We start from the raw sequence: 56858 nt of genomic DNA, 5'->3' as shown, positions 1-56858 counted from the left end.
CCTCGTGGGGGATTCTCCCTCCCCCCCCCCCCCCCGCCTCCCCCCCCCCCCCCCCCCCCCCCCCCCCCCCCCCCCCCCCCCCCCCCCCGGGCCCGGTGTGGCGAGAGTGCGTGCACGGCGTCGCGAGGCAGGCGGGAATGTGACGGCAGGGCTGGGCCCGGAAGCCCCCTCTCGATCATGTCGAGGACGACAAGCGTGGGAGGTACGCCCGTGAGCAGCACCCTCTTCCGGACGAAGAAGGTCGAGCAGTCCATCCTCGATACCGAGGAGCCAGAGCACGCGCTCAAGAAATCCTTGTCCGCGCTGGACCTGACCGTCTTCGGCGTCGGCGTCATCATCGGCACCGGCATCTTCGTCCTGACCGGCACGGTGGCCAAGAACAACGCCGGCCCCGCCGTCGCCCTGGCCTTCGTCGCGGCCGGCGTCGCCTGTGCGCTCGCCGCGCTCTGCTATGCGGAGTTCGCCTCCACGGTTCCGGTGGCGGGCTCCGCGTACACGTTCTCGTACGCCTCGCTCGGAGAACTGCCCGCCTGGATCATCGGCTGGGACCTGGTCCTGGAATTCGCGCTCGGCACCGCGGTGGTCGCCGTCGGCTGGTCCGGCTACATCGCCTCGCTCCTCGACAACGCGGGCTGGCACCTGCCTGAGGCGCTCAGCGGGAGAGAGGGAGCCGACGGCTTCGGCTTCGACATCCTCGCCGCCGCCCTCGTCCTGGTGCTCACCGCCATCCTCGTGGTCGGCGTGAAGCTCTCCGCGCGGATCACCACCGTCGTGGTCGCCATCAAGGTGACGGTCGTCCTGACCGTGATCATCGCGGGCGCCTTCTTCATCATCGGCGACAACTACGACCCGTTCATCCCGAAGGCGCAGACCGTGGAGGCCGGCGAGAGTCTCCAGTCCCCGCTCATCCAGCTGATGTTCGGCTGGGCCCCCTCCAATTTCGGTGTGATGGGCATCTTCACCGCCGCCTCCGTCGTCTTCTTCGCCTTCATCGGCTTCGACGTCGTGGCCACGGCCGCGGAGGAGACCCGCAACCCGCAGCGGGACATGCCCCGTGGCATCCTCGGCTCCCTCCTCATCTGCACGATCCTGTACGTCGCCGTGTCGATCGTCGTGACCGGCATGCAGCACTACACCAAGCTGTCCGTGGACGCCCCGCTCGCCGACGCGTTCAAGGAAACCGGGCACCCCTGGTTCGCGGGCTTCATCAGCTTCGGCGCCGCCGTCGGCCTCACCACCGTCTGCATGATCCTGCTGCTCGGCCAGACCCGGGTCTTCTTCGCGATGAGCCGCGACGGACTGCTGCCCCGGTTCTTCTCCCAGGTCCACCCGCGGTTCAAGACCCCGCACCGGCCGACCATCCTGCTCGGCGTGATCATCGCGATCCTCGCCGGCTTCACCAGCCTCAGCGAACTCGCCGAACTGGTGAACATCGGTACGCTCTTCGCCTTCGTGGTCGTCGCGATCGGCGTGATCATCCTCCGCAGGACCCGCCCCGACCTGCCCCGGTCCTTCCGCACCCCGTGGGTGCCGGTCCTGCCGATCCTGTCGGTCCTCGCCTCGCTGTGGCTGATGCTCAACCTGCCCGCCGAGACCTGGCTGCGCTTCGGCATCTGGATGGTCATCGGCTTCTTCGTCTACTTCCTCTACGGCCGCTCCCACAGCCGGCTCGGACGACACGAGGAGACCACGTCGGCCGAGGCGATCAGGCCGAAGACGAACGAGTGACACTCCTTGCGCTCCGGCCCCGCACGGCCCGCGACGGCGGAGGCGAAGGGGCCGTCCGGCCCGTGACGGCGCAGACAGACGAGCCGGACGGCCGCCGGCCTCGACGCGGCGGGGGTGGGTCGGCCGGTCGGTGTGGCCGGCTGTGGTGGGGGGTGTGTGGGTCGACCCGGTGGCTCGGCTGTGGTGGGGGTGGGGCCGTCGCGTGGGTGCTACGGCCGGACTGTCCGTGGCCCCGTCACCTCCGCGCCCAACTCGCCGACTCTTCGCCGCAGTTCACGGTCCGCCGTGACGACCAGGACGGGGCGCTCGCCGGCCTCGGCGACCAGGTCGACCATGCGGTCGTCCCCGCTGCCGGGCGCCGACACGACCCGTACGCCCGGTGCGGACTCCACGCCACGGGCCGCGCCCTCGACCACGAGGACGATCTCCACGGGGCCCTCGTGCCCCTGCACCCCGTCGGCCGCCAGCCGGTCCCGCAGTCGCTCCGCGGCCCCACGCCGGTCGCGCCACCACCCGTCGGGCACCGACCCGACGACGTTCGCGGCATCGACGATCACAAGGAGCGGGGGATTCCCGGCTGGCAGGTCGCCCATGGGACAAGGGTCGCACGGCGGTCGCCGCCCCATCCGGAGCGAACGGGGCGGCCCCGGCACAAGTGATCCGGCTCGACGAGCGGCCGGGTCGCCTTCGCCGCGCCCCACCGAACAGGAGGCGGCCGGTGCCCGGTGGACCGTGTCGGGCCAGCACGGCCGGCCGACGCCGTCGTGTCCGTCATGGTGGACGAGACCGACCGCGTGGTCGCGGCGGCCCCGTCCCCGTCCACGGGCCAAGTACTCCTGACCTGACGCAAGGAGGGGCCGGGCCCGGCGCTCACGGCCTGGCAGGTGATCTGACGGACTCCCGGATCGTCAGGAAGTCCCGCCGGTGGCAGGGGACTTCTTCGCGGACTCGGGGATCTCCGAGTCGGTGCGGATCGCCTTCCACAGCTTCGTCGCCAGCGGCTCGGCGGCGACGACGCGGTTCGGGTCGGTCTTGTCGTACTCGACCGGGAGCATGATCGTCTCCATGTTCTCCGGGTCGACGCCGTTCATGCTCCGGCCGAAGTCGGACAGCGCCTTGAGCGAGGCGAGGTCGGAGTCCGTGGTGAGGGCCTCGGTCAGACTGTCGGCGATCTTGTAGGTCTTGGTGGGGCTGCCCAGCAGGTCCTGCTTCTTGATCTCGGAGAGCAGCGCGGTCATGAACTGCTGCTGGAGGGTGATACGGCCGAGGTCGCTTCCGTCGCCGACGCCGTGCCGGGTACGTACGAACTGCAGGGACTGGGTGCCGTCCAGCTTGTGGGTGCCGGCGGTCAGGTCGAGGCCGCTGGACGTGTCGTGGATGTCCTGGTCCACGGTGACGGTCACGCCGCCGATCGCGTCCACGAGCCCCTTGAAGCCGGCGAAGTCGATCTCGACGTAGTGGTCCATGCGGACACCGGAGATCTGCTCCACGGTCTTGACCACACAGGCCGGACCGACCTGGGAGTAGATGGAGTTGAACATCACACGCTCCGCGGACGCCACCGTGGAGCCGTCCGACTTGTTGCACTCGGGGCGGGTCACCAGGGTGTCGCGGGGGATGCTGATGGCGACGGCCTTGGTACGGCCCTCGGGTATGTGCATCACCAGCGCGGTGTCGGAGCGCGCTCCGGAGACGTTCCCCGTCTTCAGCTCGGCGTTGGCGCCGGCGCGCGAGTCGGAGCCCAGGATCAGGATGTTCTGGCCGGAGGTGGGCAGCTTCTCGGGCCGGTCGTCACCGATCGCCTTGTCGAGGTCGACGCCCTTGATGTTGCCGTCGAGGTCGCTGTAGAGCCAGTAGCCGGTGCCGGCGGCGGCCACGACGAGCACGGCGAGACCGAGCAGGATCTTCCGGCCTATACGGCGTCCCCCGGAACGCTCGCGCTGGCGACCACGGCCGCCGCGGCGCCGGGACGGCGCGTCGGAGTCGGTGCGCTGGGGCGTCGAGACATGGCTCATCCTGGTCCGAGTCCTCGCTGGTCGTGCCCCGAAGGGCGGTGCTTGCGGTCTGAGGACTCGGGTGGGGGAGGCCGGTCCGTGTATTGCCCGATCAATCCCGCACTATAAACAAATCTCGGGTCGGTCATGTTCGGATCGTGGTGCAAACGTGGACACGAACCGAACAAGAGGCGTTCGTTCACAACGTGGTCGATCTCGGGCGAGTGGGGGGCTCAACCGGTGCGAGCCCTGTGGCAGGTCAGGGGAACTGGTGAACGAGCAGCATATGATGTCCCGGATTTCAGGGTTTCCATGGCCGTGCTGCGGCGGGCTTCAGGAGGGTGCACCAGGCCATGCGGAGAAGGTCGGCAGGCTCTGCGGGCGCCGCCCGCCCGGTCGCTCCCACCGCGACGGAACAGGGGCGCGTCGCGTCCGGGACCGCCCACGGCGGCTGGCTCACCCTCGGCAAGGACGGCCGGCTCAGTCTCTACGCACCCACCGGCGGCGGCCTGCTGCGCTGGACGGAGACCACCCGCGGCGGTCCCGTGTGGAGCGGGCCGCACTTCGTGGCCGTGGCCGGGCTGACCCACCTGACCGTGGTGCAGGGCGCCGACGCCTACGTCCACTTCCTCGGCCGCCGGGAGCGCACCGGTGCCGACGGTTCGCGAAGTGTGGACGTCGTGCACGCGATCCAGTACCAGACGGGGCTCGCCTTCTCCGACTGGCGCTCCCTCGGCAACCCGCATCAGGACCGGGAGCAGGGCAGGCAGCTGGGACCGCCGACCGGAGCGGTCGCGCCGGACGGCACCGTGCACGTCTTCGCGCGCGGCGCGCACAGCGGCTTGATGCTGCGCCGGGAAGCCCCGAACGGCAAGTGGAAGGCCTGGGAGGACCTGCGCGGCGGAGGCATGGACGTGCTGCCCGCGCCGGTCGTCCTGGCCGGAGGACGGATCGAGGTCTGTGCCGCCGCGGAGACGGGCTTGCTCGTGTGGCGTCAACTGGAGCCGGGTGGCGACTTCGCGGGGCCCCGGGGCTTCGCGCTGCGCCCCTCACCGGGTACGGTCGCCGCCCTCGAGACCGGACCGGACCGTGCCACGTTCTTCTGGACGGACGCCGAGAGCGGTGGCGCCTGCGCATGGCGGGCGGGTGGCTGGCCGACCGCGTTGGGTTTCTCCCCGGCCGCGCTGCCGTACGCAGTGCTGCGCACGTCGTTGGACGGCTACGACTGTGTCGCTCTCGCCTGCCGGGACCGCGACGGTTCGGCCGTGCTCGGCGTGGGGGGAACCGAGAACGAGGCGGGCGGTTTCTGGTGGTACGCGCTTGCCGAGCCCTGCCAGGGCGCACCGGCGCTTGCCTTGGACGGCACGGGGCGGGTGGTCATGGCCCTGATCGGCCCCGACGGAATGCCGAAGGTGGCCCGGCAGGAGGACGGCACCGGGCTCACCCTCACCCGTTGGCAGACGCTCTGACCCCCGCGACCTCGCGCACATGGGCCGCGTGACGCGCGTCTCAAGCGCCGGCATCTCCTTTGACGGCAGGGGGACTTACTCCCGGCAAAGCGGTGAACGCCACATTAAGGGCCCTTGACCATTCGTTAGGGCAACATAAGATGTGGTGATCCTGTGGCTCGCGGTGGAGGGGGCTCATTCCGCGGCCGCAGAGGCGTGTGATGCCAAGGCGGCAAGGGGGCTGGCCGGGTACGCCGACTAGGGGGACCCAGCTGTTGCTGGCCGGTGTTCCCGGGGGTGAAATGTCTTGGTAGGAGTATGAGTTGGCGGAACATCCGCGCCTGAGCGTTGTCGTTCCCTTTCAGGATGTCGAGGTCTACCTCGCCGAATGTCTGGAATCGATCGCGCGCCAGTCGTTCCGTGACTTCGAGGTGATCCTCGTCGACGACGGTTCCACCGACGGCTCCGTCCGGATCGCGGCCGACTTCTGCGCGGCGGACCCGCGCTTCCGGCTGATCCGGCAGCACGCGCACGGGCCCGGCCATGCCCGCAACACCGGTTTGCGCGCCATGCACCCCCGGGGCGAGTTCCTCGCCTTCGTCGACGGCGACGACGTCATCCCCGAATACGCCTACGAGCTGCTGATCCGCACCTTGGAGGAGTCCGGCTCGGACTTCGTCTCGGGCAACGTGCAGATGATGAACTCCACCAAGAAGTGGCAGTCACCGCTGCACAAGGGCCCGATGCAGAAGAACCGCCGCGGCACCCACATCACGAAGTTCGACGCGCTGATCTACGACCGCACCGTCTGGAACAAGCTGTTCCGGCGGACCTTCTGGGACTACCACTACATCGAGTTCCCCGAGGGCGTCCTGTACGAGGACTCCTGGGTCAACATGTACGCCCACTTCCGTGCCGCCAAGGTCGACGTCATCACGGACATCGTCTACTTCTGGCGCCGCCGGGACGGTGGCGCCGCCCCCTCGATCACCCAGCGCCACACCGAGCTGTCGAACCTGCGCGACCGGGTCGCTGCCGTGCAGTCGGTGAGCCGCTTCCTCGCCGAGCGGCGCTCCAAGCTGTACGAGGGCAGCAAGCGCAAGTACGACCTCGCCTGTCTGAAGTCCGACCTGATGCTGCACCTGAAGGTGCTGCCGGACGCCGACGAGGAGTACCAGCAGGCCTTCATGGGGTGGGCCAACGAGTTCCTCGGCGAGGCAGACCCCACCATCATCGACGAGCTGCCCGCGGACGCCCGTGTGAAGTGGCTGCTGGTGCGCGACTGGCGACTGCCCGAGCTCCTGGAGGTCATCGAGTTCGAGCGCAAGGGCGGCCCGATGCCCGTCCAGCGGCGGTTCCGCCGCTACCTCAAGTACCCCTTCCTGGGGGACCGTGAGGTCGGACTGGACAAGAAGGCCTATCGGCTGGACAAGGAGTTCTCCCTGCACGGGTCGCTGAGCGGCGCGCGCTGGAGCACGAACGGAGACCTGCTGACACTGACGGGCGCCGCCTACGTCCGCTTCATCAACGTGCACAAGAAGCACATGTCGGTCAAGGCGATCGCCCTGCGGAACAAGAAGCAGGGGCGAATGGTGATCACCACGGCCAAGACCACCTATGCGCCGCAGGCCACCGAACACTCCAACCAGAATCGTTACTGCTACGACTGGGCGGGCTTCGAGGCCCGTATCGACACGACCCGGCTCAAGCGCAAGGGCCAGTGGGTCGAGGGCACCTGGGACGTCGCGGCCGGCGTCCTCAGCCGCGGCCTGTTCCGCTACAAGGGCATCGACCGCGGTGGCGCGGGAACCGCCGCCAATCCGCCGTACCGGTACGTCGACAAGAACACCCGCGTCCTTCCGGTGTTCCTGCAGGGCAAGCTCAAGCTACGCGTGGAGACCGTGCGCTGCCGCATCACCGGCCACCGGGTGACCGGCGGCCAACTGGAGCTGCGCGGCGTCTACCTCGGACCCACGGTTCCCGAGTGGGGCAAGCTCAGAGTCACCAGCATGAGCGGGGCCGGGCGACACGACGCCTGGGCGCACTTCACCCCCGGCGGCGACGGCTGGTGCACCTTCAAGGCCCGCATTCCGCTGCGCGTCCTGGTGCCGGGGTTCAGAGCCGACAAGCAGGCCGGCTCGGAGATTCCGAAGTCCTGGAGCATGGGCAGCAACGGATGGAAGACCACCTTCCACGTCGAGGGCCGCAAGATGACCATGTATCCGGTCATGGCGGAGGAGACGCAGGACGGGCACTACCGCATGCCCGCGTCCCTGCAGACCCGCGAGGGTGACCGGGAGGTCGTGGTCCACCGCAACGGCTCGGGCTACCTCGTGCTCTTCGAGCGTGCGACCCTGCCCACCGCGACGGGCTTCGCCTGGCGGGAGGACGGCTCGCTGGAGCTCAGCGGCCGTTACCTGGCCGCCGACCGGCTCTCCGCGCAGGAGTACCGCGACGCGCACCTGGTGGTGCGTTCGCGCGCCCACGGGGCCGAACGCCCCGTTCCCCTCGTCTGGGACGGCAACAGGTTCCACTGCGCCGTGACCCCCGCCGCCATGCGGACGCTCGCCGGCGGCATCCCGCTCGCGGCCGGCCGCTGGGACTTCTTCCTGCGCCGCCAGGACCTCTCCGCGGTCGCCCGAGAGGACCGGCTCGAGGACCTGATGGTGAAGATCGAGCAGGACCTCGTCGGCTCCTTCCCGCAGGAGTACGAGGAGGACGAGCGCCGGTACGAGCTCCAGGCCGAGGCCTACGACCGCCTCTCCCTCCTCGTCCACTCGGCCATGCCCGACCACGCCCGCGGCCCGTACCGCCAGAAGCTGCTGCGCACGAAGGCCTACCCGGCGGCGCGCCGGAAGAAGGTGCGCCCGGCGATCGTCTTCGACGCCTTCAAGGGCACCCAGTACTCGGACAGTCCCCGCGCCCTGCACGAGGAGTTGGTGCGTCGGGGCGTCGACCTCGAGCACCTGTTCGTGGTCCGCGACGACCAGGTCGAGGTGCCGCCCACGGCGACGCCCGTGCGCATGTGGTCGCCTCAGTGGTACGAGGCGCTCGCCACCAGCCGGTACGTCGTCGCCAACAACCACCTTCCTGACTGGTTCCAGAAGCGGGACGGCCAGGTCGTCGTGCAGACCTGGCACGGAACCCCGCTGAAGAAGATCGGCCACGACATCGAGGCCATCCACTTCGCCGACCAGCGCTACCTGGAGCGGGTGGAGAAGGAGGTGCAGAACTGGGACATGCTGGTCTCGCCCAACAGCTTCTCCACGCCGATCCTGAAGCGCGCCTTCGGCTTCCCCGGCGAGATGGTGGAGTGCGGCTACCCGCGCAACGACATCCTGCGCCTGCCCGGTATGGAGCGGCGGGAGCAGGAGATCCGCCGCCGCATAGGCCTGCCGGAGGGCAAGCGCGTCGTCATGTACGCCCCGACGTGGCGCGACGACCAGTTCTACGCCCCCGGCAAGTACAAGCTCGACTTCCGAATAGACCTGGCGGACGCCCGTGCCCGGCTGGGTGCCGACCACGTGCTTCTGGTCCGCCGTCACCCCAACGTGGTCGACCCGGTACCGGGAGCCGGCGACGGCTTCGTCTTCGACGTCTCCGACTACCCGGACATGGCCGACCTGTCCCTGATCACCGACGTGATGATCACGGACTACTCGTCCCTGATGTTCGACTACGTGAACACCGGACGTCCGATCCTCTTCTTCACGTACGACCTGGACCACTACCGCGACACGCTGCGCGGCTTCTACTTCGACTTCCAGAGCAGCGCTCCCGGCCCCCTGGTGTACACCTCGGAGGACCTCGTGACCGCGATCCGTGAGATCGACCGGATCCAGGACACCTACGCCGAGCGCTACCGCTGGTTCCAGAGCGAGTTCTGCGACCTCGACGACGGCTATGCCTCGGCACGGCTCGCGGACCGGATGCTGGTCGTGGGCGGCGACCTCGCGCCCGAGGAGGCCCGGGCACCCGGTGTCGGCACGGTGGACAACCGCCACACGGGACGTGCGCTCACGCCGATCCACTGGAACGCCCAGCAGTGGTTCGCCACCCAGCAGAGCTCGGCACAGACACCGGCCGGCGCCCACGACATGATGAGCGCGGTCCCCGGCTGGCCCGCGCACACCGGACAGGGAGCGACGGGCGTTCCGCAGGGGTACGGGACGACGGGCCCGTACCAGGCGAACGCGCTTGTGCTACCGAGCCAGGTCGACGAACACGTGCAGCCATGGCAGGGGCATGGGGCTGCGGCCGTGGACCAGGCTCATCCCCGGGGCGTACCGCGGAGCGACGTGCCGCAGCCGACGGCGCCGCGGTTCCAGCCTTTCGTGCCGACCTCGGGGGTCCAGGCGGCCGAGGACAGGGTCACTGGGGACGTGATCGTGTGGTCCCGGTGATCGGGCCCGAGGGCACCCGGCGCGAGCGGTGCTCGTGTCCGGACGAGCCGAACGGCCGCGGCGCTCAATGATCGCGCCACCCCCGAGCACGCCCGAGGCGCTCATCGTCGCCCGCCCTCCGCGGCCGCGAACCGAGCGCCCCTTCGGCGTTCCCTCAGCCGGTCCGCACCCGGACCAGCAGCGCGAGGTGGTCGGAGGCGCCGGTGTCGTGCACAGTGCACCGGGACCGGACCAACCCGGTGAACAGGTAGTCCAGCTTGTGGCCGGAGACGTGGGTCTCCCGGCCCGAGCGAGAGGACGCGGAGGGCTGGCCGCACTCCCGGTGGACGGTGTAGGGCGCGGAAGGCCACACCCACGAATCGGGGTTGCCGTCCCCCGGCGGATTCACGTTCAGGTCACCGCCGTACACCGTGCGCCGCGTCGGCACCGCGGCCACCAGCGCCTTCAGCTGCTCGTCGCGGAACTCCCAGTCGGGGTGCACCAGGTCGCTGCCGGCCGGACTCAGATGGGCATTGCACAGGCGGACGCCGTGCGCGGCGACCGAGGCGCACAGGATGCCGCGCCGCAGGCCCACGGAGGGCTGGTGCGAGGGCACCGCGGTGACGGCGGACAAGGGGTACGCCGCGAGGACCGCGAGACCGGCGGAGCCCTGCCCGGAGCCGGCGCACCGCACGTTCCTGACGTGTCCGGCGCGGTCACGCGAGGTGTAGGCCCGGAACGCCGTGTGCCAGTTCCGGCCGAGCGCCTTGCGCACCGCCTCGACATCGCCGGCGCAGGCCTCCTGGAGCAGGACGACCTGGGCTCCGGCCCGGGTGGCGAGGCGCTTCAGCTCCCGCTTCTTCACCTCACTGCTCCCCGCGCAGTTCCACTGCTGGACACCGCACATGTTCCAGGTCGCCACGGTCAGCGTACGGCCCGACGCGAAGGACCGGGTCGGTCCCGACGACTGCGCCTCTGTCACCGCCGTCGCAAGGCCCAGCAGGGCGACCGCCGCGGCCGCCACCCGGCGTCCTCGACGTCGCCGTGGGCCGGGCACGGACCGGGAGGGTGTCGGAAGCATCACGACATCATGGCCGATCACCCGAACGAACACCAAAGTTCCGACGTATCAACCTGTCTCGGGCATTCGTCCCACCGGGGGTACCACACCCGCCCGATGCCGAAGCACCCGACGAGAGTGGAACCGCACCATGTCTAAAGCACCCGCGAAGGACCGCCAGGTGATCAAGGGGATCGACGCCTCCGGTGGCTGCCCTGTCGAGTACCGGTTCTCCCACGCGCGAAGCGGCAACCGGCACCTGACGGTCGTCTTCGCCAACATCTTCGCGCCGGACGACTACGGCTGGGCCACCGGCGTCCTGGACAACCTCCGGTCCAACATCCTCTGGATCCGTGACCGGTTCGACGGCGGGAACACCTACTACCTGTGCAAGGACATGGACTTCGCCGTCGAGAGGTCGGTGATCGGGCTCATCTCGAAGGTGGTGAAGGCCCTCGGGCTGACACCCGCCGACGTCACCCTGTGGGGCAGCTCGAAGGGCGGCAGCGCGGCGCTCTACTTCGGGCTGCGTTACGGCTTCCGGAACATCGTCGCCAGCGTTCCGCAGATCGCGATCGGCACGTTCGTGCGCGACGTGTACCCCGACACCGGCCGCCACATGCTGGGCGAGGCGATGGCGGACGACGGCGTCCGCGCCCTCGACGCGATCCTGCCCGACCTGCTGGCGTCGGGGGCGAACCCGGACGCGAACATCTACATGGTGTCGTCGCCGCAGGACGAGCAGTACAACAGCCAGGTGGAGCCCTTTCTGGGCTTGTTGCAGCGGTACGCGAACTTCAACTTCATCTTCAGCGAATCCCCGTTCATCACGGACCACGGAAAGGTGACCCAGCGCAACACGCCTGCGCTGCTGGGCATCGCCTATCTGCTCGTCGAGGGCATCGCCCCGCGCCTCGGTCTCACCCGGCACGGCTACGAGGAGCCCGGCGCCGACCGGTCGGGTATCAACGCCTTGCTCAAGTCGACGTCGGTGGTGCAGGGTTCGTTCGCCGCTCCGGTCGTGACCGCGCCCGCGCCGTACGACCTGCTGCCCGTCAAGGGCGCCCGCTTCACAGGCCATGCGCCCGGAGCGGTCCGGGTGAGCATCTGGGAGAACGGCACGTATCTGTCCTCGACTCCCGTCGGCGAGGACGGCGGCTGGACCTGGGAACGCGACACCCCGTGGAGCACGGGCGAGCACCTGCTGAGGCTCTTCGCCGTCGACCCGAACGGCTACCAGTCCGGGCGCGCCGACGTGCAGTTCACGGTCGCGGAGCACGTCACGGCGCAGCGGACGGGCCAGGACGCCGGGTTCACGGCAGGGATGGTCCCCGGCGGACTCCCCGCGCCGCTGGTGCAGCGGCCGGAGGTGTACGGCCGGCTGCCGGGAACGCAGGTCGGGTTCGCGGGCGTCGCCGCGGGCGCCGTCCAGGTGGGCTTCCGGCAGAACGGAGTCATCCTCGGCGCGTGTGCGGTCGCTCCCGACGGCCGCTGGTCCTGGGAACCGGGCTGGCCCTGGGTCGAGGGCATGCACACCGTCGAGGTCTTCGCGTTGGACGCGACGGGGGCCGAGTCCCCGGCGGCCGCTGTGCCCTTCGCCGTCACGAACACCTCGGCGGGTGCCGCACCCGCCGGGTACTGAGTCGCCCGACTTCGCAGCAGACCAGAGAGTGGATGACGTACATGTCCCCAGCACCCAAGAACGGGCGGCAGTCGATCGCCGGCATCGAGGCCTCCGGGACGTTCCCGGTCGAGTACCGGTTCAGCCACGCCCAGCAGGGCAACCGGCATCTGGTCGTCGTCTTCGCCAACTTCGGCGCGCAGGACGACTACGGCTGGTCCAACGGTGTGTTCGACAAGCTCCGGGCCAACATCCTCTGGATCCGGGACAAGTTCGACGACCACCGCAGCTACTACCTGTGCCGGGAGATGGACTTCTCCCTGGAGCAGTCCGTCGTCACGCTCATCTCCAACGTGATGCGGGCCCTCGACCTCACCGCGGACTCCGTCACCCTGTGGGGCGGCGCCAAGGGCGGCACCGCGGCTCTGTACCTCGGCCTGAAGTACGGCTTCCGGAACATCGTCGCCATCGCGCCGCAGATCTCGATCGGCACCTATGTCAGGGACACCCACCCCGGCACCGCCCGCTTCATGCTGGGTGAGGGCGTACCGGAGGAGAACGTGCGGATCGTGGACGCGCTCATCCCCGACCTGCTGCGCTCGGGCGCGAACCGCACGGCCAACATCTATCTGGTCTCCGCGGCCCAGGACGAGCAGTACCCGGTCCAGGTGGAACCCTTCCTGGGGCTCTTCCAGCCCTACGAGAACTTCAACTTCGTCTTCAGCGACTCCCCGCACATCGCCGATCACACGCAGGTGACAGGACGCAACGTCCCCCTCCTCATGGGCATCGCCAACTTCCTGATCGACGGGATCGCCCCGCGCCTGGGCTTCGTCCGCAACGGCTACGAGGAGCCCGACCGCGACCGCTCGTCCATCGCCTCCTACCTCTCCGCCACATCGGTGGTCCGGGGTGCGGAGTTCCCGCCACCCGTGGTGACGGCACCGGCGCACCAGGAGGAAGTGCACCGGGACGCCGTACGGTTCGCGGGCCACGCCCGCGGTGCCGCCCGGGTGAGCATCTGGGAACACGGCAAGTACCTGGGGCAGGCCGACGTGGCCGCCGACGGCAGCTGGTCCTGGGAGCTGGGCAGGCCCTGGAGCAAGGGCCAGCACGCCGTGAAGCTCTATGCAGTGGCCGCTTCGGGCTACCAGTCCGAGCGGATCGAGACGTCCTTCACGGCGGTTGACGGCCCCGGCAGTGCTGCTGCGCCGGCAAGGACCGGGACCGCGGTGATGGAGCGCGGTCCTGTGCTGTCGACGGTCGGGCCGAGCTCCTCCGCGCCGATGGTGCTGGAGCCGGTGGCCCACGAACAGGTGATGGATTCCCGCGTGGTCTTCCGGGGCGCGGCCGCGGGCGCCGCACAGGTCGGATTCCGTGAGAACGGCGTGCTGCTGGGCGGCGTCGCGGTGGCCCCGAACGGCAGCTGGTCGTGGGACTCGGGCTGGGCCTGGAGTGCGGGCATGCACGTCGTCGAGGTCTTCGCCGTGGACGCCTCCGGAGCCGAGTCCCCGGTGACCCAGGTCCCCTTCACCGTCCTGAACGCGTCGGCCGGGGCGCCGGCGGCCTCGTACTTCGGCGGGAACCACTGAGGACGCACGAGAGAGGGCCTCCGCCCGAAAGCGGAGGCCCTCCTCACATATGACGCCGCCTACGACGCCGTACGACCGTCACGCCGGAACCGAAGCCACTCCGGCGGCCAGGAACTTCTTGCCGTTCACGCGCTCCGAGACACCCTCCCGGTCCAGGTACGGCGTGATGCCGCCCAGGTGGAAGGGCCAGCCGGCGCCCGTGATCAGGCAGAGGTCGATGTCCTGGGCCTCGGCGACGATGCCCTCGTCGAGCATCAGGCCGATCTCCTGGGCCACCGCGTCCAGCACCCGCTCCCGCACCTGCTCCTCGGTCAGGACGGTGTCGCCCTGCTGCAGCAGCGCGGCGACCTCCGGGTCCAGCTCGGGCTTGCCGCCGTCGTAGACGTAGAAGCCGCGCTTGCCCGCCTTGACCACGGCCGCGAGGTTGGGGGAGACCGTGAAGCGGTCCGGGAAGGCCCGGTTGAGGGTCTCGGAGACGTGCAGGCCGATCGCCGGACCGACCAGCTCGAGCAGGACCAGCGGGGACATCGGCAGACCCAGCGGCTCGACCGCCTTCTCCGCGACCTCGACCGGGGTGCCCTCGTCGATGACGTTCTGGATCTCGCCCATGAAGCGGGTGAGGACGCGGTTCACGACGAACGCCGGGGCGTCCTTCACCAGGACCGCTGTCTTCTTCAGCTTCTTGGCGACGGCGAACGCCGTGGCCAGGGAGGCGTCGTCCGTCTTCTCGCCGCGGACGATCTCCAGGAGCGGCAGGACCGCGACCGGGTTGAAGAAGTGGAAGCCCACGACCCGCTCGGGGTGCTGGAGCTTCGACGCCATCTCCGTCACCGACAGGGACGACGTGTTCGTCGCCAGGATCGCGTGCGCCGGGGCGACCGCCTCGACCTCCGCGAACACCTGCTGCTTGACGCCGATCTCCTCGAAGACGGCCTCGATGATGAAGTCGGCGTCGGAGAAGCCCTCGGCCTTGTCCAGCACACCGGAGACCAGCGCCTTGAGGCGGTTGGCCTTGTCCTGGTCGACCCGGCCCTTGCCGAGCAGCTTGTCGATCTCGGCGTGGACGTAGCCCACACCCTTGTCGACCCGCTCCTGGTCGATGTCCGTGAGGACGACCGGGACCTCCAGGCGGCGCAGGAAGAGCAGCGCGAGCTGGGAGGCCATCAGACCGGCGCCGACGACACCGACCTTGGTGACCGGACGCGCGAGCGACTTGTCCGGCGCACCGGCCGGACGCTTGCCGCGCTTCTGCACCAGGTTGAACGCGTAGATGCCGGAGCGCAGTTCACCGCCCATGATCAGGTCGGCGAGGGCCTTGTCCTCGGCGTCGTAACCCTGCTGGAGGTCGCCGTTCTTGGCGGCGGCGATGATGTCCAGCGCGCGGTACGCGGCCGGGGCCGCGCCGTGCACCTTGCTGTCCGCGATGAAGCGGCCCTTGGCGACGGCCTGGTCCCAGGCCTCGCCGCGGTCGATCACCGGGCGCTCGACCTCGACGTCGCCCTTCAGCACCTGGGCGGTCCAGATCAGCGACTGCTCCAGGAAGTCGGCGCCCTCGAAGATGGCGTCGGCGATGCCGAGTTCGAAGACCTGCCGCCCCTTGAGCTGCTTGTTCTGGTTGAGGCTGTTCTCGATGATCACCGAGACGGCCCTGTCGGCGCCGATCAGGTTCGGCAGCAGGGTGCAGCCGCCCCAGCCGGGGACAAGCCCGAGGAAGACCTCGGGCAGCGAGAAGGCGGGCAGGGCCGTCGAGACGGTCCGGTACGTGCAGTGCAGACCGACCTCGACGCCGCCGCCCATCGCCGCGCCGTTGTAGTACGCGAAGGTCGGGACCGCGAGGGCCGACAGGCGCTTGAAGACCTCGTGGCCGCCCTTGCCGATGGCGAGCGCGTGGTCGTGCTCCTTGAGGAGTTCGACGCCCTTGAGGTCCGCGCCGACGGCGAAGATGAACGGCTTGCCGGTGACACCGACACCGACGATCTCGCCGGCCGCGGCCTCCTTCTCGACCTGGTCGACGGCGGTGTTGAGGTTCGCCAGCGACGCCGGGCCGAACGTGGTCGGCTTGGTGTGGTCGAAGCCGTTGTCAAGGGTGATGAGCGCGAAACGCCCCGCACCGAACGGCAGGTCGAGGTGGCGTACGTGCGCGGACGTCACGACCTCGTCGGGGAAGAGCTCGGCCGCGCCCTTCAGGAGTTCAGCGGTGCTCACTTGTCGCCTCCGGCGTCCTTGTGGTGCGGGTTCTCCCAGATCACCGTGGCGCCCATGCCGAAGCCGACGCACATGGTGGTGAGGCCGTAACGGACCTCCGGCTGCTCCTCGAACTGGCGGGCCAGCTGCGTCATCAGACGGACGCCGGAGGAGGCGAGCGGGTGGCCGTACGCGATGGCGCCGCCGTACTGGTTGACGCGCGCGTCGTCGTCCGCGATGCCGTAGTGGTCGAGGAAGGCCAGGACCTGGACGGCGAAGGCCTCGTTGATCTCGAAGAGGTTGATGTCCTCGATCGACAGACCGGCCTTGGCGAGGGCCTTCTCGGTCGCCGGGATCGGGCCGTAGCCCATGACCTCGGGCTCGACGCCGGCGAAGGCGTACGACACCAGGCGCATCTTGACCGGCAGGTCGTTCTCGCGGGCGAAGTCCTCGGACGCGATGATCGAGGCGGTGGCGCCGTCGTTGAGACCGGCCGCGTTGCCGGCGGTGACCCGGCCGTGCACACGGAACGGGGTCTTGAGGCCGGAGAGGTTCTCCAGCGTGGTGCCCGGGCGCATCGGCTCGTCGGCGGTGACCAGGCCCCAGCCCGTCTCACCGGCCTCCGGGTTGGTGCGGCGTACGGAGATCGGCACCAGGTCCTGCTGGATCTTGCCGTTGGCGTACGCCTTGGCGGCCTTCTCCTGCGAGCGCACGGCGTACTCGTCGGCGCGCAGCTTGGTGATCTGCGGGTAGCGGTCGTGCAGGTTCTCGGCGGTCATGCCCATGAACAGGGCGGACTCGTCGACCAGCTTCTCGCTGACGAACCGCGGGTTCGGGTCCACGCCCTCGCCCATCGGGTGGCGGCCCATGTGCTCGACACCGCCGGCGATGACGGCGTCGTAGGCACCGAAGGCGATCGAACCGGCCGTGGTCGTCACCGCGGTCAGCGCGCCCGCGCACATGCGGTCGATGGAGTAGCCGGGAACCGACTGGGGCAGACCGGCGAGGATGCCCGCGGTGCGGCCGAGGGTCAGCCCCTGGTCGCCGATCTGTGTGGTGGCGGCGATGGCGACCTCGTCGATCTTCTTCGGGTCGAGGCCGGGGTTGCGGCGCAGCAGCTCCCGGATCGCCTTCACGACGAGGTCGTCGGCGCGGGTCTCGTGGTAGATGCCCTTCGGGCCCGCCTTGCCGAACGGGGTGCGGACGCCGTCGACGAAGACGACGTCCCTGACGGTACGAGGCACGATGGCTCTCCTCCAGGGTGCGGGATGCTGCGATGCGCTGAGCGCGCGCTCAGGACCCATGCTACTTATGAGTAACGTAGCTGCACAGCCCTGGCGGGTGGAGCGGCGAACGTCACACCTCGAAAGGGCCGACCAGGCAGGCGCCCCCAAGGGGGCGCGAGGCTGGACCGATATGCGGCTCCGCCGCGGGGGCGCGGGCAAGCGCAACGGCGGCGCATCCGCCGAACGAGAGAACCTCCTACGACGCTCAGGCGGACAACGCCGCCACCAACACCGGCGTCACCTGCTCCACCTGCCAGGCCCGCGCCCCGAACCCGGCCAGTGCGGCCGCGACGGACTCCGCGTCCGGAAGAGCGGGCGGCTCCCAGCAGAGCCTGCGCACCGTGTCCGGCGTGATCAGGTTCTCCTGCGGCATGGTGAGCTTCTCGGCCAACGCCGCCACCGCCGCCCGGGCCGCCGAGAGCCGCGCAGCCGCAGCAGGGTCCTTGTCGGCCCAGGCCCGGGGCGGTGGAGGCCCCGCCACCGGCTGCCCCGGCTGCGGCAGCGCCGCGTCCGGCAGTGCCTTCGCCCGGTCCACCGCGGCCTGCCACTGCTCCAGCTGACGGCGTCCCATCCGGTGCCCGAACCCGTTCAGCGCGGCGAGCGCGTGCACGTTGGCCGGCAGGGAGAGCGCGGCCTCCACGATGGCCGCGTCCCCGAGGACCTTGCCCGGCGAGACGTCCCGCCGCTGCGCGATCCGGTCCCGCGTCTGCCACAGCTCCCGCACCACGGCGAGCTGCCGGCGCCGGCGCACCTTGTGCATGCCGGACGTGCGGCGCCAGGGATCCTTGCGCGGCTCGGCCGGCGGCGCCGAGGCGATCGCGTCGAACTCCTGACGCGCCCACTCCAGCTTGCCCTGCCGGTCGAGCTCCTTCTCCAGCGCGTCCCTCAGGTCGACGAGGAGCTCCACGTCCAGGGCGGCGTAGCGCAGCCAGGGCTCGGGCAACGGGCGGGTCGACCAGTCGACGGCCGAGTGGCCCTTCTCCAGGACGAAGCCGAGCACGCCCTCGACCATCGCGCCGAGGCCGACCCGAGGGAAGCCGGCGAGGCGCCCGGCCAGCTCGGTGTCGAAGAGGCCCGTGGGCACCATGCCTATTTCGCGCAGACACGGAAGGTCCTGCGTGGCGGCGTGCAGCACCCACTCCACCCCGGCGAGCGCCTCGCCGAGGCCCGACAGGTCGGGGCAGGCCACCGGATCGATGAGCGCCGTCCCGGCACCCTCGCGGCGCAGCTGGACAAGATAGGCGCGCTGGCCGTAGCGGTAACCGGACGCGCGTTCGGCGTCTACGGCGACCGGGCCGGAGCCCGTCGCGAAGGCGGCGATCACCTCGGCGAGGGAGTCCTCGTCGGCGATCACGGGCGGAATGCCCTCTCGCGGCTCAAGCAGGGGGATCGGCGCCTCCGTAGCAGAAGATCCGTCGTCGTCCGGAGGGGCGCCCCCGGTGGTTCGCAGTGTGCTGTCTGCTGCGGTGTCTTGGGCGTCGGTCACATGCCAAGGGTATCCGTGTATGGACAGCGCCCGCCGACGGAACGTTCCGTCGGCGGGCGCCTGGGGGTCGTAAACCAGTCAGGTCGGTGAAACGTCCGGTTCACGACGGGTGGGGGAGCGGACGGGATCAGCGGCCGGGCCGGTTCACGTCCGTGAGTGGGGGACGGGGAGGTCGGGTCAGTGGATGATGCCGGTCCGCAGGGCCACGGCGACCATTCCGGCGCGGTCACCGGTGCCTAGCTTGCGGGCGATGCGGGCGAGGTGGCTCTTGACGGTCAGCGCGGACAGGCCCATCGAGACGCCGATCGCCTTGTTCGACTGGCCCTCCGCCACCAGCCGCAGCACCTCGACCTCACGACCGGAGAGCTCGCGGTAGCCGCCCGGGTGGCTCGGGGCACCCGGGGGGCGGCGGTGCATACGGGCGGCGACCGCGCCGATGGGGGCGGCACCCGGCCGGGTGGGGAGGCCGACGTTGGTACGGGTGCCGGTGACGACGTAGCCCTTGACGCCGCCGGCCAGCGCGTTGCGTACGGCGCCGATGTCGTCGGCGGCGGACAGGGCCAGGCCGTTGGGCCAGCCCGCGGCGCGGGTCTCGGACAGCAGCGTGAGGCCGGAGCCGTCGGGCAGGTGGACGTCCGCGACGCAGATGTCGCGGGGGTTGCCGATGCGGGGACGAGCCTCCGCGACGGACGAGGCCTCGATGACGTCGCGCACACCGAGCGCCCACAGGTGGCGGGTGACGGTGGAGCGGACGCGGGGGTCGGCCACGACCACCATGGCGGTCGGCTTGTTCGGGCGGTAGGCGACCAGGCTTGCGGGCTGCTCGAGGAGAACGGACACCAGGCCTCCTGGGGTGCGGGACGGGGCCGGCTCTCGGGGGGAAGCCGGGACGAACCGTGCTTTCAAGGTCACAGACGTCTTCGGCATCAAACCCGTGCGCCTTTAGAGAATGATCACGATCTGGTGAGTAACAATCCGTGCAATTCGGACACGCGATCGATCATGCGAAGACCGAACGGTTTCACTCTGAGTCGATCCGCGGCCGAAAGTGGCCGTATCGACAAAGAGATCGCCAAAAATCGGATCAGCGGCAACCGGACCGATCATGAATGGGCACGCAGGTGTCGCTCAGCGTGACTGCGGCCCCCGCCGCTGCGGCAGCGTCACCACCGACGCGTCGCCCGGCCCGGCCGGCGGCAGGCCCGCGACCTGGGCGAGCAGATCGCACCAGGAGGCCAGATGGGCAGCCGTGTCCGGAACGCCGCCGAGGCCCTCACGGGGCGTCCAGGAGGCCCGGATCTCGATCTGCGAGGCGGCAGGACGCTCCGACAGACCACCGAAGTAGTGGGAACTCGCGCGCGTGACGGTACCGCTCGGCTCGCCGTACGACAGTCCGCGCGCCTGGAGCGCGCCCGTCAGCCAGGACCAGCACACGTCGGGCAGCAGCGGGTCGGCCGCCATCTCCGGCTCCAGTTCCGCGCGCACCAGCGTCACCAGGCGGAAGGTGCCGCGCCAGGCGTCGTGCCCGGCCGGGTCGTGCAGCAGGACGAGCCGTCCGTCGGCCAGGTCCTGCTCGCCGTCGACGACCGCGGCCTCCAGCGCGTACGCGTGGGGGGCGAGCCGCTGCGGCGCGGGCGTCGGGTCGACCTCGATCTGCGGCCGCAGCCGGGCGGCCCTCAGCGCGTCGACGGCCGCCCGGAAGGGCGGCGGAGCCGTACTGCTCCCATGCCGGTCCCCCTCCTTGGAGTCGTCCATTCCGTCAGCGCCGTCCGACAGTCGTCCCTGAGCCGCAGCCATGCGGGGAAGATTAAGGGGAACCGGGCCTTCGTGCAGGGAGAGACACCCGTGCGGGAGCCGCCTGTCCGGAACATGCCGCAGGAACGGGCAGGGGCGCGCCCCCGCGGTCCGGTGCTGTCGGTGGGGCGTGCGAGACTTTTTGTCGTGAGCGCCAACGAAAGCCCCTCGGGCAAGCAGCCGACAGCGACGTCCGACGCGGTCAGGGAATCCGCCTTCCTGAAGGCGTGCAGGCGCGAGCCCGTGCCGCACACGCCCGTGTGGTTCATGCGGCAGGCCGGGCGCTCACTCCCGGAGTACCGCAAGGTGCGCGAGGGCATCCCGATGCTCGAGTCCTGCATGCGGCCCGAACTGGTCACCGAGATCACGCTCCAGCCGGTGCGCCGGCACAACGTGGACGCGGCGATCTTCTTCAGCGACATCGTCGTCCCGCTCAAGGCCATCGGCATCGACCTCGACATCAAGCCCGGCGTCGGCCCGGTCGTCGAGAATCCGATCCGCACCCGCGCGGACCTCGCCAGGCTGCGTGATCTCACACCCGAGGACGTCTCCTACGTCACCGAGGCGATCGGCCTGCTGACCCGCGAACTCGGCTCCACCCCGCTCATCGGTTTCGCGGGCGCGCCTTTCACCCTCGCGAGCTACCTCGTGGAGGGCGGCCCGTCCCGCACGTACGAGAACGCCAAGGCGATCATGTACGGCGACCCCGGGCTGTGGGCCGACCTGCTCGACCGCCTCGCCGACATCACCGCCGCGTTCCTGAAGGTGCAGATCGAGGCGGGAGCCTCCGCCGTCCAGCTCTTCGACTCCTGGGTCGGCGCGCTCGCGCCCGCCGACTACCGGCGCTCGGTGATGCCCGCCTCGGCGAAGGTCTTCCGGGCGGTCGCCGGATACGGCGTTCCGCGCATCCACTTCGGCGTCGGCACCGGCGAACTCCTCGGCCTCATGGGCGAGGCGGGCGCCGACGTCGTCGGCGTCGACTGGCGCGTCCCGCTCGACGAGGCCGCCCGCCGCGTCGGCCCCGGCAAGGCTCTGCAGGGCAACCTCGACCCCACCGTGCTGTTCTCCACCAGGGAGGCGGTCGAGACCAAGACGCGGGAGGTCCTGGACGCGGCGGCCGGACTGGAGGGCCACGTCTTCAACCTGGGGCACGGCGTCATGCCGTCCACCGACCCGGACGCGCTGACCCGCCTCGTGGAGTACGTCCACACCCAGACCGCGCGCTGAGCCGAGCCGGCCGTCACCACGTGTGCCGGGGCCGCGCTTTCCTGCCGAACAGCAGACCGCGCGGCTCCGGTGGCGGTGGTGTGCCCGGGCGCAGGGGCCAGGCGATGAGCATGCCCGCGAGGAAGCCGACGATGTGCGCCGCGTACGCCACCGTGCCGGGGTCGGAGACGCCCTCGCCGGACGAGTACACCGCCTGCAGCACGAACCAGAAGCCCAGCACCAGCCAGGCCGGCAGCCTCAGCGGCAGGAAGACCAGGAACGGGACGAGGACCCAGACCCTCGCCTTCGGATACAGCGCCAGATAGGCGCCCAGGACCCCCGCGATGGCACCCGACGCTCCGATCAGCGGGTCGGCCGAGTCGTCGTTGAGGAGCGCGAAGCCGTACGACGCCGCGTAGCCGCAGGCGAAGTAGAAGAGCGTGTACCGCACATGGCCCATGCGGCCCTCGACGTTGTTGCCGAAGATCAGCAGGAACAGCAGGTTGCCCAACAGGTGCAGCCAACCGCCGTGCAGGAACATCGCGGTGAAGACGCTGAGCGGCGGGGACTTGTCGTAGTCCGGCGGGCCCACGACACACCCCGGCGTCCCCTGCGGGCTCAGCCCGATGTCGCCGGTGGGCACGGAGCGCGGCATCTGATGGTGAATCAACTCCTGTGGCACGGCCGCATAGTGATCCAGGAACGCCTGCAGGTGGCACAGCTGGGACAGGCTGCTGTCGCCCGCCACGGAACCGGCGAGGCCGGGCGTGAACAGGAAGACGAGAACGTTCGCGGCGATCAGCGCGTACGTCACCCAGGGGGTGCGGCGCACCGGATTCACGTCATGGACGGGGATGACCACAAGGAAGTACTGCCCCCGATGCGCGCGCCGAATCGGTGAACGCCGCCGTCCGCGCGCCCGTATGTCTTCTCAACCGCCCGCGGCACGGGCAAGGCGGGTCGCGGGGACGACGTGAGGAACAGGCGATGAACGACCGAGTTACCCCTGCGATGCACGCGCTGCCCGACGGCGAGGCGGAGATCGCCCTCGTGGTCCGCCTGCCCTGGGAGGACGTGGCCAGGCTCGGCCAGGAGGCCGGCCGGCTCGCCTCGCAGATGCAGCGTCCGGTGACCCTCGACGAGGCGGTGAGCCACCGGCTGCGGTCCACGCGGGCAGCCGCGCACGCGAAACCGGCGGGCGAGCAGCCGCCCGCCGTGACCACCAGCGCGTCCGTCTCGTCGCTTGCGCCCCGGCAGCCGTCCGACCAGGCACGTCAGGCGATCGAGAGGATCAACGGGACGGCGTAGCTCCGCGGCTTGAGCCGTCAGGCGCCGTCGGGCCGTGGGCGGTTCAGGGCTGCTGCTCCACCGCCTTCGCCGCCTTGCGGGCCGCGACGAGCACCGGGTCCCACACGGGTGAGAACGGCGGCGCGTAGCCCAGGTCGAGGGCGGTCATCTGTTGCACCGTCATACCGGCGGTCAGGGCCACCGCCGCGATGTCCACCCGCTTCGCCGCGCCCTCCCTGCCCACGATCTGCACGCCGAGCAGCCGTCCGGTGCGGCGCTCGGCGAGCATCTTGACGTTCATGGGGGAGGCGCCGGGGTAGTAGCCGGCGCGGCTCGTGGACTCGATGGTGGCCGTCACGAACCGGAGGCCGACCCGCCGGGCGTCCTTCTCCCGCAGGCCCGTGCGGGCGATCTCCAGGTCGCACACCTTGCTCACCGCGGTGCCCACCACACCGGGGAAAGTGGCGTAGCCGCCGCCGACGTTGGTGCCGATGACCTGGCCGTGCTTGTTGGCGTGGGTGCCGAGCGCGATGTGCCGCTCCTGCCCGGAGACGAGGTCGAGCACCTCGACGCAGTCGCCGCCGGCCCAGATGTTCTCGTGCCCGCGCACCCGCATCGCCAGGTCGGTCAACAGCCCCCCGTGGGTACCGAGGGGCAGCCCCGCCGCCGCGGCGAGTGCCGTCTCGGGACGCACGCCGATGCCCAGGACGACCACGTCCGCCGGGTACTCGGCGCCCTCCGTGGCCACCGCCCGCACCCGGCCGTCGTCGCCGGTGAGCAGTCCGGTGACCGGGGCGTCGTTGACCATGGTGATGCCCAGGCCCTCCATGGCCTCGTGGACGAGTCGGCCCATGTCGGGGTCGAGCGTCGACATGGGTTCGCTGCCACGGTTGACGACGGTCACCTCGTACTCGCGGTTGATGAGCGCCTCCGCCATCTCCACGCCGATGTAGCCGGCTCCGATGACCACAGCACGACGGCCACGCGTGCGTGCCATCGTGTCCAGGAGTTCCTGACCGTCCCCGAGCGTCTGCACGCCATGGACCCCGGACGCGTCGGAGCCCGGCATCTTCGGGCGGACCGGCCGCGCTCCCGTCGCGATCACGAGTTTGTCGTACGACGTCCACGACTCGGCACCGGAATCGACGTCACGCGCGCGTACCCGCCCCCGGTCGACGTCGATCTCCGTGACCTCGGTGCGCAGGCGCAGGTCGATGTCCCGCGCGCGGTGCTCCTCGGGCGTGCGGGCGACGAGCCGGTCCCGCTCGGAGACGTCGCCGCCGACCCAGTAGGGGATGCCGCAGGCCGAGTAGGAGGTGAAGTGGCCGCGCTCGAACGCCACGATCTCCAGCTCGCCGGGCCCGCGCAGCCGGCGCGCCTGCGACGCCGCGGACATGCCCGCGGCGTCGCCGCCGATCACGACCAGTCGCTCCGTCCCGTGGCCCTTTCCGCTCATGCTCATGCGAACACGCTACGGGGACGGGGCATTTCGCTCCTGCTCGGCCTGCTCGGCCTGCTCGGCCTGCTCGGCCTGCTCGGCCTGCTCGGCCTGCTCGGCCTGCTCGGCCTGCTCGGCCTGCTCGGCCTGCGCAGCCTGTTGGGCCCTGCTCGGCCGCGCTCGGCCGGCCGTGCCCGGTCCGTCTGCTCAGTCCTCCTCGCCGCCCTCCTGCGGGCGCGTGGGCTGCGGCGCCGGCCGGGCCACCGGCAGCGGGCCCACCGCGGTCGGCACGGGCACCGTCTCCGGCCGGCGGGCCGGCCGGCGCCGCACGATCCGCAGCCACACCAGCACGAGCACCGCCGCAACCGCGGCGAACGGGAGCACCGCGGCCAGCGCCACCACGATCCAGCGCAGCATCGTGACGAACGCGTCCCAGCCGCCCGTCAGCGCGTCGACGACCCCCGGGTCGTCGTCCTCGGCCGGCTTCTGCACCGGCTTCTCGGACAGGGAGAGGGTGATGGTGGCCAGGCTGGTGCGGTCCTTGAGGGATGCCTGCCGGGCGAGCAACGCCTCCAGATCGGCCTGGCGGGTGCCCAACTCGCCCTCCAGCGTCACCACGTCGGTGAGCTTGGTGGCCTGGTCCATCAACTCGCGGATCCTGGCCACGCTGGCGCGCTGCGACTTGATGCGGCTCTCCACGTCGACGACCTGGTCGGTGACGTCCTGGGCCTTCGAGGTGCGCTCCAGGAGCTTGCCCGCGCCCTCCAGGTCGGCGAGGACCTCGTCGTACTGCTCGACGGGCACGCGCAGCACGACGCGCGTGTACTCGTTGCCCTCCTCGTCCCGGGACGTGGACTCGTTGCCGACATAGCCGCCCGCGTTCTCGGTCGTGGTGCGGGCCTCGTCGAGGGACTTGGGCACGTCCTTGACCTGCACGGTCAGGGTGGCGGTGCGGATGATGCGGCTCGTGGAGAGCTTGGGCGGGGCGGAGGCGCTCCGGCCGCCCGAGCCGTCCGCGGCGGCGCCCGGGGCGAGCGCCTTCGCATCGCTCTGCGCCGCTTCCCTCTCGGCGCTGCCACCGGAGTCGGAGCCGAAGTCGTTCGCGCCGCTGCAGCCGGCCAGCGCGAGGGCCGAGGCCAGCAGGAGCCCTGCCAGGGCCTGAACGGGTCGTACAGAACGTGCTCGCATTGTGGGCGTACCCCCCGGGGTCGTGACGACTGACGTCTCTTCGACGCGGGGGCAGGGCGGGACGTTGGCCGAGAACGGTCCCGATGCGGTCACGGTCAGGACTCGGCGGGGCCACATGGCCCTGGCGGCACTGTCGGAACCGTCTGAGAAGGTGGAGCCATGAGCGGATCAGGTGCGGGTACGGGGCATGTCGTCGTCATCGGAGCCGGAATCGCGGGGCTGGCCGCAGCCCACAGGCTGTTGCGGCGCGGAGCACGCGTGACCGTGCTGGAGGCGGCGGACCGTGTCGGCGGCAAGCTGCTGCCCGGCGAGATCGCGGGCGGGCGAGTGGACCTCGGCGCCGAGTCGATGCTGGCGCGCAGACCCGAAGCGATGGCCCTGGCCCGCGAGGTGGGCCTCGCCGGCCGCCTCCGGCCGCCCGCCACCGCGACGGCCTCCCTCTGGACCCGAGGTGCCCTGCGCCCCATGCCCAAGGGCCACGTCATGGGCGTGCCCGGCACCGCCGCCGCCCTCTCCGGCGTCCTGTCCGACGAGGGGCTGCGCCGCATCGAGCGCGACGCCGGCCTGCCCCGCACGGAGGTCGGCGACGACGTGGCGGTCGGGGAGTACGTGGCGGCACGGCTCGGCCGCGAGGTCGTCGACCGCCTGGTGGAGCCGCTGCTCGGCGGCGTCTACGCGGGCGACGCGTACCGCATCTCGATGCGCTCGGCCGTTCCCCAGCTCTTCCAGGCAGCGCGGACCCACGACTCCCTGACGGAGGCGGTCCGCGAGATCCAGGCCAGCGCGGCCGCCGCCCAGCAGGCCGGGCCGGTGTTCATGGGCATCGAGGGTGGAGTGGGCACACTCCCGATCGCGGTGGCCGAGTCGGTGCGGCGGGGCGGCGGCGAGATCCTGACGGGGGCGCCGGTGCGGGAGCTGCGCAGGACCGAGGGGGATGCCCCTGACGCCGACGACGCCGGGGCGCCGCGGCCGCGTGCGGTCTGGCGTGTCGTCGCCGGTGACCGCGTGCTGCACGCGGACGCCGTCGTCGTCGCCGTGCCCGCCCCCGTCGCCGCCGGTCTTCTGAGTGCCGAGGCCCCCGCGGCCGCCGCCGAGCTCGCCGCCGTCGAGTACGCGTCCATGGCCCTGGTCACCCTCGCCTACCGCAAGAGCGAGACCACTCTCCCCGAAGGCAGCGGCTTCCTGGTGCCCCCCGTCGACGGGCGCACCATCAAGGCGTCGACCTTCGCCTCCCAGAAGTGGGGCTGGATCGCCGGCGCGAACCCGGACGTGGTGGTCCTGCGCACCTCCGTCGGGCGATACGGCGAGACGGAGATCCTCCAGTGTGAGGACGCCGAGCTGGCCGAGGTGTCGCGGCACGACCTGGAGGCGGCGACCGGCCTCGCCGCCACGCCCCTCGAAACCCGCGTCACCCGCTGGGACGACGGCCTGCCGCAGTACCCCGTCGGCCACCACGCGCGCGTGGCCCGCATCCGCGAGCACCTCGGCAAGCTCCCGGGCCTCGCGGTGTGCGGCGCCGTGTACGACGGCGTGGGCATCCCGGCCTGCATCGCGAGCGCGTACGCCGCGGTCGACCAGATCCAGGGCGATGTGCGCGGTGTGCAGGAGCTCACCGCCAACCCGGTGCAGAGCCTGCACGGCGGAGCGGGAGAATAGGGACCATGAGTGACGACGCCCCCACCACCGAGTCCGGCAGGATCCCGAACAAGGGCAAGCTGGCCAAGGACCTCAACGAGGTCATCCGCTACACGCTCTGGTCGGTCTTCAGGCTGAAGGACGTGCTGCCCGAGGACCGCGCGGGATACGCCGACGAGGTCCAGGAGCTGTTCGACCAGCTCGCCGCCAAGGACGTCACGATCCGCGGCACCTACGACGTCTCGGGCCTGCGTGCCGACGCCGACCTCATGATCTGGTGGCATGCCGAGACCAGCGACCAGCTGCAGGAGGCGTACAACCTCTTCCGCCGTACCAGGCTGGGCCGCGCCCTGGAGCCGGTCTGGTCGAACATGGCACTGCACCGCCCCGCCGAGTTCAACCGCTCGCACATCCCGGCGTTCCTCGCCGACGAGACGCCGCGCGACTATGTCAGCGTCTACCCCTTCGTGCGCTCGTACGACTGGTACCTGCTGCCCGACGAGGACCGCCGCCGCATGCTCGCCGACCACGGCAAGATGGCCCGCGGCTACCCGGACGTGCGCGCGAACACCGTCGCCTCGTTCTCCCTCGGCGACTACGAGTGGATCCTGGCCTTCGAGGCCGACGAGCTGTACCGCATCGTCGACCTCATGCGCCACCTGCGCGCCTCCGAGGCCCGTATGCACGTCCGCGAGGAGGTGCCCTTCTACACGGGACGCCGCAAGTCCGTGGGCGAGCTGGTCGCCGGGCTCGCCTGATCAGCGCAGGGGAGGCAGAGCCGTCGCCTCGTGCGAGCGGGTCGCCGGCCCCGCCTTCGGCTCGGGGTGCGGTGCGCAGGCCGCGCGCCGCACCGGGAGTACGCCTTCCAGCAGGTAAGCGTCCAGGTGGCCGTTGACGCAGCCGTTGGGCCCGCCCGCGATGCCGTGTGTGCCCGCGTCCCGCTCGGTCACCAGGACGGAACCCGACAGACGCCGGTGCATTTCGAGCGCTCCGTCGTACGGGGCCGCCGCGTCCCGCTCGGCCGCCAGGATCAGGGCAGGCGGCATTTCGCCCTGCCCGGTCCGCACGTCCAGGGTCTTCTGCCGTGGCGCCGGCCAGTAGGCGCACGGCAGGTTCATCCACACGTTGTCCCAGGTCTCGAACGGTGCCACGCGCGCGAGCCGGGTGTTGTCCCGGTCCCAGACCTTCCAGTCCGTCGGCCAGGCGGCGTCGTTGCACTCCACGGCCGTGTAGACCGCGCTTCCGTTCTCCGCTTCCGACGCCGCCTCCGGATGCGGCCCGGCCTGCTGGATCAGCGGCTTCGGGTCACCCTTCAGATACGCCGACAGCGCGTGCGCGCGATGCGGCCAGAAGTCGTCGTAGTACCCGGCCGACAGGAACGCGCCCTGCAGCTGCCCCGGGCCCACCTTGCCGCCCGCCGGCTCCGCGGAGAGCCGGGCCTGCACCTTCTCGTAGGTGCGCTGCACCTTCTCCGCCGTGTCGCCGAGCCCGTACACGTCGTCGTGCTTGGCGACCCACTCCCGGAAGTCCGCCCAGCGGGCCTCGAACGCGGCCGACTGGTCGAGGTTGTTGCGGTACCAGATCTGCTCGGGGTCCGGGTTCACCGGCGCGTCGAACACCATGCGCCGCACGTGTGAGGGGAACAGCGTCGCGTACAGGGCCCCGAAGTAGGTGCCGTAGGACGCGCCCATGAACGTCAGCCGCTCCTCGCGGAGCGCGGCGCGCAGGACGTCCAGGTCCCGGGCGTTGTTGAGGGAGGTGTAGTGCCGCAGCGCGCTGCCCGCCCGCTTGGCGCAGCCGGCCGCGAACGCCTTGGCCTGGGCGATGCGCTCCTTCTTGTACGACTCCGACGGGTACGTCGGCGACTGCGAGGGCGCCTTGAAGAAGTGCTTGGGTTCCTGGCAGGACAGGCGCGCGGAGCGGCCGACGCCGCGCGGGTCGTAGCCGACGAGGTCGTAGGCCGCCGCGATGCGCTTCCACTCCGGCATCAGGCCGGCCAGCGGGAAGTACAGGCCGGAGCCCCCGGGTCCGCCGGGGTTGAACACGAGGGCGCCCTGGCGTGGCACCAGGCGCTTGCTGTTGTGCGGGTCCTTGTGGGTGGCCCGCACCCGGCTGACGGTCAGTTTGATCTGCTTTCCGTCTGGATGCGCGTAGTCGAGCGGGACGGACACCGTGCCGCACTGCAGGCCGGCCGGCATGTCCTCCGCGTCGGGACACTTGCCGAAGGTGATGCCCGCGGCTTCCGCCCGCGCGGCGGCGATCGCCGTACCGCGCAACTGGAGTGCGTCACCCGGCGTGCCAGGCGCACCGGGCGCGCTGCCGGCCGGGGCGGCGGCGAGGGTGGTCAGGAGCAAGGACCCTGCGGCCGTGTAGAGGGCGGGGGCTCTCATCGGGTATCCCTTCGGTGCGCGGCAGCGACAAAAGGGATGTTTCGTTCGGGCGTCGGGGAAGGCAAGCACCGTCGGCCGGTGTCGCCGCCAAAAACCCGGTGCGCCCCGGGTGGATCAGTCGTGCCCGGACTGCTCCCGGTGCCCGAAGGCGGCGCGCAGGTCCGGTTCGCCTATCGCGCGGACACCGCGTACGGCGACGGAGGTGAGGTAGGTGCGGTCGTCGCCCCCGCCGGTGTGCCGGGTCAGCGCGCCGAGCAGCCGCTGACCGGCCGGGGAGGCCCAGCGCGAGTACGGGTGGACCTCGATCCGCGCGATGGCCAGGCAGCTCAGGGTGAGGGTGAGCGGGAGCGCGAACCAGAGGGCGACCAGGCTGCGCGGCATGTCGGACTGAGCGGGTGTCAGCAGCGCCGCGGCGCCCAGCGCGAGCACGGCCACCGCGGCGATCTGCACCTGGCGGACCGCGGCCGCGACGCTCGTCCGTGCCCCGTCGGGCACCGCGAGGCCCGCGCTGACCAGCCGGTCGCCTATGCCGCGCACCGGGTCCGCGGCGGCCGCGGCGGCCCGTACCGGGGCGATGCGGGACTGTCCCTCCGGCCCGATGGCCCCTATCACCGAGCGCTCCATGTCGTCCCGCCCGCGCGGGTCGACGACGGTCGCCCAGCCGGTGTGGGCGAGCAGCAGCCGCCGCTGGCGCGCCATTGACACGAGCGTCAGGTCGGCGACCCGCCGGGGACCGCCGGACAGGAACGCGGCCTCGTAGAGCGTCAGGTCGTGTCGTTGGCCCGGGTTCACATCAACGGCCGCCGAGCGTACGGCGGCCAGGCACAGCCGCGTACACACCGTGCCGGCGGCGGCCCAGGCGAGCAGCAGGAGAAGGACCCAGAACATGGGGATTTTCTATGCGAGGGGGTCCGGGAAAAGCCATGCCCTGTTCACAATCCGGACGATGCGTTGTCGGTATGTGACGTTCAGCCTGGCGCGGGCGTCACGGCTCCTCGGACTGCCGCGGGGGGCCGGTGGCGGCCGGTGGGAGGGTGTAGCTCGGTACGGGTGACGGGGTCACCGGTACCGCCGGGCTCGGGGAGGCGGCGGGGCCGGGCGGGGCCGGGGAGTTGGTGATCGGCGGGGTGCCGCCGGCGGCCATGTCCCGGGCCAGGGCGTCGAAGTCGACGTACCCGGTGGCCTCCAGGATCTTGATGTGGTCCAGCACGGTGCTGTTGGCGTCGTCGGCCAGGGCGCGGACGAGCGAGTTGCGGGTGCCGGCCCGCACCTGCGCGACGACCGAGAACACCTTGCCGTGGGCCAGCCGCAGGATGTTGGCGAACCGGCGGTCGTACTCGACGCCCTGGGCCGCGTCGAGGGTGGCGAGCCACTGCTTCTGCTGGTCGTTCGGCTCGTTGGGCAGTTCGAGGCCGAGCTTCGACGCGACGTCGCGGACCCGCTCGTCGAGGAACGTGTGACCCGCGACGAGGTGCTGTCCCGCCGTGCGTACGGCCTGGGTGGTGCCCTTCTGCTGCGCCTGCTGGCCGGCGGGCAGCTCCCACAGGCCCGCGAGCCGGACCTTCGTGACGAACTCCCGGTCGAGGGCGGACAGCGGCCCGTAGTTCGTCGACACGGTCGTGGCGTTCAGTACGTCGGCACCGGTTCCGGACCGGTCCGCGTACGACCAGACCGGGAAGATCAGCGCCACCAGGGTCGCCGTCAGGCCCGTGATGATGAGCCCGGTTCCAGTGAACATGCCTCTGCCCTTGACGGGGGGTCGGGGTCGCATGGTGCCTCCTGCTTGCGGCACCGCACGCTAGTGGGCTTCAGGTGCGGCATCGGCATGTTACTGCCGGGTCTACGTCAGCTTCCGTACGGGCAGGGAATGGTTGCACCGGGGGTTTTGGGTGTGATTGAGGGAGACGGAATGGCGGGCAAAACGGGGTGAACATGCCGAGAACGGGTGCGTGGGCGAGGAGGTGGGCGGTGGGTGTTAACCCCGGCACACTCGGGGGTGGGCACTAGTGGGGGAGCGGGGGGTGGCGTAGGCCGGGTGCGTCCAGAGGCGGACCGGGGTCGGTGCCGGAGGGCCACGCAGTCCGGCGCGGACGGGGTGCCGCACGTTGTGGACGGGTGCAGCCCCAGCGGCACGACTCCCGCAGCTGGGCGGGAGTTCAGCGGACCGCCGCGCGCGGCCTCAGCGTCGCAACAGAACCCGGCGTGCGGCGCGAGCCAGCCGTACCGCCGGACGGCGTGAGCGGGGTGTCGGACCCGACCGTTCCAGCCACCACTCCCGCAACTCCCGTCGCGCCCGGGCGTCCTCCGGCCGGCCCGTGCGCAGCAGGTGGCCGGCGAAGTCCAGGGCGTCGCGGCGGTAGCCGCCGGTCATCGGGTGGCCCTGGGCGTACGCGAGGAAGCCGGGCCGGTAGGCCTCGCCGAGGATCTCCGGCAGTTCGGGCGCGACCTTGGCCACGACGTCCGCCCGCTTCCCGGCGAGCGCCCGTGCCTGCACGCCCAGCCGTACCCGGTCGAAACCCTCGGGTGCGGGCGTCCCGGCGACCAGCGTGGACAGCAGCGCGGCCTGCGCGAGGGCGAGGCGCCGGCGGGCGGGCTCGACGGAGACGAGGTCGGCGCAGGCCGGTGGCCCGGGGAGGCCGGCGGCATCCCCGGCCGGCACCTCCGGCGTCTTCCGGGCGGCCCCCGCCTCCAGCGCATCCCGGATCGCCGTCAACTCCCCCTCCAGCTCGGCCGGTGCGGGAAAGTTCTCGTCCCTCTCCAGGAGCACCCCGGGCGGGGAGATGCGGGCGGCGAGGCCGGTCAGGATGTCGAGGACGGGCCGCGGGACGGGGTGGGCGTGGCTGTCGTGCCAGACGCCGTCACGTTCGAAGCCGCCCGCGACATGGACGTACGCGATGGCCTCCAGGGGAAGTTCGGCGAGCGCCTTGGCCGGGTCCTCGCCGCGGTTGACGTGGTTGGTGTGCAGGTTGGCCACGTCGATGAGGAGCCGTACGCCGGTGCGGTCGGCCAGCTCGTACAGGAACTGTCCCTCGGTCATCTCCTCGCCCGGCCAGGAGATGAGCGCGGCGATGTTCTCGACGGCGAGCGGCACCGGCAGCGCGTCCTGTGCGATGCGGACGTTCTCGCACAGGACGTCGAGGGCGTCCCGGGTGCGCGGGACGGGCAGCAGGTGCCCCGCCTCCAGGCTCGGGGAGGCCGTGCGGGGCCCGCCCGCCCGGACGAACGCGATGTGCTCGGTGACCAGCGGCGAGTCCAGCGCATGGGCGCGCTCGGCGAGGGCCGTCAGACGGGCCTCGTCGGGCCGGTCGGCGCCGCCGAGGCCGAGCGAGACGCCGTGCGGCACGACGGTGACCCCGCGCTCGCGCAGGCGCCTCAGCGACTCGGGGAGGTGGCCGGGGCAGGTGTTCTCGGCCACGACCTCGACCCAGTCGATGCCCGGCATGTGCTCCACGGCGTCCGCGATCTCCGGCCGCCACCCGATGCCCGTCCCCAGTCGCCTCATGGTCCCCTCCTCGCGTCTTCCGGATCCCCCGTGCGGTCCGTGTGGGCGTGACAGGGGTATGGCCCCGGTTCCCGGGCCCGAACCCCTGCGCGGGAACGTTCAGAGCAACATTTGAGGTTCGGGCGGCGGGCGCGGCCGTGGTCACCGCGGAGAGGGCGCGACCTGTCCGGGAAACCGGTGCCGGCGGACCGGCGGTAGGCGTAGGAGCACACGGGGAAAGTCGAGTGCGGGCAGAGCCCCGGGCTCGGGCGAACCTCGGCTGACGCGGCCCTAGCGCAGGGCACGGTGGTCCGCGACCACCGTGCAGGAGCCGGGAGCGATCTCCGTGAAGCCCGCGTCGCGCACCAACGGCAGCCCGCTCGTGGTGAGTCCGTCCCAGCGTCCGGGGCCGGCGGTGCGCACGGCGAGCGGGAAGCCCGCGTCGCGCCAGGCGGCCCGCTCCTCGTCCGACAGCTCCCACCAGGCCAGTTGGGCACCGTGACCGGCCTGCGCCATCGCCTTGCCCGCCGACATGTCGAGCTCCGGGTTCATCCACAGCACCGGCGCCGTACCGTCCGCGTCCGCCGGCGGTTCCGGATCGTCGAGGTCGGTGCCGGACACCTGGAGCCGGGCCAGGTCCTTGGGCCAGCCGTCCAGCGGAACGGGCGGAAAGACCCGCACCTCGGCGGACTTGCCCGTCACCGTGATCCCGGGCAGCGCCTCGGCCCGCCGCCACTCGGCTCCGCGCGCCCGCCGCACCACCTTGCGAATCCGCGCGTCCTGCCAGTCCCGCATCGCCTGGGCCCACTCGCCGTCGCCGCGAGACCGTTCGTCACCGAGGATGCTCAGCACGGCCCGGGCCGCGGTTTCCAACGCGTCGGTACGGGCCGGGGGCGCGGCCTTCTCGATACGCACCACCAGAGGCAGCACGAACTGCGGAGCCTGGTCGCGTGCGCTGGGCTCGGACCGGAAGGGACTGTCTCCCGGGGGCGTTGAATCGTGGCTCACGACAGCCCAGTTTAACGGGCGCGGGACTGTGACGATGTTGCTGCTCCGCCGCGTGGGCGCGACCAGCCACATGCGACCCGCAGCCCGCATCACCGCGCATTCACCCCGAACAGGCCGTCCGCTGAGCCTCCTGCCACTCACACACAGGGCACAGCGTGATCCCCTTGTACGACTCCGGGTACTCCGTCGGCTCCCGGCACAGCACGCACTCCGCATACGGCGGCCCGTCCGCCTTAGGCGGCCTCGGCACGTCGCCGATCGTGCAGTACTCCTCGCTCATACCTCCAGCCTAGGTCCTGTCGTCAGACTCCCGTCGTCCGCCGGAGGGGGGGCAGGCGGGAATGCCGACGACAGGGCTACGACGGTCGACGCCGCCCGCCCGCGTCCCCGATGAGCTCGGACACCTTGACGAACCGGAACCCCTTCTCACGCAGCTCGGGCACGATCATCCGCACGGCCCGTTCGGTCACCGGCGCGGCACTGCGCGTGCAGTGCAGCACGACGACCGACCCCGCCCGCACCCCTTCCAGCACCTGGCGGGCCACGGCCTCCGCGTCCGTGGCGAACGCGTCCCCGCTCACCACGTCCCACTGCACCGCGGTGACGCCGGTCGAGGCCAGCATCTTGAGGGCCCGCCGGTCGTAGCACCCGCCGGGGAAGCGGAAGTACGGCATCGCCTCCGGCACCCCCGCCTCACGGAAGGCGGTGTACGCCCGCTCCACGTCGGCGCGCATCCGGTCCTCGGACACGGTCGGCAGCCCGTAGCAGTCGTCGGTGAAGGCGTAGTGGCTGTAGGAGTGGTTCGCGACCTCGAAGAGCGGGTCCCGTCCGATGGACCGCGCCTGGACCGGGTACTGCTCGGCCCAGCGTCCCGTCATGAACACCGTGGCCGGCACGTTCATCGCGCGCAGGGTGGCGATGAGCTGCGGATTGTCGAAATGCTCCCCCGCCGCCGCGCGCGGCCCCTGGTCGGCGGTCATGTCGGCGTCGAAGGTGAGCGCGACGGTCTTGTCCGGCGTCCGGGAGCCGTTCTTGAAGACCGGGGTCAGACCGGCGGGGCCCGGCGCGAGAGTCGGAGGCCGGGAAGAGGCCGCCGGGGACAGCGCGGAAGGGGCCGGCCTGGCGGGGTGAGGCGGCCGGGCGGTGCCGCAGGCGGCGAGGCTGGCGCTCAGGGCGCAGACGGCGGTGACGCGTCGGACAACAGGGATCACCGGCCGAATGTATGGTGATTCGTCTTATGTGTACGTCAGCGTGGCGGGAGGGGAGCGCAGCGTCACCCGCTCAGATGTCCCGCTCAGATGCCCGGTTCAGATGTCCCGCCGCTCCAGCGGCCGCGTCGCCGGTCCCTGGACGACCTTGCCGTCCGTGTCGAAGCGTGAGCCGTGGCAGGGGCATTCCCAGGCGCGTTCCGCGCCGTTGAAGGCGACGAGACAGCCGAGGTGGGTGCAGCGCGGGGAGACGGCGTGGAGGTCGCCGTCATCGTCCCGGTAGACGGCGAGACGGTGGCCCTCGACGCGGACGACGGCGCCCTCGCCGGGCGGCAGAGCGTCCACCGGCGGGGCGGGCCGCAGCCGGTCGCCGACGAAGTGACGGGCGACCTCGGCCTGGGTCCTGAGGAACGACGGGGCCTCGCGCACCGCCGTGCGCACCCGCCGGGGGTCGTACAGCTCGCTCCACGCGCACTTCTCGCCGGTGATCAGCGCAGTCAGGAGCCGGCCTGCCATGATGCCGCCGCTCAACCCCCAGCCGCCGAAGCCGGTGGCGACGAACACGTGCCTCGCGCCGGGGTGCAGCAGGCCGACGAGCGGCACGGTGTCGGTGGGGTCGTTGTCCTGGGTGGCCCAGGCGTGCGTGAGCTCGACGCCGGGGAAGTGCTCGCCGGCCCAGGCGGAGAGGCGGTCGAAGCGCTCCCGGGTGTCGCCCGTGCCGGGGGTGAAGTGCTCGCCGGTGACGAGGAGGAGGCGCTGCCCGCCGTCCTCGCCGTAGGGCGCCGTGCGGACCGAGCGGGTGCCCTCGTCGGGCGTGATGTACATGCCGTCCGGGTCCCGGCCGGCGTCGAGGGGCCCGGCGACGACCAGTTCGCGGCGCGGGGAGATGCGGGTGAAGAGCAGGGCGCGGTCGAACACCGGGTAATGCGTGGCGACGACGACGTCCTGCGCGGTCACCGTCGCTCCCGTCCCGGTCGACAGCCGGCACGGCGCGCCCTCGTCCAGGCCGTGGACGGTGGTCTGCTCGTACACGCGCCCGCCGTGCGTGACCAGGTCGTCGGTGAGGGCCAGCAGGTACTTGCGCGGGTGGAACTGCGCCTGCCCGGTGACCCGGACGGCGCCCGCGACGGGGAACGGCAGCCCGGTGTCCGTCGTGAACGAGGCCGGCAGTCCGGCCGCGCGGGCGGCGTCCGCCTCGGCCCTGATCTCGTCGGCGCGGCCCGTGTCGCAGACGTATGTGTACGCGCTCCTGCGCTCCCACTCGCACTCGATGCCCAGCTCGTCCACGAGGGCGGCGGCGTGCTCGACCGCCTCGCTCTGGGAGCGGGCGTACAGCCGCGCGCCGTCGGGGCCGCGCGTGCGCCGCAGCTTGTCATAGACCAGCGTGTGCAGCGCGGTGAGCTTGGCGGTGGTGTGCCCGGTGACGCCGGCGGCGACCCGGCCGGCCTCCAGCACCGCGACGTCCCTCCCGGCCCGCGCCAGCTCCCACGCAGTGCTCAGCCCGGCGATCCCGGCGCCGATCACGGCCACGTCGACGGTGAGGTCCTCGTCCAGTGCGGGGCGGGGCTCGCCGGGTGCCGTCTGAAGCCAGTACGAGCCGCTGACGTGCGCGTTCTCGGTCATGCGGGCCGAGTACCCGGCTGTGCCGGGTTCAGTGGTCGAGGAGCCGGGCGCGGCTTCCGGCCACGTCGAAGGCCGGCTCGCTGCGCCGGTCGCCCGTGGTGCTCGGCGCCCACAGCCGTTCCTGCAGGCCGGCGAGCGTCTTGCCCCTCCGCGCGGTGGCCGCCAGACCGACGGCCTTGCCCCGGGGACCGCCAGGGGTGGTGCCGGTGTCGTACGCGCCAAGATCGGGCCGTACCCCACCGGGCACACGCAGCGGCTCCCGCAGACCGTGGTCCCGCCCGGCCGTGCGCTTGGAGTCCTTCCTGGTCACGGGGGCTCCCCTTCCGCTCCCTTTCTGAACGGCTACCCGCGCCAGGGCCCCGTCACCGCGAACGTCGTCCCGGGTGTGTAGCAGTTGACGTACATCGTCCGGCCGTCCGGGGAGAACGTGACACCCGCGAACTCGCCCCACTCGGGGGCCCCGGGCGTTCCGATGTTCTGCCGGCCGCGGGCCATCGCGTACACCTCGCCGCGCCGGGTGACGCCGAAGACGTGCTGGGCGCCGTTGCCGTCCTCGCAGACCATGAGACCGCCGCTGGGGGCGAGGCAGATGTTGTCGGGGGACTCGCCCGGGAGCTGGACGTCCGTGTCCGGGCCGAACACGACCACCAGGGTCAGCCGGCGCGCCGAGGGGTCGAAGCGCCAGATCTGCCCGTAGTGGTCCGCCGCCGAGCCCTCCGCGCTGTGGGCGAAGGACGACACGAAGTACACGGACCGCCCGCCCCAGTAGCAGCCCTCCAGCTTCTGGGCGTGCGTGATGCCCCTCGGGCCGAAGTCCTGGAGGCGGATGGGGGTTTGGGCCGCCAGCGGATCCGGTACGTCCACCCACTCGATGCCGTCGAAGCTCGCTCCCGTCTCCTGGATAGAGGACAGGTCGGGCACCCCGGGCACGCGCATGGCCTGCAGCCGGCCGCCCGCACGCAGCGAGCCGGTACCGCCCAGCGGCTTGTCGGGCAGGAAGCGGTAGAAGAGGCCGAACGGCTTGAGGAACGCGTCCTCCGTCTCGTAGACGATGCCGCGCCTCGGGTCGACGGCGATCGCCTCGTGCTGGAAGCGGCCCATCGCGGTCAGCGGTACGGCTCCCGTGCGGCGCGGATCGGCCGGGTCCACCTCGAAGATGAAGCCGTGGTCCTTGGTGTAGCCGTTCGTGCCCGCCTTGTCCTCGGTCTCTTCGCAGGACAGCCAGGTGCCCCAAGGCGTGGGCCCGCCCGCGCAGTTGACGGCCGTACCGGCGACCGCGACCCGCTCCGACAGGACGTTGTTGCGGCCGTCCAGCGTCAGCGCCGTACAGCCGCCCTTGCCCGCCGGGTCGTAGGTGATGCCCTCGATCGTCGGGACGGGGATCGCGGCGGTGGGGCGGTTCTCGTGGTTGCGGACCAGGTGGACGCGGCTCGGCCCGCCGGCGGAACGCGCGGCGAAGGCGGCCATGCCGTCGTGGTTGGAGGGGACCCGTCCCTCGCCGGAGCGGAGCGGGTCGCCCTCGCGGGAGAGAACCTTGTAGCGGAAACCATCCGGCAGATCGAGCACCCCGTCCGGGTCGGCGACGAGGGGGCCGTATCCCCGGTGGCCCAGGGTCTGCGCGGCGGCGGTGCCCGCGAAGAGTTCGGAGAGGCTTCCGGCGAAGGCGATCGAGACGCCCAGCACACCGGTACGGGCAAGCATCTGACGTCGTGTCGTACGGCCCTTCTCGGGCATGACGGACATGGGGGGCAGCCTTCCTGCTGGCGGACAGGAACCGTGACCCCTCTGTGTCTATCACCGCCCCGCGGCTCGGGAACCACTCGCGCAGCACGTGTCACCGCTCGGACGGATGTTCCTGTGCCTTCTCCAGGAACCGCAGCAGTTCGACGGGGAAGGGCAGCACGAGCGTCGAGTTCTTCTCGGCGGCGACCGCCACGACCGTCTGGAGCAGCCGCAGTTGCAGCGCGGCGGGCTGTTCGGACATCTGCGCTGCGGCCTCGGCGAGCTTCTTGGACGCCTGGAGTTCGGCGTCCGCGTTGATGATCCGGGCGCGCCGCTCGCGGTCCGCCTCCGCCTGCCGGGCCATGGAGCGCTTCATGGTCTCGGGCAGGGACACGTCCTTGATCTCGACCCGGTCGACCTGCACGCCCCAGCCGACGGCCGGGCTGTCGATCATCAGCTCCAGGCCCTCGTTGAGTTTCTCGCGGTTGGACAGCAGATCGTCCAGCTCGCTCTTGCCGATGATCGAGCGCAGGGACGTCTGGGCCATCTGTGAGACCGCGAACTTGTAGTCCTCGACCTTGATGAGCGCGTTCGCCGCGTCGACCACCCGGAAGTAGACGACGGCGTCCACGCGTACGGTCACATTGTCCCGGGTGATGCCCTCCTGGGCCGGCACCGGCATCGTGACGATCTGCAGGTTCACCTTGTGTATCCGGTCCACGAACGGCACGACCGTCGTGAAACCTGGCTGCCGTACGTCACCTTTGAGCCGCCCGAGCCGGAACACCACCCCGCGCTCGTACTGCTTGACGACCCGCGCCGCCGCGGCCACGTAGACGACCCCGGCGGCACCGACCGCCACGGCCGCCGTCACCAGCTCCGCGAGCATGACGACCCCCTCTTCGAGAGGCCACTTGTGTCTGCTCTTGTAACAATATGCCCGGTGGCCGGTCCCGGGCCATGAGGGAGCCGGGACCGGCCGCCGCCCGCGCTTACGGAGCCGTCACCCGTACCGGTTCCGTACCGGCCGCGCTGTGCCGCTCGGCCCAGTTCTCCAGTGCCGTCCGGCAGGCGTGGTCGAGGTGGTGCAGCCCGGACAGGTCCAGCTCGACGGGCCGGTCCTGGGGCAGTGCCTCCAGGCTGTCGAGGATCTTCGGCAGCCGCAGGAAGGTCGCGTTGCCCGACAGGTACGCCTGCACGGGTCCGGCGCCCTTGTCTATGACCTCCAGCTTGATGTGCGAGGCCTCCCAGGCGGTCTTGGCCACGGCCAGCGCGAGGCCGATGAGCACGCCCTCGAACATGCTGACCGCGACGATCGACACGGCCGTGACGGCCAGGATCAGCGCCTCACCGCGGTGCTCGCGCCACAGCGACACGATCTCCCGTACGGGGATGAGCTTGGCGCCGGAGTACACCAGGATGCCGGCCAGGGCCGGGACGGGGATGTAGCCGAGCACGCCCGGGAGCAGGGCCGCGAACAGCAGCAGCCAGATTCCGTGCAGCACACGGGACGCCTTCGTCCGCGCGCCCGCCTGGACGTTCGCCGCGCTGCGCACGATCACCGCGGTCATCGGCAGCGCGCCGAGCACACCGCACAGGGCGTTGCCCGTGCCCTGTGCGACCAGCTCCCTGTCGTACTCGGTGCGCGGCCCGTCGTGCAGCCGGTCGACCGCCGCCGCGCTGAACAGGGACTCGGCGGAGGCTATCAGCGTGAACGCGACGATCGTGGCCAGCAGACCGATGCTCGCGAGCTCGCCGAACGCGCTCGGCGACGGCGGCTGGACGGACCCCAGCAGCCCCCGCACCTCGACGCTGGCGACCGGCAGGGAGAACACCACGGCGACGAGGGTCGCGAGGCCGACGGCGGCGAGCGGGCCGGGAACCGTGCGGAGCCGCTTCGGCATGCGCTTCCACAGGACGAGCACGGCGATGGTGCCCGCGCCGAGTCCGAGCGAGGCCAGTGCTCCGGTGTCCCCCGCGGCCCCGGCGAGCGCTCCGGGCAGCCCGGCCAGCTTCGCCGGGCCGGATGCGGGTGCCTTGGCGTCGGCCATCGAGTAGAGCTGTCCGGCGATGAGCACGAGCCCGATGCCGGCCAGCATGCCCTCGACGACCGAGACCGAGATGGCCCGGAACCAGCGCCCCAGCTTCAGGACGCCCATGAGTATCTGCAGCACGCCCGTGGCGAGCACGATCACGCCGAGCGCGGGCAGCCCGTACTCCCGCACGGCCTCGAAGACCAGCACGGTGAGCCCGGCCGCGGGCCCCGAGACCTGGAGGCTGCTGCCGCGCATCAGCCCGGTGACGATGCCGCCCACGATGCCGGTGACAAGGCCGAGCTCGGCCGGCACTCCGGAGGCCACGGCCACGCCGACGCACAGCGGCAGCGCGACCAGGAAGACGACCAGGGAGGCGGCGAAGTCCTGCCGCAGATGCGGGAACCTGGTGACTGCGGTTCGGTTGTCCACGGCGGCCCTCACAGTGCGCGGAAGGTGTCGGAGGACACGTCGTGGGTCAGTACGGCCCCGGTGTGCACCTCGTAGTACCAGGCGTGCAGGGTCAGTTGACCGTCCGACAGTTTCCTGTCGATGAACGGGTAGGAACGCAGTCGCAGCACCTGCGCCAGAGCGTGACCCTGCACGCCCTCGGCGACGGCCGGGTCCTCGGCCGCCCCCGCCGGGCGTGGCTCGGCGACCGCGAGCCAGTCCCGTACGGCGGGTACGGCGGTCAGGTCGTCGCCGCGGACGAGGGCGCCGACGGCGCCGCAGTGCGAGTGCCCGCAGACGACGATGTCGCTGACGCCCAGCACCTCCACGGCGTACTCGATGGTGGCCGCCTCGCTGGTGGGATGCTCGGATCCGTACGGCGGGACGATGTTGCCCGCGGTGCGCAGCTCGAAGAGCTCGCCGGGGCGGGCGCCCGTGATCAGGGCCGGTACGACCCGGGAATCGGAGCAGGTGATGAACAGGACCTGCGGGGACTGGCCTTCGGCCAGCTTGGCGAACTCCTCAGGGCGCTGTCCGAAAGTGCGGGCGTTGTCGATGAGGGGCTGCATGGTTGGTGACTCCTCCTGGCGCGCCGAACGGCGCGTCGGGCTTACAAGACAGAGTGTGGGAACTGCTCTGCTGTCAGCAGCGGAAGACCTGAAGTGCGGCTGGGGAGTGGGCTGTCGAGAGTCTCGACGTGCACGGAGCCCGGTGTGCCGCCGGTTCGCAGCGAGCCGCCGGGTCCTGGACCAGCTGGGGTCGCTCGGGGCCCTCGGGGGCGGAGTCGACGGCGCGGTGCCGGTCGCGGGTGCGCAGGGGGCCGGTCGGGCCCCCGGACTGGTCGCAGTGCCGGGATGTGACGGTTTCGTCGCGCGGTGCCTTGCCGGACAGTGTGATTCCGGGCTGTGTCTTGGCCTCGACCTGACGGATCGCATGCGCGGATGCGAAGGACGCGGCCGGTGCGAAGAACGTGAGGCCGAGCAGGACGGCGGCGAGGAGCGCAACCACGGTCCGGAGTGTCGTACCTCGGAACATGCGGCCCCCCTCCGGCATTTGGCATCTCTAGTGCGGACCAATCGTTGGTCAATGACTGGTCAAGAAACACGTTAACCCTGCAAAGTTGTTTGCAGGGTTAACTTGGCGTTTCGAGCTGAAGAGAGCCTCAAATACGCGGGTGGCCTGGCGTGAACTAGTCGTTCGCGACGAGGTCCTTGGCGTCCCGGGCCAGCGCGGTGAGCCGGGAGATCGCCCGGAAGTACTTCTTGCGGTAGCCGCCCGTCAGCATCTCCTCGCTGAACAGCTTGTCGAACGGCTGCCCCGAGGCCAGGACCGGCACCTCGCGGTCGTAGAGCCGGTCCGCGAGCACGACGAGCCTGAGCGCCGTCGACTGGTCCGGCACCGGCTGGACGTCGGTGAGGCAGACGGCCCGGAGGTTGTCGGTCAGGGCGCCGTACCGGCTGGGGTGGACCTTGGCGAGATGCCCCAGCAGATGCGGGAAGTCGTCGAGCGAGGCACCCGCGGTGGCGTACGCCGCCTTTGTCACCTGCTCGTCGGAGTACGGCGCCGGCGCCTCGGGCAGGCCGCGGTGGCGGTAGTCCTCGCCGTCGATGCGCAGCGCCCGGAAGTGCGCGGACAGGCCCTGGATCTCGCGCAGGAAGTCGGCGGCCGCGAACCGGCCCTCGCCGAGCTTGCCCGGCAGGGTGTTGGAGGTGGCGGCGAGCGCGACGCCCGCCTCGACGAGTTTGCCGAGCAGCGTCGACACCAGGACGGTGTCGCCGGGGTCGTCGAGCTCGAACTCGTCGATGCACAGGAGGCGGTGGCCGGAGAGGGTCTGGACCGTCTTCTGGAAGCCGAGCGCGCCGACCAGGTTGGTGAGCTCGACGAAGGTGCCGAACGCCTTGAGCGCGGGCTCGGCCGGGGTGACGTGCCACAGGGAGGCGAGCAAGTGGGTCTTGCCGACGCCGTAGCCGCCGTCGAGGTAGACACCGCGGGGGCCCGCCGGGGACTTGGGGGCCTTGCCCCTGCCGAACCCGAGGAACCCGCGCCGGACCGTGCCGGCGCCGCTGGCGTGCGCACCGCCGAGCCCGGCGGCGAAGCGTTCGAGGACACGGACGGCCTCGGTCTGGCTCGGCTGGTTCGGGTCCGGGATGTACGTGCTGAAGCGCACCGAGTCGAACCGGGGCGGCGGCACCATCTCGGCGACCAGCCGGTCCGCGGGGACGTGCGGCTCACGGGCGCACAGGGACAGCGGGGCCGCGTCGGCTATCGGGCTGGTTCCGGGGGCGGCGGTGGAGGACGACACAGTTCACCACTCTAAGGGGCGTGCCAGACTGCACGACATGCGACGCCTGTTCCCTGTGACGGATGAAACAGCAGCCCAGGCCTTCGGTGGGGCCACTGGCGGGGCCTCTGGGACCGGTGATGCGGCCGGTGCCGTCGGGCGTGAGTGGAGTCTCGACGAACTCGCCGCCGCCTACGCCTATCCCGAGCTCGCGCCCGGGGGGCGTGGGGCCTGGCTGCGGGCCAACATGGTGTCCACGCTCGACGGCGCCGCCCAGCACGACGGGCGTTCCCAGCCCATCTCCAGCGCGGCCGACATGCGGATCTTCGGCACCCTGCGGGCGCTGGCGGACGTCGTCGTGGTGGGCGCGGAAACGGTACGGCAGGAGGGGTACCGGCCGGCGCGCGCGCGTGCGGAGTTCGCCGAGCTGCGGAAGGCGGCCGGGCAGGGGCCGGCGCCGGCGATCGCGGTGGTCAGCGCGAGCCTGAACCTGGACTTCTCGCTCCCGCTGTTCAGCTCGCCGCTCGTGCCCACCCTGATCCTCACGGGCGCCGCGGCGGCCCCGGACCGCACCGCGGCCGCCGAGAAGGCCGGCGCCCGCGTCGTGACCGCGGGCGACGGCGTCGGCGTGGACCCCGCGCGCGCCGTCCGCGCCCTCGCCGAACTCGGCCACACCCGGCTGCTGACCGAGGGCGGCCCGCGGCTGCTGGGGCAACTGGTGGCGGCCGGGGTGCTCGACGAGCTCTGTCTGACCGTCTCCCCGATGCTCACCGCCGGCGACGCGCAGCGCATCGCCGGCGGGCCGTCGGTCGCGGTCCCGCGGCGATTCGTCCTGGGGTCCCTGCTGGAGGAGGACGGTTTCCTGTTCAGCAGGTACCGGAGGCCGTGATCCGGAGTCCACCCGTTCGGCCCTTGAAAGGCACACTGAATCTGGCAGGCCCCGTGCGATCACGGGGAAGGATGGAAGCCACGGGGCCCGGCACGGCCCTCGAAGGAGAAGGGGCGTTTGGTGTTCACAAGCGTTTTGATGATCGAGAAGGCCCTGACGTCCGCCGACGTGGAGTTCGTCACGACCCTGCACGGGGACGAGCCGGTCGCCTTCCACGTGCTGCTCCAGCCGCGGGGCGACCAGGCGGACCGCCTGCTGCGCGCCATCGACGACGTCGCGCTCGGCGAGATCGACGAGGCCGCCCGGGAGAACGAGACACCGGAGGGCGAAGCGGCGAAGGGCCCCGCACAGCAGGCGCTCGACGTGTCCCTGAGAGCCCTGCACGTGTCCGGCAGCGAGGCCGAGGGCCGGCTGATCGAGGCCCATCCTCTGGACGCGCTGAAGACCCTCGTGGACGAGGTGGAGGCGGACGAGGTGATCGTCCTGACGGACCCGCACTACGTGGAGGAGTTCTTCCACCGGGACTGGGCGTCCCGCGCCCGGCACAAGGTGGGCGTACCGGTGCTGAAACTGTTCTCGCACAGCAAGGCGTAGCGGACCACGGTGTCACCGGGCGTGCACGGCACGGCATAGGCTGGGCCGCTCAACGTCCGCCGTATCACGCACGCACGCCGTATCACGCACAGGGAGACAACGCATGGCACCCGGCCTTCCCACCGCCATGGACCGACCGCACTTCATCGGCATCGGCGGCGCCGGGATGTCGGGCATCGCGAAGATCCTCGCGCAGCGCGGGGCGAAGGTCGCGGGCAGTGACGCGAAGGAGTCCGAGACCGCCGAGGCGCTGCGCGCGCTGGGCGCGACGGTGCACATCGGGCACGCGGCGGAGCACCTCGCCGACGACGCGAGCTGCGTGGTCGTGTCGTCCGCGATCCGTGGGGACAACCCGGAGCTGGCCCGGGCGGCCGAGCTGGGCATCCCGGTCGTGCACCGCTCCGACGCCCTCGCGGCCCTGATGGACGGACTGCGCCCGATCGCCGTGGCCGGCACGCACGGCAAGACCACGACCACCTCGATGCTGGCCGTGTCGCTGAGCGCGCTGGGCCTCGGGCCCTCGTACGCGATCGGCGGCGACCTGGACGCGCCGGGCTCCAACGCACTGCACGGCGACGGCGAGATCTTCGTCGCCGAGGCGGACGAATCGGACCGCAGCTTCCACAAGTACGCCCCCGAGGTCGCGATCGTCCTCAACGTCGAGCTCGACCACCACGCCAACTACGCGTCCATGGACGAGATCTACGAGTCCTTCGAGACGTTCGCGGACCGCATCACCGAGGGCGGAACGCTGGTGATCTCGGCGGACCACGAGGGCGCGCGGGAGCTGACGCGCCGCATCACGGCGTCCGACGTGCGGGTGGTGACGTACGGCGAGTCGGAGGACGCGGACGTGCGGGTCCTCTCGGTCGTGGCTCAGGGCCTGAAGAGCGAGGTCACCGTCGAGCTGGACGGTACGGAGCTGACCTTCACCGTCTCCGTCCCGGGCAGGCACTACGCGCACAACGCGGTGGCCGCGCTGGCCGCCGGCGTGGCGCTCGGGGTGCCGGCGGCCGAGCTGGCTCCCGCGCTGGCCGCGTACACCGGCGTCAAGCGGCGCCTGCAGCTGAAGGGCGAGGCGGCCGGCGTCCAGGTGATCGACTCCTACGCCCACCACCCGACGGAGATGACGGCGGACCTGGAGGCGATGCGCGCGGCGGCGGGCCGGGCGCGGATCCTGGTCGTCTTCCAGCCGCACCTGTTCTCCCGCACCCAGGAGCTCGGCACGGAGATGGGCCGGTCCCTGGCCCTCGCCGACGCCTCGGTGGTCCTGGACATCTACCCGGCCCGGGAGGACCCGATCCCCGGCGTGACCAGCGAGCTGATCATCGAGGCGGCCCGGGCCGCGGGCGCGGACGTGACGGCGCTCCACGACAAGGCCGTGGTGCCGGCCGTCGTGGCGGGAATGGCCAGGGCCGGTGATCTCGTTCTCACCATGGGCGCGGGCGACGTCACGGTTCTCGGCCCGCGCATCCTGGACCAGCTGTCGAAGTGAGGGGCTGAGGCTCATGTCGTACGACGTCGAAAAGCCGGACGAGCAGTGGCGCGCGGAGCTGACTCCGGGCGAGTACGCCGTGCTGCGCCAGGCCGCGACGGAGCCCGCCTTCACCGGTGAGTACACCGGCACCAAGACCAAGGGCGTCTACTCCTGCCGCGCCTGCGGTGCCGAACTGTTCACCTCCACCACGAAGTTCGAGTCCCACTGCGGCTGGCCGTCCTTCTACGACCCGAAGGACTCCGACGCGGTGGAGCTCATCGAGGACCGGTCCCACGGGATGGTCCGGACCGAGGTGCGGTGTGCCCGGTGCGGCTCGCATCTCGGGCACGTGTTCGAGGGGGAGGGGTATGCGACGCCGACGGACCAGCGGTACTGCATCAACTCCATCTCGCTGCGCCTGACGCCCGACGAGACGTGAGCCGGGCCCCGATCGCGGGTTGAACGGCGCACGGGGCGGACCGGAGTGCGTGCGCGCCTCGGTCGTGTCAGCGCACCCTCCTGATCGGGATGAAACGGCCAGGGCGCCCAGCACGCAGATGGTGGCGACGGCGCCGGACAGCAGGTGGTACTCATGGCCGCCCGCGCGATTGACCAGCAGCGCGCCCAGGGCGTTGCGACGGACTGCGGTGCGGCGTTGGCGATGCCGAACACGCCCAGGCCCTTCGCCGACTCCTCCGCGTCGGGCAGGACGTCTAGGACGAGAGCGAGGTCCACGCCCGCGTAGACGCCGTAGCCGGGGCCGAGGACCACTTCGGCGCCCAGGGAGGGTACGCGCTCGTCGGTCCGCTATGTGAGCTGCGCGGCTTGTCGCGCCGTGCGTACCCGGTTCCATGCCTCCTGAGGAGAGACGCGGGGGTCCGGGAATACCCACGGTGCGGCATGCGGAGGTGATGTGTCCGAGCCGCCGGATCGCGTTCGGGCCGCCGTGCGCAGGGCCGTGACCCGGATCACACGGGCAGAGTGCATCGCAGCGTGGGGGCCAGCGTCTTTCCCTAGGTGTAGGGGGCTGGTCGAAGCGGGGACGGTGCGGATGGAGCAGGGGCGAGCCGAGGGGTTCGACGGGTTCGTGGCTGCCCGTTGGTCGGCGTTGTTCCACCTCGCGCGGCTGCTCGTCGGAGGTGACCGGCACCGGGCGGAGGACCTGCTCCAGGAGGCCCTGGTCAAGCTCTGGTTCGTCTGGCCCAAGATCGCGGAGGAGGCCCCGGAGGCTTACGTACGCAAGGTTCTGGCCCGGGCCGCGGCACGGTCCGCGCGGCGGCGCTGGTGGGGCGAGCGCCCGGTCGAGGAGCTGCCGGACCTGCCGGCGGCGGGTGACGTGTCCGCCTCCGTGGCGGAGCGCTCACGCCTTGAGGCCGCGCTGGCCGAGTTGCCGCCGCGGCAGCGGGCCGCAGTGGTGCTGCGCTACTACCAGGACCTGTCCGAGAAACAGGTCGCGGAGGTGCTGGGGTGCCCGGTGGGCACCGCTCGATCCCATGCGTCACGTGGCGTGGCGCGGCTGCGTCGGCTCCTGGCCGATGTCATCGAGCCGGTGGGGTGAAGGGGAGGCCATGGATCACTTCGAGCGGGAGCTGTCGCGGATGATGCGCGACGCCCGGGAGCACACCCCCTTCGAGTCCGGGCACCAGGCCCGCCTCCGGTCCGGCGTACGGGCCCGTCGGCGGGCACGCGCGGCCCAGAAGGCCGTCGGCTCCGTCCTGGCCGCGGCCGGACTCGGCATCGGTTTCTTCATGCTGCCCCACGCCAGGGTCGAGGACAGGCCGCAGGCCCCCCTCCCGGGGCCCGCGACGAGCCCGGCGTCCCCGACCGCGACATCGTCCCCCACGTCGGACGCGTCCCCGAGCGAGACCGTCACCGTCCCACCCACCGGGACCGCCGACGGGACCTCCGCCCCGCCCACCGCGCCCGCCACCACCAGCGGTTCGGCCACGAGGTCCGCCGACCCGGCCTCGACCACGACCCACACACCGCCGCCCTCCTACTCCGCGACGTCGCGTGCGACGGCGGCACCGGAGGTCACGCCCACGTCCCAGGAGCCGTCGTCGCTCGTGAGCCCGACCGATTCCGGATAGCGCGGGCCGCGGCCCGGACAGCGCGGGCCGTGCCCCTTTCCCGACCACCCATCCGCAAGCCCTGATCGCGGCGCCGCAGCGGGCGCCTCCGACATGCCACGCGACAGCACACAGACATGGATGCATCGTGACAAACCTGATGGACCGGCTGCCGCTCCGTACGCCGGTGCCGGCGTACCACCGAGAGCCCGTCCTGGACGTGGTCGTACCGGTGTTCAACGAGGAGGCGGATCTGGAGCCGAGCGTGCGGCGGCTCCACGCGCACCTGCGCGAGACCTTCCCGTACCCGTTCCGGATCACCGTCGCGGACAACGCCAGCACCGACGCGACCCCCCGGATCGCGGCCCGGCTGGCCGCCGAGCTGCCCGAGGCGGAATGGCTGCGGCTGGCCGACAAAGGGCGGGGCCGGGCGCTGCACGCCGCGTGGTCGGCATCGCGGGCACCTGTCCTCGCCTACGTGGACGTGGACCTGTCGACCGACCTCGCGGCGCTGCTGCCCCTGGTCGCCCCGCTCATCTCGGGGCACTCCGACATCGCCATCGGCACGCGCCTGGCCCGAGGGTCCCGGGTGGTGCGCGGCCCCAAGCGCGAGGTCATCTCCCGCTGCTACAACGCCCTGTTGCGCTCCACGCTGGCCGTGGGCTTCACCGACGCCCAGTGCGGTTTCAAGGCGATGCGGCGCGATGTCGCCGAGCGGCTGCTGCCCCTGGTGAAGGACCCGGGGTGGTTCTTCGACACCGAGCTCCTCGTGATCGCCGAGCGTGCGGGGCTGCGCATCCACGAGGTGCCGGTCGACTGGGTGGACGACCCCGACAGCCGCGTCGACATCCTGTCCACGGCGCTGGCGGACCTGCGCGGCATCGCCAGGATCGGCCGGGCACTGGCCCGCGGCACGCTCCCGACGGCCGGGCTGCGCCGGAGCCCCGCCGACGACTCGCGGGGCGGCCTGCCCGGCCAGCTGCTGCGCTTCGCCGCGGTGGGAGCCCTGAGCACCGTCGGATACGTGCTGCTGTACGCGGCGCTGCGCCCGGCAACCGGGCCGCAGGCCGCCAACGCGCTGGCGCTGCTGGTCTGCGCGGTCGCCAACACGGCGGCGAACCGGCGGCTCACCTTCGGGCTGCGCGGCCGTGGCGGCGTGCTGCGCCACCAGGCCAAGGGCCTGCTGGTCTTCCTGGTCGGTCTGGCCCTCACGAGCGGTTCACTGGCCGCCCTGCATTACCTGGCGTCCGGCGCCGCGCGGTCAACCGAACTCGGGGTGCTCGTCGCCGCCAACCTGGGCGCGACCCTCCTGCGTTTCCTGCTCTTCCGGGCCTGGGTGTTCCCCGCCCGGCGCCGCCGCGCAACGGGAGCCACCGCCGCATGAACCCGAAGACACTGAGCGCCCCTCCCGGCACGGGCCTGCCCGAACCCACCGCCCCCGTCCCCGCCCCCGTCCCCGCCCCGGCCCACGGCTCGCGCCTGCGGCGTACGGCCCGGCAGTACCTCCCCGTACTGGCGCTGTACGGCGGCCTGAAGCTCATCGGCTTCTCCGTCTTCATGTACCTGCTGGACTCGGCCGGGGACTTCCGCAGCAAGAACCCGCGCTTCGGCGGCGGCGCCCACGCCTGGGACGTGCTGGCGAGCTGGGACGGCTGGTGGTACCAGCAGATCGCCGAACACGGCTACCACCCCGCGCTCGTCCCGGTTCCCGGCGCCACCGGCCTGATCACGCTCGAAGGCAACTCGGCGGCGTTCTTCCCGCTCTACCCGGCGGCGATGCGGCTGGTCTCCGCATGCACCGGGCTCGGTCTGTACGGCGCCGGCATGCTGGTCTCCGTAGTCGCCTCCTTCGTCGCAGCGCTCGGCATCTACGCCGTCACCGCCCGGTTCGGCGGCAGGCGGGCCGGGCTGGCCGCGGCCGGACTGTGGGCCGTCTGGCCCGGCTCCGGCATGGAGTGGTCGGTCTACTCGGAGTCCCTCTACGTCGCCCTCGCCGTCTGGGCCTGCCACGCCGTCATGAACGACCGCTGGCTCACCGCGGGGCTGCTCACCTTCTCCGCCGGCCTCAACCGCCCCACCGCCGTGGCGCTCATCGCCGCCCTCACCGTCGCCGCGCTGCTCAGGCTCCACCGCCGTCAGGACGACACCGCCCGCCCGCTGACCGCGATACTGACCGCTCCGCTCGGGCTCGCCGGCTACCTGCTCTGGGTCGGCAACCGGATGGGTGACCTCGGCGGCTATTTCGCACTCCAGAAGGGTGCCTGGGCCCACACCTTCGACTACGGCGAGCAGACCCTCGACGTGCTGACCTCCGTCCCGGTGGGGCACTTCGACTACCTCTTCGCGTACCCCTTCGAGGACACCATCGGCGTGGCCGTCGTCCTGCTGGCCCTGCTCCTGATCCCCCTCCTGATCCGCCTGCGCCCCCCGGCCGTCCTGACCGTCTACACGCTCCTCACCCTCACTCTGGTCCTGGGCAGCCAGCAGATATTCGGCAACGTCTCCCGCTATCTGCTCCCGGCCTTCCCCCTCTTCATCCCCCTGGCCGTCCGGCTGCGCAGCCTCCGACTGCCCATGCTGTGCGCACTGCTCGGCATCGCGGCGGTGGCCTCGGGCTCGTACGCGGGATACGCGCTCTTCGAACTCGGGGTGCCGTAAGGACGGGGTGGCGTGCGCTCGCCCTGTACGAACACCACGGTCTGACGCTCGACTTCGCCGTCGACACCTGGGAGCTGATCCGCCCCGTCTGAGCCGGGGCGGCGGTCGGGGGCGTACTTTTCCCCTGCTCATGGTCCTTCACGCGGCTCCCGGCGCCAGACCCGGTAAACGGTTCGATCACTTTCGATGACAACTTGCAAGATAAATGGCAGCAAAATGACAGCTCCTGCCCGTCAAGCTCGGTAACCTCGGATCCGATCAAGGAGCTGCCGCCCGTGACGACCGTCCAATCGCCCCCCGCGCCCCCCACGGCGATGCGGCCCAGGGTCGTGGCCCGCACGGGCCTGTACGCCGTGCTGGCCGTGAACGCGGCCGTGGTGACCTTCTTCTTCGCCCAGGCCGGCTTCGCGTCGAACACCCTCATCGTGCTGGGCCGCCTGGCCGGCCTGTACGGGGCGCTCCTGATGGCCTTCCAGCTGCTGCTGGTGGCCCGGCTGCCCTGGCTCGACCGCCGCATCGGCATGGACCGGCTGACCCTCTGGCACCGCTGGACCGGCTTCGGCATCCTGTGGACGCTGCTGGCGCATGCCGTCTTCATCACCTTCGGCTACGCCGAGTCGTCCTCCCTGGACCCGGTGAACCAGCTGGTCGACCTCGCCGAGACCGTCGAGGGCGTGCTCCGCGCCGTCGTCGCGCTGGCGGTCATCATCGTGGTGGGCGCCGCCTCGGCCCGCTTCGCCCGGCGCCGGCTCGCGTACGAGACATGGCACTTCATCCACCTGTACACCTACATCGCGGTGGTACTGGCCTTCACCCACCAGGTCGCCGTGGGTACGACGTTCACGGCGTCCCCCGCGGCCACGGCCTACTGGTACGCCGTGTGGGGCGTCGCCCTCGGCTCGGTGGCCGTGGGCCGGCTGCTGCTCCCGCTGTGGCGGAACGGGCGCCACAGGCTGCGCGTCACGGCCGTCGTCCCCGAGTCCGACGACGTCGTGTCCATCTACATGACCGGCCGTGACCTGGACCGGATGCCCGCACAGGCCGGCCAGTTCTTCCTGTGGCGGTTTCTGACCCGGGACCGCTGGTGGCAGGCCAACCCGTTCTCGCTGTCGGCCGCACCCGACGGCCGCACCCTCCGGCTCACCGCCAAGACCGTCGGCGACGGCACCGCGACCCTGCGGCACGTGAAGGTGGGCACGCGGGTCTTCGCCGAGGGGCCGTACGGCGCCTTCACCACCCTGCACCGCACCCGCCCCAAGACCCTGCTCATCGCCGGCGGCGTCGGCATCACGCCGATGCGGGCCCTGCTGGAGGAACTGCACGGCCACGTGGTCCTGATCTACCGGGTGGCCACCGGCAGCGATGCCGTCCTCTACGACGAACTGCGGGAACTCGCCCACGCCAAGGGCGCCGAACTCCACGTGATCACCGGACCGCGCACCCCCGACAAGCTGGCGCCGAGCGAGCTCGCGCGCCTCGTGCCGGACGTCGCCGACCGGGACGTCTTCCTGTGCGGACCGCCCGGCATGACCGGTGCCGTGCTGCGCACCCTGCGCGAGCTGGGCGTGCCCAAGCAGCAGATCCATCACGAGCGCTTCAGCCTGGCGGGATGAGAGAGACATCGTGAAGCGAGCAATTCCTGTCCTGGTCCTGACCGTCGCTGGCCTGGTCCCCGTGTGGCGCTACACGCCGTCGGACGGCACGACCACCACCACCGAGGCCGCCTCGACGCCTTCCGCGTCCTCGTCGTCCGACGTGGTCGAGGGTTCGACGGTGAACACCGAGAAGGGCGCCGTGCAGGTGCGGGTGACCTTCGAGGGCGAGAAGATCACGGCCGTCGGGATGCTTCAGCAGCCGGACCATCCGCAGACGACGGCGGCGGTGCCGAAGCTGATCGCGGCGACGCTTCAGGCGCAGAGCGCGGACATCGACACGGTGTCCGGTGCCACCATCACGAGTGACGGCTACAGGGAGTCCCTCCAGGCCGCCATCGACGCGAAGGGCGACTGACCGTGCGCCGCGTCGAACACGTCATGGGGTTCCCGGTGTCCCTCCGTATCGACGGCGAGGACGACTTCCGCGCGGCGGCGGACGCGGTGTTCGCCTGGCTCCGCGAAGTCGACGAGCGGTTCAGCCCGTTCAAGGACGGCAGCGAGGTGTCCCGGTACGGCAGGGGCGAGCTGTCCGCCGACGAGCTCAGCGCCGACCTGGTCGAGGTCCTCGGCATCTGCGAGCGGTACCGGGTCGCGACCGGCGGCGCCTTCGACGTACGGCTGCCCGGCCGCGACTTGGACCCCTGCGCGGTGGTCAAGGGCTGGTCGGTGCAGCGGGCGGCGGAGCTGCTGACGGCCGCCGGGGCGCGGCGCTTCTGCCTCAACGCCGGCGGTGACGTGGTCGCCGCCGGCGGGCCCTGGCGGGTCGGCGTACGCCACCCCGAGATCGCCGACAAGCTGTGCACCGTCCTCGGCCTGACCGACGGGGCGGTCGCGACCTCCGCGCGCTACGAGCGGGGCGACCACATCATCGACGGCCGTACGGGGCGTTCCGCGACCGGACTTCTCAGCCTCACCGTGACGGCGGCTTCGCTGACCGAGGCGGACTCGGTCGCCACCGCCGCGTTCGCGATGGGCGCGGAGGGCGTCGAGTGGGCCGCCGGCCTCGAAGGGTGCGAGGTGTTCGCGGTGGACGCCGGGCGGCGGGTACTGCGCACACCTCGTTTCCCCGTCGCCGCGGAGCGTGCGCCGGCGGCGTGATCACGTACGACACGTGATGGCGTACGGCAGAGGTGCGGGCCGCCGGTGGAGTGTTCCGATGACCCACCCCCTTGAGGACGGCCCCGGGAATCGCCCGCGAACGGTCGCCGAGTACCCGCAACACAAGAGGTCTAGACTCTCCCGGCAACGGTCCGCACGACCGTTGCCAGAACGGGCGACTTCCGCAGACCCGAAGGGTATTCGGCGTTTTGATACGGATGGATTCAGTCACCAAGCGGTACCCGGACGGCACGGTGGCCGTCGACCGGCTGTCACTGGAGATACCGGACCGTTCGATCACCGTCCTCGTCGGCCCGTCGGGCTGCGGGAAGACGACGACCCTGCGCATGATCAACCGGATGGTCGAGCCGAGCGAGGGCACCATTCTCCTCGACGGCAAGGACATCATGCGGCAGCCGGTCAACACGCTGCGCCGGTCCATGGGTTACGTCATCCAGAACGCCGGTCTCTTCCAGCACCGCACGATCATCGACAACATCGCCACCGTGCCCCGCATGCTCGGCTGGGGCAAGGGGACGGCCCGGGAGCGGGCCCGTGAGCTGATGGGGCGGGTCGGGCTCGACGGCTCGCTCGCCAAGCGGTACCCCTACCAGCTGTCCGGCGGGCAGCAGCAGCGCGTCGGCGTGGCCCGGGCGCTCGCGGCGGATCCGCCGGTGCTGCTCATGGACGAGCCGTTCTCGGCCGTCGACCCCGTGGTCCGCAAGGGGCTTCAGGACGAACTCCTCCGCATCCAGGAGGAGTTGGGCAAGACGATCGTCTTCGTCACCCATGACATCGACGAGGCCGTGAAGCTGGGCACGATGGTCGCCGTGATGCGCACCGGCGGCAGACTCGCCCAGTTCGCGCCGCCCGCCGAGCTGCTGTCCGACCCCGCGGACGAGTTCGTCGAGGACTTCCTCGGCGCGGACCGCGGCATCCGGCGGCTGTCCTTCTTCCCTTCCACGGCAATGGAGTTGCTGACCGCCCCGGTCGTCGCGGCAGACTCCACCGCCGAGGAGATCGCCGCCCGTGACACGGGGGACGCCCCCTACCTCCTCGTCACGGATCCGGACGGCAAGCCGCTCGGCTGGAGCGAGCCGCAGCACCTGACCGCCGGGAAGATGCAGCCGGCACAACTCCTGTCGTACGGGCGGCCGTTCGTGGCCGCCACGGACTCGCTGAGGGCCGCGCTCGACTGCGCCGTCCTCTCACCCACCGGCTGGGCCGTCGCCGTGGACGCGGCGGGCCGGGTGAGGGGGGTCGTCTCCCAGCAGACCATCGCCGAGGCGATCCGCGGCGCCCACGCCAAGGGCCGTGCCCGCAGCGCGAAGGACCGTACCGACAGCGCGAAAGGCCGTACCAAGAGCAAGGCCGCCGGATGAACGGCTTCTTCGACATCCCCAGCGACCTCCAGCACAGCTGGCTGGGCCTCGTCGGCCTGCACCTGAGGGAGGCTCTGCTGCCGGTCCTGGCCGGACTGGTGATCGCCCTGCCGCTCGCCCAGCTGTGCGTGCGCTTCCGCTGGCTGTACCCGCCCGTGCTGTGGGTGACGACGGTGCTGTACGCCATCCCCTCCCTGGCGTTCTTCGTCTTCCTCATCGACTACACCGGCCAGACCGAGCTCACGGTGATGATCCCGCTCACCGTCTACACCCTCGTCGTCCTCGTCCCGGCGATCGTCGACGGCGTCCGTTCGGTGCCGCGGGAGACGCTCGCCGCGGCGACCGCGATGGGCTACGGCCCCCTACGCCGTTACCTCCAGGTCCAGTTGCCGATCGCGGTGCCCGCGATCATCGCGGGGCTGCGCGTGGCGACCGTGTCGAGCATCAGCCTCGTCAGTGTCGGCACCCTCATCGGCAACCAGGGCGCCCTCGGCAACCTGCTCAACGACGCGACCATCTACAACCGGCCGGAACTCGCGTGGAACGCCGTGATCACCATGGCCGTCCTGGCGATCCTCGCCGACGCCCTGCTGGTGGTCGTACGCCTGCTGCTGACGCCGTGGATGCCGCGCCGAGCGCATACGAGAGGGCGAGCGCATACGAGAGGGAAAGCCGACCGGCCCGACCCGGCCGCCCTCGCCGCCCTGAAGGACGCAGCCCGGTGAACGTACTCGGCTTCATCCACGCCTTCTTCAGCGACAACGCCCACTGGCACGGCTACGACGGCATCCCCACGCGCGTCTGGGAACACATCCAGTACACCCTGGAAGCGCTCGCCCTCGCCGCCGCGGTCGGGTTGCCCGTCGGCCTGCTCACCGGCCACTACGGGCGCGGCGGGAACGCACTCTCCCTGATCGCCACCGCCGGGCGGGCCCTGCCCACCTTCGGCCTGCTGGTGCTGATGACCCTGCTGCTGGGGTTCGGCCTGGTGAACGTGATGATTCCGTTGGTCGTCCTGGCCGTACCGCCGATCCTGGTCACCACCTACGAGGCCATGCGCTCCGTCGATCCGTCCCCGGTGGACGCCGCGCGGGGCATGGGCATGGCCGAGTCACGGATCCTCTTCCAGGTGGAACTCCCCGTCGCCCTGCCGCTCGTCCTCAGCGGCCTGCGCTCCGCGGCCATCCAGATCGTCTCCACGGCCACCATCGCCGCGTACGTCTCCCTCGGCGGCCTGGGCCGCTACATCGTCGACGGCCTCTACCAGCGCAACTACGAGAAGATCGTGGGCGGCGCCACGCTCGTGGCCGTGCTGGCGCTGGCGACGCTCGGCGTGTTCTGGGCCGTCGCGCGGGCCGCGGTGTCACCCGGGGTCCGCAGGAGCAACTAGTGCCGCGTCAGCCGAGGTTCGCCCCGTCGCGCCCCCCACAGCCGGCACAGCACCCCCCCAACCCGCCCCCCCCTCGAGCACCCCTGTGCCTAAGCTTTCCCTTCCTTCCCCAGCACCCCCC

General features: G+C 71.4%; 49 protein-coding genes. 23 read left to right on the top strand and 26 right to left on the bottom strand.

The features are described 5' to 3' along the window. The first annotated feature begins 210 nt into the window (after nucleotides 1-210). The gene (locus ACZ562_RS04005; RefSeq protein ID WP_471173902.1) at nucleotides 211-1728 is read left to right on the top strand and encodes an amino acid permease; all 1518 of its coding nucleotides are present in this window, start codon (nucleotides 211-213) and stop codon (nucleotides 1726-1728) included. A 209-nt stretch (nucleotides 1729-1937) separates the two neighbouring features. On the opposite strand, the gene ACZ562_RS04000 is transcribed toward ACZ562_RS04005, so the two are convergent. Both ACZ562_RS04000 and ACZ562_RS03995 read right to left on the bottom strand, forming a co-directional pair. Beyond that, entirely contained in the window at nucleotides 1938-2321 is a 384-nt protein-coding gene (locus tag ACZ562_RS04000) for a PIN domain-containing protein (protein ID WP_471173900.1), read from the bottom strand. A gap of 315 nt (nucleotides 2322-2636) precedes the next feature. Next, nucleotides 2637-3743 (bottom strand): LCP family protein, encoded by a 1107-nt coding sequence (locus ACZ562_RS03995; protein WP_471173899.1) that lies wholly within the window; start codon nucleotides 3741-3743, stop codon nucleotides 2637-2639. Nucleotides 3744-4075: 332 nt separating this feature from the next. On the opposite strand from ACZ562_RS03995, the gene ACZ562_RS03990 reads away from it, so the two are divergent. Together ACZ562_RS03990 and ACZ562_RS03985 are read left to right on the top strand one after the other, a co-directional pair. Next, complete coding sequence (locus ACZ562_RS03990; RefSeq protein ID WP_471173897.1) at nucleotides 4076-5191, top strand: PLL family lectin; 1116 nt, start codon at nucleotides 4076-4078, stop codon at nucleotides 5189-5191. Nucleotides 5192-5493: 302 nt separating this feature from the next. After that, the gene (locus tag ACZ562_RS03985; protein ID WP_471173896.1) at nucleotides 5494-9573 is read left to right on the top strand and encodes a bifunctional glycosyltransferase/CDP-glycerol:glycerophosphate glycerophosphotransferase; all 4080 of its coding nucleotides are present in this window, start codon (nucleotides 5494-5496) and stop codon (nucleotides 9571-9573) included. 154 nt (nucleotides 9574-9727) lie between these two features. Here ACZ562_RS03985 and ACZ562_RS03980 read toward each other — a convergent pair whose 3' ends face one another. After that, complete coding sequence (locus ACZ562_RS03980) at nucleotides 9728-10576, bottom strand: endonuclease/exonuclease/phosphatase family protein (protein WP_471173894.1); 849 nt, start codon at nucleotides 10574-10576, stop codon at nucleotides 9728-9730. Nucleotides 10577-10763: 187 nt separating this feature from the next. On the opposite strand from ACZ562_RS03980, the gene ACZ562_RS03975 reads away from it, so the two are divergent. After that, a complete protein-coding gene (locus ACZ562_RS03975) occupies nucleotides 10764-12254 on the top strand; it encodes a hypothetical protein (RefSeq protein WP_471173892.1) in 1491 nt (496 codons plus the stop codon). A gap of 41 nt (nucleotides 12255-12295) precedes the next feature. Next, nucleotides 12296-13825, top strand: coding sequence for a hypothetical protein (locus ACZ562_RS03970; protein ID WP_471173890.1), 1530 nt, complete (start codon nucleotides 12296-12298; stop codon nucleotides 13823-13825). A 78-nt stretch (nucleotides 13826-13903) separates the two neighbouring features. Here ACZ562_RS03970 and ACZ562_RS03965 read toward each other — a convergent pair whose 3' ends face one another. The 5 genes from ACZ562_RS03965 to ACZ562_RS03945 form a co-directional block, all read right to left on the bottom strand. Further along, on the bottom strand, nucleotides 13904-16030 hold the full coding sequence (locus tag ACZ562_RS03965; protein ID WP_471173888.1) for a 3-hydroxyacyl-CoA dehydrogenase NAD-binding domain-containing protein: 2127 nt from the start codon (nucleotides 16028-16030) through the stop codon (nucleotides 13904-13906). After that, nucleotides 16027-17253, bottom strand: a complete 1227-nt coding sequence (locus ACZ562_RS03960) for a thiolase family protein (protein ID WP_471173885.1) — start codon at nucleotides 17251-17253, stop codon at nucleotides 16027-16029. The genes ACZ562_RS03965 and ACZ562_RS03960 overlap by 4 nt, the downstream gene beginning before the upstream one ends. A 247-nt stretch (nucleotides 17254-17500) precedes the next feature. Then, nucleotides 17501-18781 carry an HRDC domain-containing protein gene (locus ACZ562_RS03955; RefSeq protein ID WP_471173882.1) on the bottom strand — a complete coding sequence of 427 codons (1281 nt, stop codon included), beginning with the start codon at nucleotides 18779-18781 and terminating at the stop codon, nucleotides 17501-17503. Nucleotides 18782-18958: 177 nt separating this feature from the next. Next, a complete protein-coding gene (locus ACZ562_RS03950; RefSeq protein WP_161067684.1) occupies nucleotides 18959-19621 on the bottom strand; it encodes a LuxR C-terminal-related transcriptional regulator in 663 nt (220 codons plus the stop codon). Nucleotides 19622-19909: 288 nt separating this feature from the next. After that, nucleotides 19910-20578, bottom strand: coding sequence for a DUF3000 domain-containing protein (locus ACZ562_RS03945; RefSeq protein WP_471173879.1), 669 nt, complete (start codon nucleotides 20576-20578; stop codon nucleotides 19910-19912). Nucleotides 20579-20722: 144 nt separating this feature from the next. On the opposite strand from ACZ562_RS03945, the gene hemE reads away from it, so the two are divergent. Beyond that, on the top strand, nucleotides 20723-21802 hold the full coding sequence (gene hemE, locus ACZ562_RS03940) for a uroporphyrinogen decarboxylase (RefSeq protein ID WP_471173877.1): 1080 nt from the start codon (nucleotides 20723-20725) through the stop codon (nucleotides 21800-21802). Nucleotides 21803-21815: 13 nt separating this feature from the next. Here the strand turns inward: hemE and ACZ562_RS03935 are convergent, their stop codons facing one another. Next, nucleotides 21816-22643 (bottom strand): rhomboid family intramembrane serine protease, encoded by an 828-nt coding sequence (locus ACZ562_RS03935; RefSeq protein ID WP_471173875.1) that lies wholly within the window; start codon nucleotides 22641-22643, stop codon nucleotides 21816-21818. Between the two features lie 125 nt (nucleotides 22644-22768). On the opposite strand from ACZ562_RS03935, the gene ACZ562_RS03930 reads away from it, so the two are divergent. Further along, nucleotides 22769-23089 (top strand): hypothetical protein, encoded by a 321-nt coding sequence (locus ACZ562_RS03930; protein ID WP_471173873.1) that lies wholly within the window; start codon nucleotides 22769-22771, stop codon nucleotides 23087-23089. 43 nt (nucleotides 23090-23132) lie between these two features. On the opposite strand, the gene ACZ562_RS03925 is transcribed toward ACZ562_RS03930, so the two are convergent. Together ACZ562_RS03925 and ACZ562_RS03920 are read right to left on the bottom strand one after the other, a co-directional pair. Then, nucleotides 23133-24530 carry an FAD-dependent oxidoreductase gene (locus ACZ562_RS03925; RefSeq protein WP_471173872.1) on the bottom strand — a complete coding sequence of 466 codons (1398 nt, stop codon included), beginning with the start codon at nucleotides 24528-24530 and terminating at the stop codon, nucleotides 23133-23135. Nucleotides 24531-24713: 183 nt separating this feature from the next. Then, nucleotides 24714-25694: a DUF4349 domain-containing protein gene (locus tag ACZ562_RS03920; protein ID WP_471173870.1), complete on the bottom strand. Its 981-nt coding sequence runs from the start codon at nucleotides 25692-25694 to the stop codon at nucleotides 24714-24716. A 159-nt stretch (nucleotides 25695-25853) separates the two neighbouring features. Here ACZ562_RS03920 and hemG point away from each other — a divergent pair, with 159 nt between their 5' ends. After that, complete coding sequence (hemG, locus tag ACZ562_RS03915; RefSeq protein ID WP_471173869.1) at nucleotides 25854-27350, top strand: protoporphyrinogen oxidase; 1497 nt, start codon at nucleotides 25854-25856, stop codon at nucleotides 27348-27350. Nucleotides 27351-27355: 5 nt separating this feature from the next. Continuing rightward, the gene (gene hemQ, locus ACZ562_RS03910) at nucleotides 27356-28087 is read left to right on the top strand and encodes a hydrogen peroxide-dependent heme synthase (protein WP_471173867.1); all 732 of its coding nucleotides are present in this window, start codon (nucleotides 27356-27358) and stop codon (nucleotides 28085-28087) included. Here the strand turns inward: hemQ and ACZ562_RS03905 are convergent, their stop codons facing one another. From ACZ562_RS03905 to zapE, 15 genes are all read right to left on the bottom strand, one after another. Then, the gene (locus tag ACZ562_RS03905) at nucleotides 28088-29719 is read right to left on the bottom strand and encodes an alpha/beta hydrolase (RefSeq protein ID WP_471173865.1); all 1632 of its coding nucleotides are present in this window, start codon (nucleotides 29717-29719) and stop codon (nucleotides 28088-28090) included. Nucleotides 29720-29833: 114 nt separating this feature from the next. Next, on the bottom strand, nucleotides 29834-30607 hold the full coding sequence (locus tag ACZ562_RS03900) for a TIGR04222 domain-containing membrane protein (RefSeq protein WP_471173862.1): 774 nt from the start codon (nucleotides 30605-30607) through the stop codon (nucleotides 29834-29836). 97 nt (nucleotides 30608-30704) lie between these two features. After that, nucleotides 30705-31490 carry a DUF4142 domain-containing protein gene (locus ACZ562_RS03895; RefSeq protein WP_471173861.1) on the bottom strand — a complete coding sequence of 262 codons (786 nt, stop codon included), beginning with the start codon at nucleotides 31488-31490 and terminating at the stop codon, nucleotides 30705-30707. A 408-nt stretch (nucleotides 31491-31898) separates the two neighbouring features. Beyond that, nucleotides 31899-33221 carry an MbnB/TglH/ChrH family RiPP precursor modification enzyme gene (locus tag ACZ562_RS03890; RefSeq protein ID WP_471173860.1) on the bottom strand — a complete coding sequence of 441 codons (1323 nt, stop codon included), beginning with the start codon at nucleotides 33219-33221 and terminating at the stop codon, nucleotides 31899-31901. A 270-nt stretch (nucleotides 33222-33491) separates the two neighbouring features. After that, a complete protein-coding gene (locus ACZ562_RS03885; protein WP_471173858.1) occupies nucleotides 33492-34208 on the bottom strand; it encodes an aminoacyl-tRNA hydrolase in 717 nt (238 codons plus the stop codon). Between the two features lie 100 nt (nucleotides 34209-34308). Continuing rightward, nucleotides 34309-34488: a hypothetical protein gene (locus ACZ562_RS03880; RefSeq protein ID WP_471173856.1), complete on the bottom strand. Its 180-nt coding sequence runs from the start codon at nucleotides 34486-34488 to the stop codon at nucleotides 34309-34311. 76 nt (nucleotides 34489-34564) lie between these two features. Beyond that, nucleotides 34565-35419: a polysaccharide deacetylase family protein gene (locus ACZ562_RS03875; protein ID WP_471173854.1), complete on the bottom strand. Its 855-nt coding sequence runs from the start codon at nucleotides 35417-35419 to the stop codon at nucleotides 34565-34567. Nucleotides 35420-35515: 96 nt separating this feature from the next. After that, a complete protein-coding gene (locus ACZ562_RS03870; protein ID WP_471173852.1) occupies nucleotides 35516-37039 on the bottom strand; it encodes an FAD-dependent oxidoreductase in 1524 nt (507 codons plus the stop codon). Nucleotides 37040-37067: 28 nt separating this feature from the next. Continuing rightward, nucleotides 37068-37349, bottom strand: coding sequence for a hypothetical protein (locus ACZ562_RS03865; protein ID WP_471173850.1), 282 nt, complete (start codon nucleotides 37347-37349; stop codon nucleotides 37068-37070). 32 nt (nucleotides 37350-37381) lie between these two features. Further along, complete coding sequence (locus ACZ562_RS03860; protein WP_471174002.1) at nucleotides 37382-38773, bottom strand: PhoX family protein; 1392 nt, start codon at nucleotides 38771-38773, stop codon at nucleotides 37382-37384. 100 nt (nucleotides 38774-38873) lie between these two features. Then, nucleotides 38874-39650: a slipin family protein gene (locus ACZ562_RS03855; RefSeq protein ID WP_471173847.1), complete on the bottom strand. Its 777-nt coding sequence runs from the start codon at nucleotides 39648-39650 to the stop codon at nucleotides 38874-38876. Nucleotides 39651-39753: 103 nt separating this feature from the next. Then, complete coding sequence (locus ACZ562_RS03850; protein ID WP_471173845.1) at nucleotides 39754-41226, bottom strand: SulP family inorganic anion transporter; 1473 nt, start codon at nucleotides 41224-41226, stop codon at nucleotides 39754-39756. 8 nt (nucleotides 41227-41234) lie between these two features. Then, nucleotides 41235-41813 (bottom strand): carbonic anhydrase, encoded by a 579-nt coding sequence (locus ACZ562_RS03845; protein WP_471173843.1) that lies wholly within the window; start codon nucleotides 41811-41813, stop codon nucleotides 41235-41237. A 73-nt stretch (nucleotides 41814-41886) separates the two neighbouring features. Then, on the bottom strand, nucleotides 41887-42279 hold the full coding sequence (locus tag ACZ562_RS03840) for a hypothetical protein (protein WP_471173840.1): 393 nt from the start codon (nucleotides 42277-42279) through the stop codon (nucleotides 41887-41889). Between the two features lie 154 nt (nucleotides 42280-42433). Beyond that, nucleotides 42434-43546, bottom strand: coding sequence for a cell division protein ZapE (gene zapE / locus ACZ562_RS03835; protein WP_471173838.1), 1113 nt, complete (start codon nucleotides 43544-43546; stop codon nucleotides 42434-42436). A 37-nt stretch (nucleotides 43547-43583) separates the two neighbouring features. On the opposite strand from zapE, the gene ACZ562_RS03830 reads away from it, so the two are divergent. The 14 genes from ACZ562_RS03830 to ACZ562_RS03765 all read left to right on the top strand — a co-directional run bounded on the left by ACZ562_RS03830 (nucleotide 43584) and on the right by ACZ562_RS03765 (nucleotide 56737). Further along, on the top strand, nucleotides 43584-44414 hold the full coding sequence (locus ACZ562_RS03830) for a pyrimidine reductase family protein (protein WP_471173836.1): 831 nt from the start codon (nucleotides 43584-43586) through the stop codon (nucleotides 44412-44414). Between the two features lie 120 nt (nucleotides 44415-44534). After that, entirely contained in the window at nucleotides 44535-45008 is a 474-nt protein-coding gene (locus ACZ562_RS03825; RefSeq protein ID WP_471174000.1) for an indole-3-glycerol phosphate synthase, read from the top strand. Nucleotides 45009-45111: 103 nt separating this feature from the next. Continuing rightward, entirely contained in the window at nucleotides 45112-46503 is a 1392-nt protein-coding gene (murC, locus tag ACZ562_RS03820; RefSeq protein WP_471173834.1) for a UDP-N-acetylmuramate--L-alanine ligase, read from the top strand. 13 nt (nucleotides 46504-46516) lie between these two features. Beyond that, entirely contained in the window at nucleotides 46517-46924 is a 408-nt protein-coding gene (msrB, locus tag ACZ562_RS03815) for a peptide-methionine (R)-S-oxide reductase MsrB (protein ID WP_471173832.1), read from the top strand. 612 nt (nucleotides 46925-47536) lie between these two features. Further along, a complete protein-coding gene (locus ACZ562_RS03810) occupies nucleotides 47537-48043 on the top strand; it encodes a SigE family RNA polymerase sigma factor (RefSeq protein ID WP_471173830.1) in 507 nt (168 codons plus the stop codon). A 10-nt stretch (nucleotides 48044-48053) separates the two neighbouring features. Beyond that, nucleotides 48054-48575: a hypothetical protein gene (locus tag ACZ562_RS03805; protein WP_471173828.1), complete on the top strand. Its 522-nt coding sequence runs from the start codon at nucleotides 48054-48056 to the stop codon at nucleotides 48573-48575. Nucleotides 48576-48714: 139 nt separating this feature from the next. Next, on the top strand, nucleotides 48715-49938 hold the full coding sequence (locus ACZ562_RS03800; RefSeq protein ID WP_471173998.1) for a bifunctional glycosyltransferase family 2/GtrA family protein: 1224 nt from the start codon (nucleotides 48715-48717) through the stop codon (nucleotides 49936-49938). Continuing rightward, nucleotides 49935-51212 (top strand): hypothetical protein, encoded by a 1278-nt coding sequence (locus ACZ562_RS03795; protein ID WP_471173827.1) that lies wholly within the window; start codon nucleotides 49935-49937, stop codon nucleotides 51210-51212. The genes ACZ562_RS03800 and ACZ562_RS03795 overlap by 4 nt, the downstream gene beginning before the upstream one ends. Before the next feature lie 275 nt (nucleotides 51213-51487). Continuing rightward, a complete protein-coding gene (locus tag ACZ562_RS03790; RefSeq protein WP_471173825.1) occupies nucleotides 51488-52825 on the top strand; it encodes a ferredoxin reductase family protein in 1338 nt (445 codons plus the stop codon). A gap of 10 nt (nucleotides 52826-52835) precedes the next feature. Further along, the gene (locus ACZ562_RS03785; RefSeq protein ID WP_471173823.1) at nucleotides 52836-53222 is read left to right on the top strand and encodes an FMN-binding protein; all 387 of its coding nucleotides are present in this window, start codon (nucleotides 52836-52838) and stop codon (nucleotides 53220-53222) included. Between the two features lie 2 nt (nucleotides 53223-53224). Next, nucleotides 53225-53965 (top strand): FAD:protein FMN transferase, encoded by a 741-nt coding sequence (locus ACZ562_RS03780; protein ID WP_471173821.1) that lies wholly within the window; start codon nucleotides 53225-53227, stop codon nucleotides 53963-53965. A gap of 209 nt (nucleotides 53966-54174) precedes the next feature. Continuing rightward, the gene (locus tag ACZ562_RS03775; RefSeq protein WP_471173820.1) at nucleotides 54175-55347 is read left to right on the top strand and encodes an ABC transporter ATP-binding protein; all 1173 of its coding nucleotides are present in this window, start codon (nucleotides 54175-54177) and stop codon (nucleotides 55345-55347) included. Continuing rightward, on the top strand, nucleotides 55344-56072 hold the full coding sequence (locus ACZ562_RS03770) for an ABC transporter permease (RefSeq protein WP_471173818.1): 729 nt from the start codon (nucleotides 55344-55346) through the stop codon (nucleotides 56070-56072). Before ACZ562_RS03775 ends, ACZ562_RS03770 begins: the two co-directional genes overlap by 4 nt. Further along, nucleotides 56069-56737 carry an ABC transporter permease gene (locus ACZ562_RS03765; protein WP_471173816.1) on the top strand — a complete coding sequence of 223 codons (669 nt, stop codon included), beginning with the start codon at nucleotides 56069-56071 and terminating at the stop codon, nucleotides 56735-56737. The genes ACZ562_RS03770 and ACZ562_RS03765 overlap by 4 nt, the downstream gene beginning before the upstream one ends. Nucleotides 56738-56858 lie beyond the last annotated feature (121 nt).

Source organism: Streptomyces sp. NPDC040410 (genome assembly GCF_055595715.1).
This window is presented reverse-complemented; position numbering and strand designations above follow the sequence as displayed.

What these genes read in the sequence shown, in the direction of transcription:
- ACZ562_RS04000 (WP_471173900.1), bottom strand. Translation starts at nt 2,321, where the DNA reads ATGGGCGACCTGCCAGCCGGGAATCCCCCGCTCCTTGTGATCGTCGAT.
- ACZ562_RS03995 (WP_471173899.1), bottom strand. Translation starts at nt 3,743, where the DNA reads ATGAGCCATGTCTCGACGCCCCAGCGCACCGACTCCGACGCGCCGTCC.
- ACZ562_RS03990 (WP_471173897.1), top strand. Translation starts at nt 4,076, where the DNA reads ATGCGGAGAAGGTCGGCAGGCTCTGCGGGCGCCGCCCGCCCGGTCGCT.
- ACZ562_RS03975 (WP_471173892.1), top strand. Translation starts at nt 10,764, where the DNA reads ATGTCTAAAGCACCCGCGAAGGACCGCCAGGTGATCAAGGGGATCGAC.
- ACZ562_RS03970 (WP_471173890.1), top strand. Translation starts at nt 12,296, where the DNA reads ATGTCCCCAGCACCCAAGAACGGGCGGCAGTCGATCGCCGGCATCGAG.
- ACZ562_RS03945 (WP_471173879.1), bottom strand. Translation starts at nt 20,578, where the DNA reads ATGGCTGCGGCTCAGGGACGACTGTCGGACGGCGCTGACGGAATGGAC.
- ACZ562_RS03930 (WP_471173873.1), top strand. Translation starts at nt 22,769, where the DNA reads ATGAACGACCGAGTTACCCCTGCGATGCACGCGCTGCCCGACGGCGAG.
- ACZ562_RS03925 (WP_471173872.1), bottom strand. Translation starts at nt 24,530, where the DNA reads ATGAGCATGAGCGGAAAGGGCCACGGGACGGAGCGACTGGTCGTGATC.
- ACZ562_RS03920 (WP_471173870.1), bottom strand. Translation starts at nt 25,694, where the DNA reads ATGCGAGCACGTTCTGTACGACCCGTTCAGGCCCTGGCAGGGCTCCTG.
- hemG (WP_471173869.1), top strand. Translation starts at nt 25,854, where the DNA reads ATGAGCGGATCAGGTGCGGGTACGGGGCATGTCGTCGTCATCGGAGCC.
- hemQ (WP_471173867.1), top strand. Translation starts at nt 27,356, where the DNA reads ATGAGTGACGACGCCCCCACCACCGAGTCCGGCAGGATCCCGAACAAG.
- ACZ562_RS03905 (WP_471173865.1), bottom strand. Translation starts at nt 29,719, where the DNA reads ATGAGAGCCCCCGCCCTCTACACGGCCGCAGGGTCCTTGCTCCTGACC.
- ACZ562_RS03900 (WP_471173862.1), bottom strand. Translation starts at nt 30,607, where the DNA reads ATGTTCTGGGTCCTTCTCCTGCTGCTCGCCTGGGCCGCCGCCGGCACG.
- ACZ562_RS03895 (WP_471173861.1), bottom strand. Translation starts at nt 31,490, where the DNA reads ATGCGACCCCGACCCCCCGTCAAGGGCAGAGGCATGTTCACTGGAACC.
- ACZ562_RS03890 (WP_471173860.1), bottom strand. Translation starts at nt 33,221, where the DNA reads ATGAGGCGACTGGGGACGGGCATCGGGTGGCGGCCGGAGATCGCGGAC.
- ACZ562_RS03880 (WP_471173856.1), bottom strand. Translation starts at nt 34,488, where the DNA reads ATGAGCGAGGAGTACTGCACGATCGGCGACGTGCCGAGGCCGCCTAAG.
- ACZ562_RS03870 (WP_471173852.1), bottom strand. Translation starts at nt 37,039, where the DNA reads ATGACCGAGAACGCGCACGTCAGCGGCTCGTACTGGCTTCAGACGGCA.
- ACZ562_RS03860 (WP_471174002.1), bottom strand. Translation starts at nt 38,773, where the DNA reads ATGCCCGAGAAGGGCCGTACGACACGACGTCAGATGCTTGCCCGTACC.
- ACZ562_RS03855 (WP_471173847.1), bottom strand. Translation starts at nt 39,650, where the DNA reads ATGCTCGCGGAGCTGGTGACGGCGGCCGTGGCGGTCGGTGCCGCCGGG.
- ACZ562_RS03845 (WP_471173843.1), bottom strand. Translation starts at nt 41,813, where the DNA reads ATGCAGCCCCTCATCGACAACGCCCGCACTTTCGGACAGCGCCCTGAG.
- ACZ562_RS03840 (WP_471173840.1), bottom strand. Translation starts at nt 42,279, where the DNA reads ATGTTCCGAGGTACGACACTCCGGACCGTGGTTGCGCTCCTCGCCGCC.
- ACZ562_RS03830 (WP_471173836.1), top strand. Translation starts at nt 43,584, where the DNA reads ATGCGACGCCTGTTCCCTGTGACGGATGAAACAGCAGCCCAGGCCTTC.
- murC (WP_471173834.1), top strand. Translation starts at nt 45,112, where the DNA reads ATGGCACCCGGCCTTCCCACCGCCATGGACCGACCGCACTTCATCGGC.
- msrB (WP_471173832.1), top strand. Translation starts at nt 46,517, where the DNA reads ATGTCGTACGACGTCGAAAAGCCGGACGAGCAGTGGCGCGCGGAGCTG.
- ACZ562_RS03810 (WP_471173830.1), top strand. Translation starts at nt 47,537, where the DNA reads ATGGAGCAGGGGCGAGCCGAGGGGTTCGACGGGTTCGTGGCTGCCCGT.
- ACZ562_RS03805 (WP_471173828.1), top strand. Translation starts at nt 48,054, where the DNA reads ATGGATCACTTCGAGCGGGAGCTGTCGCGGATGATGCGCGACGCCCGG.
- ACZ562_RS03800 (WP_471173998.1), top strand. Translation starts at nt 48,715, where the DNA reads ATGGACCGGCTGCCGCTCCGTACGCCGGTGCCGGCGTACCACCGAGAG.
- ACZ562_RS03795 (WP_471173827.1), top strand. Translation starts at nt 49,935, where the DNA reads ATGAACCCGAAGACACTGAGCGCCCCTCCCGGCACGGGCCTGCCCGAA.
- ACZ562_RS03770 (WP_471173818.1), top strand. Translation starts at nt 55,344, where the DNA reads ATGAACGGCTTCTTCGACATCCCCAGCGACCTCCAGCACAGCTGGCTG.